Below are 57671 nucleotides of genomic sequence, written 5' to 3'. Positions count from 1 at the left end.
CACGGTCTCGCAGATCGATAAAGATCAGTCCGCCTAAATCTCGGCGTTTTTGTACCCACCCTTTTAATGTCACTTTTTGATCCAAATACTCTTCGGACACGCGCCCGCAATAGACAGTACGTCTAGCCATTTTTCCATTCCTCCATTTTTTAAGTAATCTACCTTTTTTATCAGTAGGATTTATTCCGTTTTAATCAATTTTCGGCATCGTCATTTCGTCATAGATTGCTGCAAAGTCGTCGTACAGATCAGCCAATGGAAAGGCCTTTTCCTCACGAGTAGCTGAATCTTTTACATTGATCACGCCTTTAGCTAATTCATCTTCCCCTAAGGTTAAAACAAGTTTTGCCCCTTCTTTATCAGCAGTCTTAAATTGTGCTTTCGCTTTGCGTCCCATGAAATCACGATCGGCTGAAAAACCAAATCCGCGAATCGCTTGAACCACTTTTAGGGCTTCTAAGTTTGTCACATCTCCAAGACCCACGACATAAGCGTCGAGACTTGCGGCACTTGGAATCATCACTTCTTCTTGTTCTAGAGTCAATAAAATGCGTTCGATTCCCATCGCAAACCCAATTCCAGGTGTCTCTGGCCCACCAAGCTCCTCAACGAGACCATCATAACGACCCCCGCCACAAATCGTCGTTTGCGCTCCCATCCCTGGTGCGTCACTCATAATTTCAAAAATCGTATGGTTATAATAATCCAAGCCTCGAACCATTCGGTGATCGATTTCATATGAAATGTTCAAATACTCCAAGGTTTTTGTGACACCTTCAAAGTATTCTTTCGCATACTCGCTTAAATAATCCAAAATACTTGGAGCATCCGCAACGATCGGCTGGTCTTTACGGTCTTTACTATCTAAAACCCGCAACGGATTTTCATGCAAGCGACGACGTGAATCTTCACTTAGCTCTTCTTCATGCGCTTCAAGATAGGCGATTAATGCTTGACGATAATTGGTCCGTGTTTCTTGATCTCCTAGAGTATTGATTACTAATCGCAGCTGGTTGATGCCTAGTTGCTTAAAGAAATCCATCGCCATTGCCATTACTTCTACGTCAAGACTTGGATTTTCACTGCCAAACGCTTCGACACCAATTTGATGAAATTGACGCAATCGTCCTTTTTGCGGCCGTTCATAACGAAACATCGGTCCAGTATAATAAACCTTGTATGGTTTCTTGAATTCTGGGCCAAACAACTTGTTTTCAACGTACGCACGTACGATAGGAGCTGTTCCTTCAGGACGAAGAGTTACATGCCGATCACCCTTATCATGAAAGTCGTACATTTCCTTAGAAACGATATCCGTAGTATCCCCCACACTGCGGGCAATTACTTCGTAGTGTTCAAAAATCGGCGTACGAATCTCTTGGTACTGATAATCGTTGAATACTAAGCGGGCAGTCTCTTCGACAAATTGCCACTTTTCACTTTCTCCCGGTAAAATATCATTGGTCCCTTTTGGTCGCTGATAACTCATGGTTTATCTCCTTTTTCTTGATATCGCAAAAATACAAAAAAAGCCCTTGTTCCTATGAACAAGGGCGAAAATCGTCGCGGTACCACCTATTTTTTTAAAAGAGTTTTACTCTTTTTCTCTGGCAATTAACGCTTGCTTTACGGAGCGGCTTTGCACACGCTCATCTCCAGACTGTCTTTCAATTACTTATCACGAAATTGCTTTCAGCCAAGGCAATTTTTTCTGTACGTTATCTCGTAATTTACTAGTTCCTTCGTAGATGTTTCATTGATGTTTTTATCTCTTCCTAAGCTACTAAAAAAAGGCTTGAAAGTCAAGTGATTTTCAAATGATATCTGAAAAGTGAAAAGAGGAGTCGCTTTTTCCCGCTCTTTATTTTAAACTTGGAAAGAAGCATCATTTTTTTATTGCGAAACACAGAAAGGGGAAAATGTACTATGACAGATGTGCGAATTGGAAAATCACAAGTTTATGCAAGTGCCTTAGGATTAGGGACGAATGCCGTTGGAGGCCACAACCTTTATCCAAACCTGACCGACGATATTGGAAAAGAAGTCGTTCGGACCGCTATCCATAACGGAATCACACTATTGGACACGGCTTTCTCATACGGACGCGGGCGTTCAGAAGAACTAATTGGCGAAGTGCTACAGGAACCGGAATTCGATCGTTCACGTGTCATTATCGCTACAAAAGCTGCCCACGATATGCAGCAAGATGGGAAATTTAATAATTCACCCGAATTTTTACGTCATGCTGTCGAAGCGGCATTAGAACGGTTGCAAACAGAATATATCGATATTTTTTACATCCATTTTCCTGACGAAACTACTCCAAAAAACGAGGCAGTCGCAGCTTTGCATAAATTGAAAGAAGAAGGAAAAATTCGCGCGATCGGTGTCTCCAATTTTTCTTTGGAACAGTTAAAAGAAGCGAATAAAGATGGCTATGTGGATATTGTCGAAGAACGTTTCAGCCTGATTCATCGAGAACACGAAAAAGAGCTTTTCCCATACTTGAACGAGCATACGATCAGCTTTGTCCCTTATTATCCGCTGGATTCAGGTTTGTTGACTGGAAAATACAGCGAGGAAACAGCCTTCGAGGACAGCGATCTTCGTAGTAAAAATCCTGACTTTAAAGGAGAACGCTTTAAAGAGATCATCAAAAAAGTAGATCAATTGAAACCCATTGCCAAAAATTATGACGCGACGGTTACCCAATTAGTATTGGCTTGGTATATGAAGCACCCGCATATTGACGTGGTCATTCCAGGAGCAAAACGACCAGAACAAGTCGAGGCAAACGCAAAGGCCGTGGATATTCACCTTTCTGTCGATGATTTTGAAAAAATTGATCAGTTATTCCGTTAACAAACAGAGCCATGACAGGGAATTGTCATGGCTCTATTTACGTGTTCGTTTCATTGAAGTATTCATCGAAATAGAATAGTCGCTTTTTTTTAAACTTTAAACTACACTTGGAAAATAATCACTTATTTTTGAGTGATAGATAAAAGGAGCGAATGTTTTATGACGGATGTACGAATCGGAAAATCACGTGTTTATGCCAGTGATCTGGGATTGGGCACAAATGCAGTTGGTGGACACAATCTTTTCCCTAACTTAAATGATGAAACTGGAAAAAAAGTCATACGGACAGCCATCAATAATGGAATCACGTTGCTGGATACAGCTTATGCCTATGGCTATGGTCGTTCTGAGGAATTGATTGGCGAGGTTTTACAAGAGCCAGAGTTTGATCGTTCTCGCATCATCATAGCGACTAAGGCCGCTCACGATCCTGAAAATAACTATGCTTTTAATAATTCTCCGCAATTTCTTAAACAATCCGTAGAGGACGCGTTAAAAAGGCTACAAACAGAATATATCGATATTTTTTATATTCATTTTCCAGATGAAGCCACACCTAAAAACGAGGCTATCGCCGCGCTGCACGAACTGAAGGAAGAAGGAAAAATCCGTGCAATCGGTGTTTCAAATTTTTCACTAGAACAACTTAAAGAGGCCAATCAGGAAGGCTATGTCGATGTTGTCGAAGAGCAGTTCAATTTGATTCATCGTGAACATGAAAAAGACCTCTTCCCTTACCTGAAGGAAAATAGGATCAGCTTTGTTCCATATTTCCCTCTCGCTTCTGGTTTACTTACTGGAAAATATAAGAAAGAAGATCGCTTTGACGCGTCAGATCGACGGAGCCAGAGGCCCGATTTCACTGGTGAACGTTTTGAAAAAATCGTCGGCAAAGTGGATCAGTTAAAGCCCATTGCCAAAAATTATGATGCCACTGTAGCACAATTAATTCTGGCGTGGTACATGAAGCATCCACAAATTAGTGTCATTATTCCCGGCGCAAAACAACCTGAACAAGTTGAAGCGAATGCAAAAGCCGTGGACATTCGATTAACAACTGAAGATTTTGACACGATTGATCACTTATTTAAATAATCAGGAAAGGAGCCCGATGTGTGTCATCAGGCTCCTTCTTTATTTACGACATTTTTTTCTTTCCCTGCTAAATAAGCAGCAAAGTTGTCCACGGCTATTTCCATCAAACGCTCTCTTGTTTCTAATGGACGCCATGCGATATGGGGGGTGATGATACAATTTTTAGCAGACATTAACGGATTGTCCTTTGTCATTGGTTCTTTTGAGACGACATCCACACCTGCCGCAAAAATTTGACCTCTATTTAATGCGTCTGCAACAGCAGCTTCATCTAACAGACCCCCACGCGCCGTATTTAATAAAATGACGCCCTCTTTCATCCTGGCAATCGTTTTTTGATTGATCATTTTTTCCGTTTCTGAGGTTTGAGGAACATGCAAACTAATGATATCGGCTTGCTGATAAATTTCTTCGATAGATACTTGCTTCGCCCAATCCTCTTGGGCCTTTTTAGGACGATGGTTCCAGTAAATAACCTTCATATTAAACGCATGCGCAATTGTTGCAGTGGCCTGAGCAATCTCCCCATACCCTATCAAACCGATCGTTTTCCCTCTTAATTCCATTAACGGTGTTTTTTGATACGTAAAATCTGTACTCCGCTGCCATTCTCCTTGTTGAACAGAAGCATTGTGCACACCAACTTGATTGGCGATCTCCAATAATAATGCAAACGTAAACTGTGCCACGGCGTCCGTTCCATAGGAAGGGATATTGGTCACAGGAATGTTCCGTTTTCTGGCAGCAGCAACATCGACTACGTTATATCCTGTCGCCACTACACCGATATATTTTAGTTTCGTAACAGCAGACAAAATTTCTTCGTCAATTGGCGTCTTATTCGTAAGAATGGCTTCTGCTTCACCGATTCGATCAATGATTTCCTGTTTATCCGTAAAAGAAGTCCGATCATAGACCGTCACTTCACCAAACGCCTCAAAGCCTTGCCAATCCAAATCCCCTGGATTTAAGGCATAGCCATCTAACACTACGATTTTCATTTCTCATTCTCCTCACTTTTTGCTTCATTAAACAATAGCATTTAATTCCCTTTACCGTAAAGAAAAAGTAATTCAACAAGAATGTCTTCTATTTAATGAAGATATTTTGGATGCGGATGCCACTGAGTTTGGAACCACGCAATTCATGATAATAAAAAAACAAGCCTGAACCGATCAAATGTCTTTGATAGGTTCAGGCTCTAAGAATATAACCGCACAGATCAACCTTTTTGGGAAACCAAATTCCCTACCGTCCTGCTTACTGGTGGCTGATTGATAAAACAGTAATTGCAAAAACTTATTTATATAAAAAGTGATTCTGTGGCGGACTTCCTCAAATTAATAAGCGCGTGCGATCCAAACGGTATGCTTCGCAGGCTTTCCATTCACGATATCGACTGTTTTTTCAACAGGTGGGTTAAATGGAATATTCCGTGTAGTAAAGCCTGTTTCTTCTTTGATCTTAGCTTCCGTTTCTTCCGTACCATCCCAACCGATTAAAACGAAGCCTGGTGTTTCCCCAGCTTCTTTCGATTTTTCGATATGTGCTTTCAAATCATCTAACGTATCAATATCTGTATGTTCATTCGCTGTATAACGTTTTTGCGCGCTTTCGAATAAACGTTTTTGCATTACATCCAATTGGGCAACAATGTGTTCTTCGATGCCGTCTAAAGAGACAGATTCCTTGTCCGCTAAATCACGCATTTTGATAACGGCTTGATTGTTTTCAAGATCACGCGGGCCAAATTCAATTCGTAATGGCGCCCCTTTAAGTTCCCATTCATTAAATTTATATCCTGGTGTATTGTCCGTAGTATCAATTCGAACACGTAACCCTTTCTCAACTAAGGATGCTTTCAATTCTTTCAGACGATCAAGAATTTCAGGTTTCTTTTGCCAAGGGCCAACAGGGATCAAAATCACTTGTGTTGGTGCAACTTTCGGTGGCAATACTAATCCTTGTTCATCCCCATGAACCATAATCAATGAGCCGATCAGACGTGTTGAGATTCCCCAAGAAGTCGTATACACATGGTCATGTTCGTTGTTGCGATTCAAGAATTTAATATCGAAAGCTTCTGCAAAATTTTGTCCAAGGTAATGAGACGTTCCTGCTTGGACGGCTTTTCCGTCACGCATCATTGCCTCTACTGAATAAGTGTCTACTGCACCTGCAAAACGTTCAGACGGTGTTTTTTGTCCACGATACACAGGGATTGCCAATGTATCTTCGATCAACGTAGCATATGCTTCTAAAACGCCCATTGTCCGTTCGCGTGCGCTTTCTTCTGTTTCATGTGCCGTATGTCCTTCTTGCCATAAGAATTCTGAAGTACGCAAGAAAGGCATCGTCTTTTTCTCCCAACGGAAAACGTTCGCCCACTGATTGATTTCGTAAGGAAGATCACGGTAAGAGTTGATCCAGTTAGAAAATGCATCACCGATCAGTGTTTCAGATGTCGGACGTAAGGCATAAGGTTCTTCCAGCTCTTCATCGCCAACTTTCGTCAACCAAGGTAATTCTGGCGCAAATCCTTCTACGTGCTCTTCTTCTTTTTCCAAGAAATGTTTAGGGATCAGCATTGGGAAATAGACATTGCGAATATCTTGTGTTTTTAGGTATTTGTTAAAGTCCTCTTGAATATGCTCCCATAATTCCCAGCCATCTGGTTTAAAGATAATACAGCCGCGAACGGGTGAATAATCCATCAAGTCTGCCTTTTGGATTGTTTGTAAATACCATTTTGAAAAATCTTCTTTTTGTAAGTTTGTCATTCATGCATCCTCCTAAAATAAAAATAAAAAAAACCGTTCCATCCCTACAACTTGTAAGGACGAAACGGATAATTTCGCGGTACCACCTTGCTTGGTCAAACATTGTTGACCCAACTTTCAGCTCCAATAACGCTAGAGTCGCGTGCTGTTTTCACAACAATCAACTTTGGTAGGTTCATAAATCTCAGAGGGCGCGTTGATCTTTCAGACGGTGAATCAACTCTCTGCTGCCAATAAAATTTATTACTATTCCAAATGCTTAACACCATATTAAAGACTTCTCATCAAAAATGCAAGCCTAAATGTTAATTTTTTTCTAATCCTCTGGAACATAGCGTTCTTCTAAGCGGCTCATCCACCAGCCCAAAGCTGCTCCTAAAAGGCAGAGAACTGCGCAGCCGAGGAATCCAAGGAAGCCGATCCCGCTATAATCTGTTGGTACGATCATGACCGTAGAGGCGAATACAATTCCTAAAATAAAATGAAACATTGGGGCATAATAGTGACTGAAGACCCAGTCCATCACTTTTGATAAACTCAAAACTGTCACTAATCCTCCGATGCCGATCGGAAGGATCACACCCATATCGACTGTTTTGAACCCGTCTGCCATTGCTTTATACATACCCATATACACCAAAAAATTAGATGGGCTAAGTCCAGGGACAATAAGGCCTAAACCAATCAAACCACCTGCGATCATCCAAGTAAAAAAGTTTTGATCGACTGTTCCGAAGAGACTCGATCCCTTCCACAAAAATAAAAATCCTAAAACAAAACTAACCGCAATAATAACATAATCTTTTGTTCCTCGGCCTTTTTTTCCAGCCTCTTTCCATAATGCTGGGATCGTCCCGATAATACATCCTACAAAGAACCACAGCATAATTGTTTCAAATTCACCCAACAAAAAGCTAACCGCAAACGATAACACGAATACTCCTGTCAGGCCACCAAGTCCCACAGGTATGAAGAAAAGTACATTTTCTTTAAAGTTCTTTGTGATATGGGCTAAAAATGAAATGATTCGTTCATAAATACCAAATACTGCTGCCAAAGCACCCCCGCTGACACCTGGTAAAATAAATCCTGAGCCGATGAACATTCCTTTGATGAAGCGTAAAAACCAGTCGCTTTTATTCGGCTGTGTACCTTTTTCGTTTTCCATAAAAAAATAAGTCCTCCTAGTTCATTTAAAAGAACACATTTTCCAAAAAAATGAAAAATGATTCTAATTGTCGTGGTGTTCATTCGTTTAACGAATAAAAAAAATCCTATTGCACCTTAGTTAGTGTACCGATAAAAAGAAACTGGCGCAAGGCTAACTAGAGAGCACGCGTCGAAAACTTATAAATTTTTTTGAGATTTTGAGCATTCCTTTACGCATGGTCCTTTCAGAATTGACGACTGTAGGCACAATTTTTTAGTCATTATCTAAAAATAAACGAAATTATTTTTAAGCGATTGATAGCCCAAGCATCAAAAAAAGAAACCGGATGCGCATTGTTTGAACATCCAATTTCTTTTATAATTTATTATACACTGAATCAAGGTACTCTTGACGTTCTTCAAGCGACAAATTTTTTAGAGATCCCAAATGGTGCCAAGAGATATTACGCATCCCTATGTCCTCTAACGTTGTCGTCAATTGATGCTTATAGCTGCGAGTGCAGCGACGCTCTAGACTCTCTGTCGGTTGATCAGAAGTAGTAAAAACAACGACTGACTCAATCGATAACAGTGGCTGGATGCCATTCCCGCCATCAAAAAAAGCGAATTCATTTAGCAGCACTTTGTCAAGGAACCCCTTTAAACTAGCCGGCGAGCTGTACCACCAAATTGGAAAAACCAGAACGAGCTGTGTTGTTGTACGTAACAAATTCATATAATGTAACACTAAAGGATCTAAAACAGAACCGCTTTGATAAACTGCCAGCTCTTCTTCCTTCATGACCGGGTCAAATCCGTCTTTATTTAGATCAATTATTTGATAGATTTTCTGATCTTGTTCAAGACCTTCGACCAATCGATTCAAAATACCATGATTAAAACTTTCTTTCCACGGATGATCAATTATCAATGTTGTTGCCATTTCAGTCTCCTCTTTACCCTTTTTAACAAAAATAGCACAAGTTTATTGCATTTCGATTTCATTTTGATTTCAAAAAAGCTAAGAACTTGATAAAGTTAAGTTATATTCACAAATCCCCTCGTCAATTCCTTTCGATAAATGTGTTTATTTTTCAATTTCCAGACAGACGATCCGTAAAAAACAAGGAGTTTGCTCATGTATTATTTACCTAATATAATAACTTTTCTTCGTATTTTGGTCGCGTTAGCATTGCCTTTTATAGCAGACAATCTTTTTCTTCCGCTCTGTTTATTTACTGGAATGACAGATTTTTTGGACGGGTGGCTGGCAAGAAAAATGAATTGGACTACTCCTTTAGGCGCATGGCTAGATAGCGTGGCGGATCATATTTTCTTCGCTTCTGTCGCAGTCAAGGTTATAGAGATTTTTACAGTGCCTCTATTTATCCTAAAAGGCGCGCTGCTGATCTTACTGATTCGTTGTCTCTCTTATGTGATCGGCTATTTTCGGTTTCATCAATTCACCAGTTTACATACGTATTTAAATAAATTAACGGGAGGTCTTCTTTTTATATCTCCAATAATCTTATTTTTTCTACCTATCCATTTGTTAGGTTCGCTTCTGTTGTTTGTTGCGACGCTCTCTGCTTTTGAAGAGTTATTGATTGTGCTGACTTTTCCTAAGATAGATAGAAATGTACCAACTTTTTTTAAAAGAAAATAAATCGTCTCATTACGGCTTCTTCTTACAGTAGGTAAACTAAGGATTACTCATTTATTTAAAAAAAGGCGAGGTGATTATGTAATGAACGAGGATAAAAAGGGATTTTAATGCCCTGCTGAATGAGAGTGATTTTATAGAGCCGATCACTGCGGGTGTCTTCATTTCTATTGCAGCTTGGGCCAGTGAACAACACAATACCGATCAAACGCCATACCGGCGAACAATAAAGGCAAACGGAGAAATCAACCCGAAATTTCCAAGGGGAATAAAAAAGCAGAGAGAACTACTTGAGGCAGAGGGGCATCGTGTCATTCGTCCAGGAAAAAAATTTCCGATAGTATGTTGAAATTTTGAAGACGCAATGTATGAATTGTAAGTTCCATTTTTATGATGAAAACAAACCGAATTTATGTAGTAAAAAAAGCCTTTACCTATTTCGGTAAAGGCTTCATTGTTTATTTACTCAAGCGTTCAACATCACGAGCAATCATAACTTCTTCATCTGTTGGAATTACAAAAACCTTCACACGAGAATTTTCAGTGGATAGCTCTGCTTCTTTTCCGTGGATACTCTTATTGATTTCTTCATCAATTTCGATACCAAACCACGTCATATTTTCTAAGACCATGCTGCGAACAGGATCAGCATTTTCCCCCACACCAGCTGTGAAGACAATCGCATCAACACCATTCATCACTGAGATATATTGCGCAATGTATTTACGGATGCGATCGCAATAAATTTCTAAAGCCAAGATGGCATCTGCATTGCCCTCTTCAGCGCCATTTTCGATATCACGCATATCGCTTGAAATACCGGTTAGACCCAAAACACCTGACTTTTTATTTAGAACATCAATCATTTCGTTGATATCTTTGATACCTGCTTTTTCCATCAAGTATGGCAATAATGAAGCATCGATATCACCTGCGCGCGTGCCCATTGTCAAACCCGCTAACGGAGTGAAGCCCATTGACGTATCTACTGATTTTCCACCTTCGACAGCAGTTACAGAACCACCATTACCGATATGAGCAGTGATGATTTTTGTTTCTTCAATCGGTTTGCCCAGTAACTCTGCTGCACGTTCAGAAACATAACGATGGCTCGTTCCGTGGAACCCATATTTACGAGCTGCGTATTTATCATAGTACTCTTTAGGGATGCTGTATAAATAATTAACAGCAGGCATTGTTGCATGGAAAGACGTATCAAAAACAGCTACACTTGTCACATTCGGTAAAATATGACGGAATGCTTTAATTCCCATCGCATTTGCCGGATTATGCAACGGCGCAAATTCACTTAGCTCTTCAATTTTCGCCAAGACATCGTCATCAATCAAAACAGAATCTTTGAAGTATTCGCCGCCTGCTACTACACGATGACCTACGCCAGTGATTTCATCAAAGGATGCAATGATTTTCAACTCAAGTAATTGGTCCAATAACATTTGAACGGCAACTTCATGGTCTTTGATATCAAGAACTTGTTCAAATTTTTCACCTTCACCGTATTTGATAGTGAAGATTGAATCATTTAAACCGATTCGTTCAACGATTCCTTTTGCGATTACTGATTCTTCAGGCATTTGATAAAGCTGCCATTTTAGGCTTGAACTGCCTGCGTTGATTGCAATTGTTTTTGACATTTTAACTCTCCTTTGTTATTAAATTACTTTTCGCTCCATTGAGCAGTTTATAAATTAGAAGACTTCCAGTCCTCGAATTTTTTAAAGAACTCTGTTACTTTGGCAGGATCTTTTAGGGAAGGAAGATGAACAAGCAATACTTTTTCTACCTGTTCGGCCGTCTCACCTTTTTTTTGTAACAGTAAAATACTTTTCCTTGAATGTTCAGATTGGAATAATTCGTCTGGCAATTGGATAATTCCTTGAAGCAATACTTCATCCTTCAACCATTTTTGCAACAACGGCCCTTGTTCTGTTTCAAGAAAATTACTTGGTACTAAGAATAATCCAAAGCCATCTGGCTTCACATAGTTCATCGCTTGTTCCATCAATAAATGATGCGCATAACTATGCTCTTTCTCAGAATGAGTCGCAAATTTTTCCGCTTGCTGATCATTTGGATAATAGCCGACTGGCAAATCTCCGATCACATAGTCAACAGGGTCAACTAATAAATCTTGCAAACTATCTTGGTGGAATAACTTAATTTCTTCATCCATCAGCAACCCATCTGAAGCAGCAATAGCTAGTAAGGTTTCGTCGTTATCCACGCCAATTCCTTTAACAGAATAATTTGCTGCCTGCAAATTGATCACTGTTGTCAGTAATAAATTTCCCATTCCGACAGTAATATCTAAAATTTCTAATGGCTGATCCTTTTTCACTGTTAGTTGTTCTATCAAGAAAACAAATAGGAAACCAATACTGTCAGGTGTTAACTGATGATTGGGTTGTAATCCTTCATTTTTTGAACCTTTAAGTAAAATCAATTGGGTTAGCTTTCGCCAATCTTCTTTCCCTAGATCCAATGCTAATAATTCTTGATATAATGCTTCTACTCTTGCAACAGTACCTGCATCTGGTTGCTCTTCAAAGACACGTACTTTTGCATTGTCGACCAAGTTCTCCGTATTTTCGATGTAAGCGTCAAAAAAAGAAGTTCCTAGTGAACGTTGCAATACGATAACTGCTTCTTCCATCAATGAAAAAGCTTTCTCAATTTTCTCTGGATCCATCTTGCACCTCACAAACTAATATAACACTCACGATACCTGTTCTATTTTAGCGAACATGCACCAATTAATCAATCGCTTTCTTTCTTTTATCATCGATTTCCTAATTCGGTGTAAAAGTACCTTTCACACTGTATTCTCTCTCTTTCGCGTGATATCAAAGGCTATATCAATCCGAAGAATTTGATGTTCTATTTTTTTCAAAAAATTGATATGTTTTCTTTTTAATTTTCACATTCATTACTAAGCGATTCGCCTCTGTCTCATAGGCGATCTCTCCTTTATTGAATTTCCATACACCATTTTTATTTTTCAACTTTGGATAATCTGCCAAGAAAAGCTCTTTAGCGATCTTAGCTTCGTATAACTGCTCCGTTCTTTTTGTTAAATCTGCTGTTTGATGATAGCTTGTTGTTAAATTTAGTAATAAGAAACTAAATAGAAAAATAGCCAATAAGACGGAAAGTAAGATTCCGCCTTGGCTATTCGATGATCCATGTTCCTTCTTTTTGTTTTCCATCCTTGAAGGTAACCACAAAATCCACTCCATGATTTTTTTCTTGGCAAACAAATCGACTCACTCCTGTTAATAATGGCTGATAGCCATCAGATTGGCTTTTAATAATTTTGTCATTGCTTTTCTTGATAACTATTTTTTTCTTTTCATCATTCTCTGCCCAAATCTCACGTGAACTGGTTTGTTTATAATGGAGACCCTCCATCTCCGTTTCCAATTGTAGTAGATAGATTTCCCACTCTAGCTGATGATACCCGCTAAGCGACTGCTCGATCTTATGCGCATGTTGAATTAACCCAGAAAGCAACAACAGAATTCCGCTTAGCATCAAAAGCGCCACTAAACTTTCTAACAATGTGAAGCCGCTATTTTTTCGCAATCAGAATTCCCCCCTGTTGATTTGACGCCGTTCCATTTTCCAAGGAAATAGATATTTGCGGTCGAGCGGACTCCCCCTCATGTATTCTGCACCGTCGAGTTTCAATATACAGGTCGCGATAATTTCCTAAATTCGCCAGACGTTGATGGCTCTCCTTTTGCATTTTAACTGTGACGCCCACATAACTAGAAACAAGAATCAGTAATATCGCTAAACTAATCAAACTTTCTAACAAGATGTACCCTTCATTTCCTTTCAAAGCGACCACTCCCCAGTTGAAATTGATACGTAATCTTTTGATTGTCTTCTGTGAAAACCACATGCGGAATACTGCCATTTCCAGGCTGTGTGGTCGATATGTTCCCCGTTCCTGCTTTGAAAGCAATCGAATACCCACTTTGTAACTTCACAGTACGGGGGATCTTCAATTTTCTCCAAGACAGCTCAGTATGATTTGTAAAAAAATCAATCAGCTGCGCCTCATTATGAAGATCGATCCGTGTATTGCGCTGGTCGGCAATTGCAACTTGTTGGATATGCAGGGTAGACTTCTCGAACTGATAATAGAAAAACTCTTTTTCCAACTGTTGTTGCCACTCCTTAATAGCAAGCGTTGGCAGTAAAACGAAGCTGCAAACCAGCGCAAGAACGATCAGTGTCTCAATGAGTGTAAATCCCGAATTATTTCGGTTGTTTTTGCGCTCTTTCATACGCGTCATACTGCTCCTTTTTGACGTATTCTTGATTGATTAACTCTTCTCTTGTGGGTGTCTTTCCAAAATCTAATTCATACACTTGAATTTGTGTTTCTACTACTTTTGCTATTGCTGCATCGCTTTTTTTACTAGCGCTTTCTTTTTGATTAATTAGTTTAGGCACGAATAATAATAAAAGCAGGCTGATTACCAAAAGTACGACCAACATCTCTAATAAGGTGAACCCAGATACTTTCTTTTTCATATAATTCCCTCCAAATTCGTTAACGGCAAAAGCATCGTCATGTATAGGCTGATAATCAAAAGGGCAACGATCAAAAAAACAAGGGGCTGCAACCAAGAACACAGGAATTCTAACTGATTGAAAAAGCGACGCCAGACTAATTGACTATAAGTTAATAACTCTTTGGCCAAATTCCCTCGAGCTTCTCCTTGAAAGATGATTCGTCCAAACTCTTTGGTTAAAAATGGGTAACGTTTCAATTCTTCGGCTAGCGAACTGCCTTGAGCTAAGCGGATCTTCAAATCTGCTGCTAATTCTTGCATCAATGATTTTCCATCTATAGACAATAGACATTCGATAATTTGATTTAATTCCAATCCTTGCTGAAAAAGTTTGCCCCATTCCAAGGCAAAATAGGCAGAATAGTAATTACTAAATAATGCTCCAGCTAACGGTACCGTTGCTAAAAAGCGAAAACGGATCAAAAAGTTTTGTCTTCTCCCCCAAGCTTGCCAGCATACTATTAATACTAAAAAAAACAGGATCATTCCTAAGGCAATCACAGGAACAACTTTTATGAGCTGAACCGAAAAATCCTCCTCCCGAATCATTCCGCTAGCTAATAGCTGAGGCAACAAGAAAAACCGCATTCCCAATAAAATAACAATTAGAAACACCAATAGAAGCAACGGGTACGAAACCGCCTTGAGAAAATTCTCTCTTTGACGTTGGACTAACCGCATTTGTTCAGCAATTCCCAGCAATGTTTTTGACAAGTCACCGTGAGAATCAGCAAGTTCTATTTGTAGTATTTGATCGTTTGAGTAATTCAACTTTGCAAAACTCACCGCTAAATTTTCCCCTTGATGGAGGTCTTTTTGTACACCGATTAATACAGAAGGCAGAAAAATGTTTGCATTAACAAAGAAGTCCAATGCCTGCTGCAAGCTAAACCCATTCTCCATCAACTCACCTAATAAATGAGCAAAATCAATTCGTTGTTTTCTGGTCAGTTTGTTTCTGTGCCACACGACGCATCCCCTCTTCCCAGGTGAATGTCACCTTCTCTTGATAAAATTGGTAACTTGTCAATAACCCTACCGTTTGGTCTATTGGTAAAAGTTCTTGATAAATAATTCCCCGTAGGCATTCTTTTAGTAACGAGGCCTCTCCTCCAAGCTCAAAGACCCGTGCATGAGCAGTTTCTAAGCTGGCAGCATGAAGGGTAGCAAATACGCAATGACCCGTTAACGCGGCTCGAATTGCGCCTTGAATCGTCTTCTCATCACGGATTTCACCGATAATCAACACATCTGGATGGTGTCTCAATGACAACTTGATCAGTTCATCATAGCTTTGTTGAATTTTTTCATTTACTTGCAACTGTACAAAATCAGGTTCTTCAATTTCAACCGGATCTTCAATGGTAATAACTTGCCCTTCCATTTCACGTGCCAACTTGTACATCAATGTTGTCTTACCCGAACCCACAGGCCCGCAGAAAATATACAGCCCTCTTTTTTTAGTATGCCTTCGCAAAATATCCAATTGCTCAGACAAGTGGTAAACCTCGGGACTAGTACCAAACTGATGTAAAAATCGAATAACTAAACTCTCCCGTTGTAAATAATCTCCTACCGTGGACAGCCTCAATCGCTGATTCGTCTCCGGTAACGGATAAGAGATCGCCCCAAGCTGAACTTTGCGCTTTTCGCTGACATCCATTTGCCCCAAATATTTGAAGCGGTTAATCAACTGCAATGCCGTACGTACATTCATTTCATTATCAACATAGGAAAGATCTGAGTTCTTATGCTCATAAAATGGGCCTCTGCGAAAAAAGTATCGATACTTATCTTTTTGGGGCAACAAATATAAATCTTGCATTTGGTGGTCAAAACCATATTGAATCAATTCGTCTGAAAGCTCTTCGATCTCCATTTTTATCACCTCAAAAAACAAGATACGTAAAAACTTTTTTCTGCTCCAAAAAAAAGAAGATAAACCTAAAAGGTCTATCTCCTCGTCTGCCATTATTTTGTCTTATCCTGAAAACGTGCTTCCACTCGATAAATTCGCTGTCCTTTGTTTGAAAACTTCTCTTCATATTCGGTCATAATATTTCCCTCGAAAGAACTTTCGTGCAGATCTAACCAAACGTGTTCAAGAGTCATTCCGTATTTTGAGAAACTACTCAATGAATATTCAAATAACCCTTGGTTGTCTGTTTTAAAATGGATTTCTCCGGCTGGCTTCAAAATCGCTTCGTCTACTTTTAAAAAGCTTGGCGATGTCAGTCGGCGTTTTTCATGTTTTTTCTTTGGCCATGGATCAGAAAAGTTCAAATAAATCTGATCTACTTCGCTGTCCGCAAAATAATTCGTCAGCTCTGAACCATCTACATGTAGCAATTGTAAATTAGGCAATTCTGCTTCAACTAGTTTATCTAAAGCTAAAGAAATCACGCTCACTTGCATTTCTATACCGATGTAATTGATCTCGGGATGAGCCGCCGCCATTCCAGTAATGAACTGCCCTTTACCCATGCCAATTTCAATATGGATCGGGTGATCGTTACCAAAACGTTCAGACCAGCGCCCTTTCCATGATTCAGGCTCTTGCACCGCATATTCAGGTCGAGCCGCCAGCATTTCTGCTGCGCCCGGACGATTTCTAACTCGCATGTTTTTCCTCCAAAAACTATTTTCTAACTCTCGTTTCTTTCTATTATAGCTAATAAAACTCGCAAAAAGCTGAACAAGACGTTCAGCTTCCAGCAAAAATTCGTTTTAATTGTAAGATCGATTGGTTCATGTGATGAAATTCTTCCCGTTTGTATTGACGAGCAATCTCTAACAGCAAACTCATCAACCCATACCAATAGACACGTTCCATGTTCTCATCAGTTGGGCGAATCCCATAGCGAACAAGCCACTTGCTCCAGCTAGATAACGGCACATAGTTTCCTAAAATCGTTCCAATATCCAGAGCCGGATCAGCAAACATCACAGAATCCCAATCAACTAAATATAAATAGTTGGAACAAACCAACCAATTTCGATGATTTACATCACCATGTACCACCGTATAATTTTTCTTTGCATACGTCGGTATATTTTTTTTAAGGTACGCATACACCAGCTCAATGAACGCATTTTGTTCGATCATCGTCGGTAAATTCGCCTCATAATCAGCCAATAGCTGCTGTGGTGAAACTTGGCGTCCACCCATTTTTTTTAACATCACTTTCAATGAAGGCGAGTGATGTAAGTGATACAGTACATCTACTACGTCATTGCGACGCGGTATTTCTTCTGGTTCGAGAATACGACCATCCAACCATTCTTGAGCAGTCAATGTATCGCCGTTTCCTGTCCGTTTGATCCAAACAAGTTTCGGTGCGATTCCTTCACGAGATAAAGCCGCCAACATTGGGGTGGTATTTCGTTTAATGAAGACGCGATCTTCGTCACGATAGCCGATATACGTTTTTCCTGTATCGCCTTTGATCGGCTGCACACGCCAGTCACTATCCAACTGAAACTCCATTCCCAAGGCCCTCCCCTAGCATTTTAAACGTATTTACTATTTTAGTCGGGGAAGGGCTCTTCGTCAAGAGCATGTATGTTCTTCTTTGATTATTTTTCATCACGATGTGCCTGAACCGATAAATTCACTGCTTCGATGTAGGCGTGAAGAATTTTTTTCGTTACCTTCCCTGGCATACCGTCGCCGATTTTTTGATTGTCAATTTCGATAATCGGCATAATTTCTGCCACTGAGCTCGTTTTGAAACATTCATCAGCTGCTAACAGCTCTTTGTCTGTGAACGCCTCTTCTTTCAATTCAATACCTAAAGCTTTTGCAATTTCGCGAATTTTAATTTTTGTGATACCTGGCAAAATCAAATTCCCGTCCGGATGCGTATAAAGAACTTCATTTTTTACCATCCATAAATTTGAGGCAGAAGCTTCTGTCACGTAATTGTCACGGACCAAGACAGCTTCTTCATAACCGTTTTGTTTGGCCTCATCTAATGCCAAAAGATTCCCCAATAGGCTGATAGATTTTATGTCACAATGCAGCCAACGTTTATCTTCTACAAATCCAGCACGGATACCAATAGTTTGTTTCGCCGTTGGACGAGAAGCCGGCTGAATATCCGCCATCAAGACCGGCGGAACTTCTTTCGGATCAGGAAAATCATGCAGCCTTGGTTTTGCAGTTCCCCGTGTCACTTGGAAATACACTCGCGCGTTCTCCAAACCAGCTTCCTTGGCTAATTGGTGCAACCGTTCGCTAAGCGCCTCTTTCGTAAAAGGAAGTGTCATACGGATTTTTTCAGCACTCACCCATAGTCGATCTAAATGCTCCTTTTCCATATACATGTATCCATCGTAAATACGGATAACTTCATAAATACCATCACCAAATTGGTAGCCGCGATCCTCTAAATCAATCTTTACTTCTGATTCATCAACGATTTGATCGTTCCATAATACCTTCATTCTTTAATCCTCCATTTTCTTTATCCTTGTTGGGAGATAGAACCACGCAAACAAACTAATTTCGATTAAAAGTAACACAAGTATGATCAAACTTCCAACGATTGACAAATGTACAAGGCTGCACAACGTGAAGATAAGTGCTGCAGCAACTAATAAAATCACCATCAAGCGCTGCAAAGCCGTTTTTTTGTATTTTTTTGACACAGGATAAAGCTGTGTCGCACTGATATAATCAAATTGTCCATACAATGGAATCATTTGAAACCCGATCAAATAAATAAACAATAGACTGACTCCAGCAACAAATCGGATGTCATTCAAAGAGAGCAACAGAATACTTCCTACAATCAACAAGCGGAAAAACAACCCGCCAAATTCTGCCCCCCGTAACGCGCCTCGCGCAAACAAATAAAGATACGTGTTTTCCTGTTTAAAGGAAATTCTCGCTAATAGACCATCTAGATATTTCCTGCGACGAACCTTTGCTTCGACTTCTGGAACATCCGTAAACAAATTAATAAATTGATAGATCCGATGCAGTCGAGCATTTTCACGCGCAATCATCTGACTCCAATCCAGTAACTGGATTTTCTCTTGTGTCAACACTACAAAACCCATCATCGTAGCTACTGCCAAGACCGAACCTAGCCATGCCATGCTGTAAAGGGCGATAAAAATGATCGCTCCGCTCCCGACAAACCAAGCGAAATACAAACGCTGCGTCTGCTTGCGCGTTTTTTGGTAACAGGCGAAGCGCTGGATTCTAAGATTTGCTAATTTCAGACTCCACAACACTATTATATAGAAGAAAAAGTTTATAAACCCTATTTGCTTCGCTAATACCACTAAAGGGATCAATGCACCGCATAAAAGCAGTTCAACTGTAAATGGCAGCGCCAAGGAGTGACGCAACCCGCTTGTCAAATAATTGCCCATTTCTTTTTCTTTCGGCAATAAGAAGGTCATATCAGCAGGCTCAACGAGAGTCGCTAATCTCCCAAAGGGTAAAACGAGCCACCACACTACCCCGACGATCGGCAGACTCCAAGGGAAATCTGGTGGCAGTTGTTTTAACAGGTTTGAATAATAAAAGGCTAGACCGCCAACTAAAAACAAGCACACCAAAACAAAATGATCATTTAAAACATAGCGCATGTACTTCATCATTTTTTTCTGGTGGCGTTGACGCCTCAATAGAAAAAAATCATGCATGTTCCTTCTCCTTTGTTAAAGCGATATAAATTTCATCTAACGAAGAGCCTGGTAAATTGAATTCTTGCTGCAATTCTTGCAACGTTCCAAGTGCCCGCACTTCACCCTCATGAAGCACAACGAAACGATCGCAATATTTCTCTGCTGTCGCTAAGATATGGGTAGACATTAAGATCGCGGCCCCCTGTTCCTTCATGGTCACCATCAATTCCAACAGAGCATTGATAGCCAATGGGTCCAATCCTAAAAAGGGTTCATCAATAATGTATAAACTCGGTTGGATCAAAAAGGCGCATAGCACCATTACTTTTTGTTTCATTCCTTTTGAAAAGTTCACTGGAAACCAGTCTAACCGATTTTCCAAGCGAAATGTTTTCAATAACGACTCTGCTCGATGCATCGCTTCATCTTTAGGAATACCATAGGCCATTGCAGTAACTTCGATGTGCTCTCTCAACGTTAATTCTTCATACAAGGATGGCGTCTCAGGAATGTATCCAATTTTCTTTCGATAATTTTCTGGGTCTTGCTGCAGGGTAAGTTCATCAACCTTGATCGTCCCCTTTTGCGGTGTTAATAACCCAATAATATTTTTTATCGTCGTAGATTTTCCCGCGCCATTCAAGCCAATCAGGCCAATCATCTCGCCATTTTTAACATCAAAATTAATATCCTTTAAAACAGGCACGTGTCCATACCCGCCTGTTACGTGTTCTATTACTAAACTCATGCGTTCCCTCCAAGTTCCTATTTATAAGAAAACAACTATTATAATTCTCCAAGGTCTTTTACCTAAAATAAGTAGCCCCTCAGTCAAAGTTAAAAGAGCGGCTCATTCATAGTTAACATTATAGCAGAATCCTGCAAATAATTAATCTTCACTTGACCTTTTACAGCACAAGTATTCCAAGTTATGGTAAAGTTAAGGAAGAATTTTCAGTTGTCGGGACATTTTACCCATACTGACAGCACAAAATAAATCACCACGAAACAGGAAGGATGTTTGCAATGGAAAATTGTATTTTTTGTAAAATCATTAATCAAGAAATTCCCAGCTACAAAATTTATGAGGACGACAAAGTCTATGCTTTTCTAGACATCTCACAAGCAACAAAGGGGCATACTTTAGTAGTCCCTAAAAAGCATGTTACGGATATTTTCGACTATGATGAGGACTTGGCAGCAGACGTCTTCGCACGTATTCCTAAAATTGCACGTGCGATTGAACATGCTTTTCCCGAAATGGACGGATTAAATATCTTAAATAATAATAAAGAACTTGCCTATCAATCCGTTTTTCACTCTCATATCCATTTAGTGCCGCGTTATAGTAAAAAGGATGACTTTTCAATTCATTTTGGAAATCATGCGGATCAACAAACAGCGGAAGAAATGCAATTGATTGCTGATCAGATTAAGGAGCAGGTGAAATAAATGGGCTTTTTTAAAGGAATTCTATTTGGTGCCGGTTTAGGAACCTTAGGCGGACTTCTATTAGCACCGCGTAAAGGTGAAGAGACCCGCGAAAAACTAATTACAAACACGCGTGAGTTGGTTGAATTAACGGATGAATTAAACGATAATTTGGCGGCGTTCCGCGAATCATTGGTTACTTTAAAAGGAACGTTTGATACGCTGGTCCCAGCTTTCAAATCAGGAGTCGAAAAAGATGTAGAAGATTTTCGCTTTCAGGCAGAGCCTCGTATCCAACAGATTCAAGCGCAACTTGAAAAGATCAATCAGTCTTTACCTGTCACGGAAGAAAAGACGGTACTGAAAAAAGGACGCTTCACACTGGAAAGACCCACGGACGGAGACTAATTCTCCAGTGTTTTTTGCTTAGTTAATTGTGCTTTTATTGTGAATTTTCTCGGAAACTATTTTTAACCCCCTTTCCTTTGCATTTTTAGGTGTGTTATAGTTGAAAAGGAATAACAAACGGATGTAAATTATAATTTTAGGAGTTGTAGCATAGAAATGAAGAAAAAGATTCTTTTAGCCACTGCTGGCTTACTTAGTGTAATTGTATTGGGGGCCTGTTCAGGTGGATCTAGCCAGGACATCGCAACAATGAAAGGCGGAAAAATTACCGTCGAAGATTTTTATAACGAAGCGAAAAAAGAACAATCAAACCAAAGCTTAGTTCGCAACATGATCATCTATAAAGTATTTGAAAATGCTTATGGAGACAAAGTTTCAGATAAGCAAATCGACAAAGAGTACGACAAGCAAGAAAAACAATTGGGCGACAGCTTTGAAAGCCAATTAAAATCTGCCGGCTACACAAAGAAATCTTATAAAGATTACTTGAAACAATCATTAGCTTTCCAAGAAGGTTTGAAAGCTCATGTGAAAATCACTGATAAAGATACAAAAGCTGCTTGGGATTCCTTCCATCCAGAAGTGACTGCTCGCATCATTTTAGCAAGCAGTGAAGATGAAGCAAAAGAAATCAAAAAACAATTAGATGATAAAGGTGATTTCGCAAAAATCGCGAAAGAAAAATCACAAGATCAAACAACGAAAAAAGATGGCGGAGAGATCAAATTTGATTCTCAATCAACAAACGTGCCTGCTGAAGTAAAAGAAGCTGCTTTCAAATTGAAAGACGGCGAAGTCTCTGACGTGATCACTGCGATGGATTCATCAACTTACCAATCAAGCTACTACATTGTCAAAATGGAGAAAAATTCTTCTAAAGGCAACGACATGGATAAATACAAAAAAGAATTGAAACAAATCGCTGAAGATACAAAAATGGCGGATCAAACCTTCTCTTCTGAAGTAATTGCAAAAGAATTGAAGAAAGCAAACGTGAAAATCAAAGATGATTCATTCGAAAACATCTTATCTGATTTCTTAACTACAAATAGTTCAGGTAAAAAAGCAACAACTGAATCAACCAAATAGTTTGATTGAAACAAAAGGGGAATTCCAAGCGGAGTTCCCCTTTTTTGCCTATTCATGCTACAATAAAGTAGCGAATACTTATAATTAGAAAATGGGTGAAACATATGAAAAAATTTGCCTCTAAAGAAGCAGAAAAAGATTATTATGAACACGAAGCCGACGAAGCTGAATTCGTTGCTTGGTATAAAGAACAAGATCATCCCGAATATGACAAGCCGTCAGTAACGGTCGATATCGTCATCATGGGGTATAACAAAGAAGAAGACCAATTAAAAATTTTATTGATCCAACGACGCGGCAATCCGTATCGCAATTCATGGGCATTACCCGGAGGCTTTGTCGAACGGAATGAATCCACGAATGATAGCGTTCGGCGTGAGACTGCTGAAGAAACGGGCTTAACGATTGGCCGGAAAAGTGTGGAACAGCTGCATACCTTTAGTACTCCGAACCGTGATCCTCGTGGTTGGGTAATTACGGTCAGTTATTTGGCCTTCATTGGGCAAGTACCACCTACTGCTGGCGATGATACACAAGATGCCCGTTGGTTCAACCTTGAACGTCATGGTGAAACGATCAGCCTGACAAGTGATGATATTTCCATTGAGATCGAATTGGAAGCTGGGAAATCCGTCGGAAAAGATACGTTGGCCTTTGACCATAACGAAATCATTCGCAAAGCATTCAATCGAGTGTTAAATAAAATGGATCATGAACCTCTCATCCTGCAAGTATTGGGCGAAGAATTTACGATCACCGAAGCCCGTAAAGTGTTTGCGAAGTTTTTAGGTGTCGATTTCAAGACAGTCGATCATTCCAATTTTAAGAAAGCTATGCTGCAATATTTCGATGAAATCGGTGAACGTCCAGTCGGGATCGGACGTCCTTCAAAGATTTATCGCCTAAAAGAAGAGATCGGCGAAAAAAAATAAAAATTTTACTTACATGAAATTGAAAAATCTGTATATAATGGAACAAGCAAAAAAGAACGTTCCATAACGCAGTGAAGATACCTTAAAAGGCCGTCGTAGCGAGTTATACGATGGCCTTTTTTGCGTCCGAAATTCCATTAATTATTTTTGGAGGATCGGTCTACATTATAGGAGGATTTTTATGCCAAGTAATAAAAGAGAAAGTTTTGTTTATACGATAATGATGTGTTTTGTGATGGTATTCTGGATGAGCGCGTATAACATCGCTTTGCATTCAGGTGCTTTGACGTTGGACAGTTTAAAATCAGCTTGGCTGGGGCTGCCATTGGGGTATTGCTGTGCACTGATTCTTGATTGGTTTGTGGTTTCTGGCCCGGCGAAAAAAATAGCCTTTCAATTAATACCGACATTTTCTAGTCCTTTGCGCAAAGTGATTACTGTCTCTAGCTGCATGGTTTTACCAATGGTCTTCTTCATGTCTCTTTATGGGACGATCGAGGTATTGAGTCAAACACACCATTGGGAACAGTTTTTTATTATCTGGGGACTCGCTATTCTAAAGAATTTCGTTATGGCTCTCCCTTTCCAATTGCTTGTGGCTGGTCCATTGGTTCGAAAAGTTTTTAGAAAAATTTTCCCGATCGGTACGATTTTAGCCTAATACAAAATAGCCAAGAACACTTGAAACATGTTCTTGGCTATTTTGTATGTTTGACGGATCGCTGTTTCCATCAAGAGCATTCTTTATTTTTCGAAACCTGCAAGAGGATTTTCTCTATCGCGCGTACTTCCTTACGCAGTTTCTTGGTAGTGCAGCATCAAAAAAATTCTTTCTTCTATTTTGCTAAATTTTTGAGAATTTCTTGATAACGTTTCGTCGCGACTGCGCTTGTTTGACCTTTTTGACAAAAGGTCAATTTCCGTAATTTCGGAACCACTCGCTCAACGACTACTTGCCCATCCACTGTTTTGTCTTTAAATAATCCAAAGGCTTCCATAAATCGCGCGTCTTTACGAGCCTTCTCATAGAAGGACAAGACATAGAGATAGTAAAATAAATTGTATCCGCGAAATGGATATTCCACCTGCATGAACAGCGTTCCGATTCCGTAATGACAGGGACCAATCGGCAGTTTCGTTTCCCAATGATGCAAGAGAAATTCAATCGCCGCCTCTAATTCTGACGCGTCAACAGTTTCTATCTGGCGGAAAAGTTCCAATGCATTCAATGTCGGCAGTGGATTGGAAACGGTTGTTTCAGGTCCTTTGCCAAAGTAGAATTTTTTGCACCACCAGCCGCCGTCTTTGTGACGTGTTGACAGTAAATGCGTGACAGTCTGTTTCATCCTTGGGTCATCCCCATGACCTAACCGTACGAGTAACGTAGCCGCTGGGATTGTTTGGCATGGGAATATTGCTCCTTTAGGATATAGCTTGAAATCCCCGGGCTCCTGCCAGCTTTCCCATAAAAGTTGCGCTATCTCTTGTAAGACTTCTGTCTGCGGGTCCATTCCCAGTTCCAATAAATACTCCGCCGATTCTAAACATGAAAAAGGCGCCCCTTTTCCTAAGCGTCGGTCTTCTGTCGTCCAATAATCCCACCCTTGATCATAACGGCGATCCAAAATTGCTTGAATATCTTCAGTATTCATCTCTTTCTCCTCGCGCACTTTCTTTTAAGTGTATCATACAACAAAAAAAACTCCTTCAAAAACTGAAGGAGATGTTTGTTTTATTTTGAGGCTGCTTTTTTCATTTGCTTACTACGTAGTTGTCCGCAGGCGGCATCGATGTCTGTACCATGTTCTTTTCGAATGACACAATTGATTCCGTTCTTTTTCAAGACATCATAAAAACGCAGAACATCTGCTTTACTACTGCGAGAATATTGGTCGTGTTCACTAACCGGGTTGTAAGGAATCAAGTTTACGTAAACCAGTTTTTTCTTGTCCTTCATCAAATCGGCTAATTGCTGTGCATGATCTGGACGGTCGTTTACTCCAGAGAGCATAATGTATTCAAATGTTACACGACGATTGGTTTCTTCTATATAATAATCCACTGCGTCCATCAATTTTTCGATTGGGAAGCTGCGGTTGATTCGCATGATAGATGAACGAACTTCATTGTTTGGTGCATGCAATGAGATGGCCAAATTGACCTGTAAACCATTTTCCGCAAATTTTTTGATTTTTGGTACTAAGCCGCTTGTTGAGACCGTAATATGGCGCGCGCCAATGGCCATTCCCTTGTCGTCGTTGATGACATGCAGAAAATCCATCACATTGTTGTAATTATCGAAGGGTTCTCCGATGCCCATAACAACAACGTGTGAGACACGTTCTTCTTCGCCGCGTTCATCGAAATAGTGCTGCACGAGCATGATCTGTGCGACGATCTCGCCTGCCGTTAAATCACGCTGTTTCTTTAATAACCCAGAGGCACAAAATGTGCAGCCAATATTACAGCCAACTTGAGTCGTCACACAGACAGACAACCCGTATTCTTGGCGCATCAAGACCGTTTCGATCATTAAATGATCCGGTAGTTCAAATAAATATTTGACCGTCCCGTCGCTAGCTTCCTGCACGACCAATTGTTTTAACGGATTGATGATAAAATTTTCCTCTAACAAAGCAATTGTTTGTTTTGAAAGATTGCTCATTTCTGCAAACTCACTGACACGGCTGCGATAAAGCCATTCCCAAACTTGTGTTGCACGGAATTTCTTTTCCCCGTGTTCTAAAAACCATTCGACTAATTCTTCTCTTCTTAAACCATAAATTGAGGGTTTATCCAAAGTGTTACCTCCTAGTGCATTCTACCGAAGTGCTCGCCCCTCACTTTACTGGGGACTGCCTATTATTAAGGTGAAACCTCTTAGTAATCTCTTTTCCTTCGTGCGTTTCCCCTCACTTTCTTTCATATAAGTAAAAAAAAGCTGGAAACATTCGCTACATACTATAACTGATTCACAAAGAGAAAACAATCAACTTTGAAAAAAAGAAATGATTTCACAAAGTAATTGCTCATAAAAAGAAAAAAGAGAGGCTCTACGCCTCTCAGTCTAACCCTTCAATATTGGCATGGATTCCAGCACATTGGAAGTCCTCCTTAATAGTTCTCACTTCTTCCGTGCTTAACGCTTGAACCTCCTTCATCGCGTATTCCCACCCTAAATAATCATATTTACTGCTGCCGTATTGATGAAAGGGCAATAGATGAACCTCTGTTAGTTTACGTTTTGTTAAAAAGTGAATAAGCTGCTGCCGATTTTCTTTATTCGTCGTGTATTCAGGGATCAACGGAACTCGAGGAATCACTTGGATGTGCGTTTGCGTCAAAAGATAATCCATGTTTTCTCTGACTGTTTCTGTATCCAGACCGATCACTTTTTTTGCTTCACAGCGGTCCATGATCTTTAAATCAAACAATACTTGATCAACATACGGTGTAAGCATTTTTAATCGCTCTACTGGAAAACAACCCGTCGTTTCAATAGCTGTATGAACACCAAGATCGTGCAGCTCTTTTAAAAAAGCCGTTGCAAACTCGGCCTGCATTAACATCTCACCGCCAGAAAGCGTGACCCCGCCGCCAGATGTCCGATAAAAAATTTCATCCTTCAAGACATCCTCCAAAAGATCGTCTATGGTGCGCCACTCACCAATCTGTTCGGTTTTCCCATTTTTTATCCACGTAGCGGGAGTTACTTTTTTCCGTGATTCCGGATTTGAGCACCACGGGCAATGCAAAGGACATCCTTTCAAGAAAACCAGTGTTCGAATACCGCCGCCATCGTGAACCGAATACCGTTGAACATTAAAGACCAATCCTTGTTCCATTCCTATCCCTCACCCTACAATTGATGTTCAACACGTGCAATGATATCGTCTTGAATTTGTTTATTTAAATCAACGAAAAAGGCGCTATACCCAGCTACGCGAACCAGCAATCCTGAATATTTTTCAGGATGTTTTTGAGCTTCTAACAACGTTTCTCTTGATTGAACATTGAATTGGACGTGTTGAATTTTTAACTTTGTAAACGCCAATAAAAAGTCGGCAAATTTGTTCAAGCCTTGCTGTCCTTTCAACGTGTTCGGTTGAAACTTTAGGTTCAGTAAGCTGCCATTCACCGTCAAGAAATTATCTAGCTTGCTGACAGACTTTAATACCGCTGTCGGCCCTAAATGATCGCGCCCGACCATCGGTGATAACCCGCCATCAGCTAATTGTTCCTGTGCTTTTCGACCATCGGGAGTCGCACCCACTGCTTCCCCTAGTGGGATATGAGCTGAAACGGTATAGGCCCCAGGAATAAACTGTCCACCACGCACATTCTCATATTTCTCTAATTCTTTGGCATAATGTCGGAAGAATGTTGCTGCAATGATATCCAGCTCGTCATCGTCGTTTCCAAATTTTTCAAAATCCTGGATCACATGCTGTTGCAGCGCAACATAGTCACCTGTAAAATTAGACTCTAATGCATCCACTAACTCACTAAAGCGCATTTCCTTCTTCTCAAAAACCATTTTCTTGATGACATACATCGAGTCACTCAAGTTGGCTTCTCCAATGCCCTGCACTCCGGAAAAGTTGTAGCGAGCACCGCCTTCTGTGACATCCTTTCCATTTTCCAGACAGTCATTGATCAAGACAGATAAAAATGGGGTAGGCGCGTATTGACGATGACCCAAATCCACGATATTCGATCCTTTAACTACCAACTCCACATAGTAATCGATTTTCTTTTCAATCGTTTCGACTAATTGGTCATAGGTCAAATTCGACTCGTTTCTCAATTCATAGATACTCAACTCCATGATCCGAAGCAGATTAAAAAGTGCAATATCGTGGAGACCGTAAGTCTTTCCAGGAATCGAAGTCTCCACACAGCCCACCGTCGCATAGTCTCGCGCGTCGTCGAGCGATACGCCTTTACTCAAAAATGCGGGAACACAGACATCGTCGTTGAATAATTGAGGGATACCTGTTCCCAAACGAATCGTTTCCACCGTTTTTAGTAAAAACCGGCGAGGGATCAATTCGTTCATTCTCACTGACAAGTTTGGCTGCGGCAACAGGATCTCGTGGTAAAGCTCCAACATCACGAACGACAGCGGATTAACAGATGTGTGTCCCAATGCATCTAGCCCACCTAGAACAACGGTATAGCCAGTAGGAAATCCAGCGAAGCATTTTGCGCTGCTTTCAGAACGTAGAAGCACTACGTCATTTGTCTTCACATAAAAATCACCCAGCACTTCGTAGAGGAATTCTTTGTCCACGCCTTTATTTAGCGAGGCTTCGTAAAATGGATATAAATAGTGATCCATTCGTCCCAAAGAAAGGGAAGATGCATTTGATTCATACTGTCCAACGATACTGGTCATCCATAATAATTGAAGAGCCTCATAAAAGGATTCTGGCTTATCAATACTTAGTTTCCGGCACATTTCAGCGATTCGTTGCAGTTCTTGACGTCTTTTTTGTTTTTTCTCGTCTTTTCCTAAAGACTCCGCCAATTCCCCATAGCGTAAGAAATGATCTTTCATCCCAATAAAAATGATTTTCCCAGCTTGGTAAAACAGGTTATCCGGGTCTTCCTTGATTTTCTCGTCTAACATTCCAAGATAGCTGCCGATTCCACGTGATAGGATGCCGGGGAAATCCATAATAATGTGCCCTTGTCCCTTATCCGTTTGATTTAATTTGAAAACTTCCTCCTTCAAAGCTATACTTACTTCTTCTGTCAGCTCACCATTGATGAAATCTTTCATTGAGCGCCTTTCCCAATATGGAAATAATTTTTCACGGTAGATTTTTTTATCCGCCTCTGTAAACTCAAATTGGTCCTGCGGTCGTGTATCGATCGTATCGATTTCTTTCATGATCCAATAAGGGTCCATTTCCGGTGAAAGAATCCCTGATCTCGGACGCACCGTTCGATTTCCGACTAACAATTCCCCTTCACGAATGCTTATTTCAACACTCCCTAAAATATGCGCGACTGCCTTTGCGCGACGAATGATGGTAGGCTCGCCTTCTGTTTGACGATAACTTTCCGTATAAAGCAATGCGCGTTCCAATGAAATCTGACGCTTTTCTTTGAATAAATGACTCTTCATTGCTTGAATCCGTGGATTCCCTTTCATCACGAGATTTGCATTGTTTTGTTCCAAATCAATAACTCCTGTTCCCATTTTTTTCACTCCTCTTCTTCTATTCACACTTAGTATAGAAATATGTTTCGATTGAAACCACAGAATTCTTTGAATTACAGTAAAAAAGTTGGATTTGTTCACTTTTTCCCAAGTTTTAGATTGTTTTTGTTGGAATCTCATGCTACCGTTAAAAAAAGGGGGATGTTTATGAAGGCTGCAGAAATTGCGCAACGCCGCAAAGAAATCACGGAACTTTTCTATCATCAAAATGAGTTGAAAGTTCGTGAATTAGTGAAAAAGTTTCATGTCTCTGATGAAACCATTCGAAAAGACTTAACCTACCTAGCGAAGGAAGGCATTATAGAAAAGCGCCACGGCAAAGCCACGTTAGTTCGTGAAAAAGAATTGGCTCCTGTCTTCCAACGTACCTCACAATTTGCTGAGAAGGAAGCATTGACACAAGCCGCATTAGATTGCATTACTTCTGACGACTATACTATCGGCCTCGATCAGGGAAGCACCTTGGCACTTTTGGCAAAAAAAATTGGGCCCTTGGAAAAGAAGCAGATTTTTACTAGCTCCCTTGCGGCCATCTCCCAACTTGCCCTCAGTCAACACAAACTCTTTTGTTTTGGCGGAGAATACTCTCCCGCAGATATGGCTTTTCGCAACAATGGCAGTGAGATATATCCCGATATTCAATTTGATCTTTGCTTTTTCGGCTCAAGCGGGGTCAAAAATCGCAAGGGCTTTTGTACATCGTCTTTGATTGACGCTGAAGCAAAACGTCGGATGCTAAAAAAATCTACAAAAAAAATCGTGCTTTTGGATCACACGAAATTTGAAAAAACTTCTCTCGTTCAAGTGGCTCCCTGGTCATCAGTAGATGTAGTCATTACTAGTAAAGAACTGCCTCTGGACTACAAGCGCATGATCAGTGCCTATGCGAAATTGATTTTAGTCTAGAAAAGAGGGCTCGAAACGACGTTCGATCCCTCTTTTTCTTTACATGATCTCGATATCTAGATCGAAGTCATCCCCGATTCCCACTGCTTGACCCGATTCTTCAACAACGGGCTTCTTCAAGGCAATCACGATACCTGCGGTAATTACTGAGCCGATGACTGTGCCTAAGATATAGACCAATGGATTTTGAGCAACGGGAGCAACGATCCATCCACCCCATGGTGCCGGGTTTCCAGCACCTAAGACCATCGCAATAGCTGCACCAATGGCACTTCCTATCATATTCGCCGGAATGCAGCGCAGCGGGTCAGCCGCCGCGAAGGGAATGGCTCCTTCTGAGATACCTACCATCCCCATGACAATGGCTGCTTTTCCAGAGTTCCGCTCCTCCACTGTAAACTTCTTCGGTGCAACGATCGTCGCTAATCCCATCGCAAGCGGCGGAATACAGATAGCTGCTCCGATCCCAGCCATGATCGTCAAAGCAGTTTCACTAGGCAAGCCTGTCGCAGGATTGATCGTCCCTACCATCGCAGAGCCAAAACTAAAGGCCACTTTATTGATCGGTCCACCCATATCTGAAGCGATCATCGCACCTAAAATCAATCCCAGTACAACTAAATTTCCCGTTCCCATTGATTCTAACCACTTGGTCAACGCTGTCATCAAGGCCGCGATCGGCTGACCAATCACCCAATACATCAATGTACCGACAACCAGTGTACCAAACAATGGAATGATAAAAATTGGTCCTAATGAACGCAAGCTTGATGGCAACTTGATTTTCTTTAAATAAAAGACGACAACCCCTGCGAGAATCCCGGATAATATTCCTCCTAAGAATCCTGCACCAATGTTACTGGCGATCAATCCGCCAATAATCCCTGGTGCCAGCCCGGGACGATCGACCATTGAAAAGGCGATATACCCAGACAAGATAGGGACCATCATACCTAATCCCGTGATACCAATAGTAGCAATGTCAGCCAACCAGCCTTTATCTGGAACGGAGGCATCTCCGGACAGCAAAACACTCAATGCTAACAAGATACCGCCCGCGACAACAAAAGGAATCATATACGAGACGCCAGTCATCAAATTTTTTCTAGTACCTTTTAATAATTCAATCATTGCTGTTCCTCCTATTTTGCTAATTTCTGCTGAATTTTTTTGACGATTGCTTCTCCTTTATTGATACAGTCCCCTGCGCTCACACGCAAGACCGGTTTCCCTTTGAATCGCTCTTCGTTCTTGATCCCGATATTATTTGTCAGAATCACTACATCCGCACCAGTGATCTGCTCCATCGTCAACTCGTTCTCGATACCGATCGACCCTTGTGTTTCTACATGAATGTCTACATTATTTTTTTTAGCAGCAACCTCTAAGCTTTCAGCAGCAAGATAGGTGTGTGCCACTCCTGACGGACAAGCCGTTACAGCAACTAATTTCATACGTTTCTCTCCTTTTATGTTTTATTCACTAAGCGACTACGCTAGCCAGACTGTCATTCAGCAAGTCCACGATCTCTTGATCACTCGCTGCGTGCGCCAATGTTTCTCTGAATTCTTGATGAACCAACTTTCTTGATAACCCAGCGATTATTTTCAGGTGTTGATCGCCTTGACATTCTTCTGGAACAGCCAATAGAAAGACAAGTCCGACCCCTTCACCATCCAAACTCTGCCAATCTATTTTATTAGTCAATCGTCCAAAAGCGACGGTCGTCTCTTTAACATGAGCACTTTTCCCATGAGGAATGGCGATTCCAAAACCAATTCCAGTAGTTGTTAAGTTTTCTCGATCTACCACACTTTCTACATAGCCTGCATGGTCATGTAAACGTCCCGCCTGGTTGATACGATCTGCTAATATATTGATTGCTGTCATTTTTGAATCTGCGTCTATCGATAGATCTACTAATTCTTTCGTAATCACTTGCATATTATTACCTCCCGATAATATCGTTATAAATTTCTACTGCCTCTCTATCTCCAAAAATACTTTTTAACTGTTTTTCCGACTGAACAATCTTATGAATGTCTGTCATCACTCCTCGTACAAGGGTCCGGTCGCTTTTAGCAATGCACATCAATAAGATCGAATGCACTTTCCGTTTATCCCAAGTAATCGGCTTTGTCAAAGTGACGATCACGATCTTCGTCTGCAAAACATTTTGCGGTGATGCGTGCGGGATCGCTACTCCCGTTGCTAACGCGGTCTCACCAATCGTTTCTCGATCAAATACTTCTTTGCGAAACCCACGTGTGACGATCTCCCCTTTTTCCAGCTTATCGATCAACCAATTCAAGCACGTTTGCTTATCTGAAAAATGCTTTTTCGTATAGATATACGCAACATCAATGACCTTTTTTAAAAATGGAAACGCCAAGTTTTCAGCTTCTTCAGATTCTTCTGAATAGAATAAATTTGAATAAAGGGCCGTGATATTTTTGATGTCCTCTTGAGTGACTAAGGTGGAGACCTGAATGATCGGCTTATTGACACTTTCTAATTTGATAGAGGAAATTATCAAATCAACATTATCCAAATTTTTCTTGTATAGCTTATCGAGCGTCGTAATCTCCGCGATATCTTGTGCGGGCAAAATTCGTTTGATCTTATTGAAAATCAATTCCGATGTTCCTACGCCATTGGGACAGACAATCAAAATCTTTTTACCGTTTTGACTTTTCTCCAGCGAGACTTGAAAATACATGGCTACCAAAGCCACTTCTTCATCGTTGAAATGAACGCCCAACTTTTCTTCAGCATTGGCGAGCGCATACCAAGTGGCACTAAAGGTGATGGCATATTGGTTTCGAATTTCATTGACCAACGGATTTGTGATGACGATCCCCATCTTCAATCGATAGATCATTGGAACAAAATGGCTGGCAAAACGTTCTTTTAATTGTGTGTCAGCCACAAAATCAACCTGCATGATCTCACTCATGTTTTTAATGATCTTTTTGATTGATTCCGCGTACCTTTCATAGCTCTTATGACTTTTACTGTTTAGCTTTACACCGTAACCGACCAGTTGACGATTGACGTAGGAGATATCTTCTTCGTCATACGTGACAGCAAACGTGTCTGATACCCGCACAACTAATTCATTGGCGATCAAATACGTATCGATCAATTTAATCTGATCAAATAGAAATTCCTTTTCTTCAATGTGCTTGCCTCTAGTCAAACGGAAGCAGAACACCAACAGACGGATCATCAACGACTTTACGTAATGACCTGGAAAACAGAAAGCTGTTTGACTTCTCCATTCCGTAATTTGCTGGAACACAAGCGCTACTAACTGTTGTGGAAAGAAGTATCCCAACAAGTCTTTCGATTCTTCATTAAAAAGATGCTCTGTATCGACTCGATGAGTGTCTAAGTAATCTTCACAAAAACGAAATAAGCTATTTTGAATCTCCTCCTCGTTTCCTACAGCTTTTGTCCCTTGCTTCGTAGCTGCTAGCGTTAAACGATAGTTCTCAATGATTTTTTCTAAATCGCTCACGATCGAACTTGGACTTACATGAAACTGCTGAGAGAGCATTTGCTGCGTCACGGTCTCTTCGTTGATTACTAACTGTTTGACGATCTCCCATTGGCGCTCCTGTGAGCCAACAGCTTCTTCCGTGTTCAATCCAATGTGCTGCTCTAGAAAGTGCATTTTTTCTTCTACTGTTCCTTTTAGCAAAATACCAACACGCGGCTTTTTTTCTAAAACAAGCGGTTCTTTCTCCAATAAAAGTTGGATCTTCTTCAAGTCAGAATAGAGCGTCCGATTTGATTTTCCTAACTTCTCAGAGTAGAAAGACACTGGCAAATAATGCTCATTTTGAACCAGTAAGTGAAGTAATCTAGTTTGCCGTGAGTTCAACCCTTTCATTTTTGTTTCCTCCAATTGTAAGCGCTTATCAATCTAACAAAAAGATAGCACAGGCTTTTTCTATTGTATAACACATAAAAGTTCCACATTAATGTTGAAATTTATTGTTTCTTCTTTTTTTAGCTATTATTTTTTTATCTTTCATTACACATAATGTTGATATAGCAGGCTTTCTATCCCTGTAGTCCTATATTAGACACGCGAAAAAAAGAGGTGCGTGGGAATTGAAATCACTGTCTTTTTGCACATTTGTGCAATCAATTAAAAACGCAACAAAAAAGCTTTGCCAAAAAATGGCAAAGCTTTTTATTCATCCAATGGATTTTCTGGTTCTTCTTCGGCTTTTTGCATAAAGACTTCCCGCGGCTTGCTGCCGGTTGAAGGCCCGATGACGCCGTGTTCTTCTAATTCATCCACGATCCGCGCTGCTCGATTATAGCCGATACGGAATCTTCGCTGCAACAAAGAGATGCTCGCTGTCTGCATATCTACCACTAATGCTTTTGCTTCTTCGTAAAGTTCATCCTGCGGTGTTTCTGATGGCGAAGAGCTTGTTTCTTCTGTTGGCATCATTTTTTCTTCGTAGTGAGCTTCCTGCTGATCAGAGACAAACTCAACGATCTGTTCTACCTCGTGATCCGAAATAAAGGCGCCCTGAACACGGATCGGCTTGTTCTCTCCCATTGGCAAGAACAACATATCTCCACGTCCTAGCAGTTTCTCCGCACCATTTCCATCAATGATCGTTCGCGAGTCCGTCCCGCTTGAAACGGCAAAGGCAATTCGTGACGGAACATTGGCTTTGATGATTCCGGTAATAACATCGACACTTGGACGTTGCGTCGCAAGGATCATATGGATACCCGCCGCCCGCGCCATCTGTGCCAAACGCGTAATCGCGTCTTCCACTTCATTGCTTGCGACCATCATTAAGTCCGCCAACTCATCCACTATGACAACGATAAATGGCAAGATCGGCCGGTTTTGACCATCTTCCAAATTCTTCTGAATCACTAATTCGTTAAAGCCGGAAATATTTCGCACACCTGTTGCGGCAAATTTTTCGTACCGTTCTTCCATCTCCTGAACGACTTTTTGCAACGCTTGTGCGGCCTTTCTTGGATTCGTCACGACCGGCGTCAATAGATGAGGAATGCCGTTATACACATTCAATTCGACCATTTTCGGGTCGATCATCATCAATTTTACTTCATTTGGCTTTGCCCGCATTAAAATACTTGTAATGATCCCGTTGATTGCTACAGATTTACCACTACCGGTAGACCCAGCGATCAGCAAGTGGGGCATCTTCGTTAAATCTGCCACCCGTACCAATCCAGAGATGTCTCGACCTAATGGAACTTCCAGAATTTTATCTGGATGGTTCGGTTGAGATTCGATGATATCGCGGAATGACACCGTACTGATCGTGCTGTTTGGCACTTCGATCCCAATCAAAGATTTCCCTGGGATCGGCGCTTCCATTCGGACATCCTTCGCTGCTAAAGCCAGCGCGATGTCATCAGTTAGATTGACGATTTTGCTGACCTTTACACCAACGGCCGGTTGGACCTCAAATTTCGTAACAGATGGTCCTAAGCTGGCTTTGACGACTTTGGCCTCTACACCGAAACTATTGAAAGTTTTCTCCAATACCTTGATATTTTGCTCGATCTTTTTGTATTCATCGCTTTGATCGGCAGCTGGAATTGAATCTAATAACGTTGACGGCGGCAACTGATAGTCATGATCCTCAGGCTCCGCGCTGATCTCAAATTCTAAATCACCTGGATCATCAATCTCCTCATCTTCAAGTGGGGCTTTTTTAGGTACAGGTGCGGCTGTCGTTCTTTCGGGCTCCAAATTTTCTTGAAACCCTTCGATCGGCACGAGCGTCATCTGCTCAGGTTCCTTAACTAAAGGCTCTTGGCTTTCTTTCGCCAATTGCTCCCCTGGTGTCATTGAACGAACCTTGTTTTTTTCTCGCTCGGCCAATTCGGCCTCCAGCTTGGCTTTTGCTGCCGCTTGCTTTTCAGCCTTGGCTTGCGCTTTTTGTGCTTGCCGTTCTTCTCTTTTTGCTGCTTTAAGTTCTTTTTTCTCGTCAGATTCTGAGAATTTTTCCTGCATCATTTCGACGAAATTGCCTAAATAATCCGTCACTTGGTTGAATTCTAAAAGGCTGAACAAAAAAATACCCAATAGTAATAATAAGCCGGCAATCAAATAGCTGCCTACTTGTGATACGAGAAAATGCGTTAAATTATAAAGCGCCGCACCTAGCATTCCACCGCCGACATTTTGGGTTATTTGATTCCCTAAGAAATCTGTCATCAATAAATCCCAAGTCGTTTTTAAAATATTAGGATCTTTGCTTTCCACATTCGCAAATAAACGTGCATGAAGAATCAGCAATATTCCAAGGTAGAAAAAGCCGATCCCTACCCATCGTCGCGGTTTAGTCAATCGCAACTTGGTATTCTTTACAACGAGCAGCGTGCCATAAAGTCCTAACAGCAAGGCTAAAAATTGATACGTGTTTCCGCCTATCAGACGTAAGACATTCGCAATCAGATTTCCTAAGAACCCTAGCTTAAATAATGCAAAGACAGTAAATAATATAAATAAAAGTCCAATGCCGATGATCAGGCGCTGCTCTTGGAGTTGTTTTTGCTTTTTCGTTTTTCTTTTTTTCTTTGTACGCTTCTTTTGCGCCATGATATCCCTCTTTCCATTCTGTACCATTATACAAAAAAAAGAAGGCGAACAAAAGTTTTGCTCGCCTTTTCTTTCTGATTAAATAATGTTTAAATTTTTGGAGAGACATTTCGCTTATTCTTTAGGCAAGGACAATTCTTCCCCAAACCATTTTTTCGAGATCTCACCGTATTTTCCATTTTCCTGCAGCTTCTTGAATGCTTCGTTGATTTTCTCAACCAATTCCTTGTCTCCTTTGCGTGCACCGACCGCAAAGTTTTCATTTTTGAATCCTACGCTGAAAATATTGTAGGCATCTAATTTATTTGCTTGCTTCAAGTAGTAATCCGCGTATACTTTATCGATCAATAGTCCGTTGATTCGATTGTTTTCAAGGTCGATCATCGCTTCATTGAAGCTGGCATACAACGTAGCGTCATTCTCTTTCACGATATCCTTCAGTGTTTTAGCTTGATTATTGAAGGCTTCATACCCTGAAGACCCTTCTTGCGCCCCTAAAACTTTATCCTTCATATCTTCTGGCTTCGTGATGCCGCTGTCCTTTTTAGTGACTAGGACTTGTTCATTCTGTGCATAAGCATCAGAAAATAAAACTTTCTTTTCACGTGATTCTGTCACGGTGTAGCCATTCCAGATCAAGTCGATCGTGCCGTTTTCCAATTCATTTTCCTTCATTGACCAATCAATTGGTTGAAAATCTGCTTTGATTCCGTATTCGTTAAACACTGCTTTGGCTAAATCAACGTCAAAACCAACGATTTTTCCATCTTCATCTTTAAATCCCATTGGAACGAATGTGTCATCTAAACCGATCGTCACCTTTTTATCTTTCTCAATCGTCTTCCAGCTTTCGTTGCTGCTCGCTTCTTTTTTGCCGCAGGCCGCTAACGTCACCAGTGTTAAAACAGCCACCATTCCCAAAATAATTTTTTTCATTTTCATACGTTACTCCTCCTAATGTTTTTTTATTTGATAGGTTCAACCTTCAATAACTGATCACCAATTTCTTCTGCAAAAACCAAATCGTGGGTAACAACAATTTGAGTCACTCCGTCCGCTTTTAATTCCAGGATCAAACTTGCCACTTGCTGACGCAACGCAGGATCTAGCGCACTGGTTGGCTCATCATACGCCAACACTTTCGGATTCATCGCCATCGCACGAGCAATCGCTAAACGTTGCTTTTGCCCGCCGGATAATTGATAGGGATAATTGTTCAATAATTCTTCAATGCCTAGCAAACTTGCTAAATGCTCGGCTTTATTCATATACGTTTCTTTGTCTTGCTTTAAGACCAGTCTAGGACCGATCGTGATATTGTCTAAGACACTTAAATGCGGGAACAATTGAAAATCTTGAAAGACGACCCCAACAACTTGTTCTTGTTCTTTCGAAGAAGTGGGATCGAAGGCGGCGCCATCTAGTAAAAAAGTGCCGCTATCTGCTGTTTCTAAACCAGCCAAGGTTCTCAGTAAGGTTGTTTTCCCACCACCGGAAGGGCCAACGATCGCTAATATCTGTCCATCCGGAATGACTAAGTCCAAATTATCGATCACCTTTTTATTTCCAAACGATTTGTTTACTTTTTCTAATTCGATCATTTTTTCCACCTGCCTAACGATAATAGTTCAAACGATTTTCTAGTTGCTTCAAGATCACTGAGGTCACCCCAGTCAACACTAAGTAAATGAGCGCTACCCCGAATAATGGCAGCAACGTCGTATCTCGTTCCATTGCGATCTTCCCAGCCCGCATCACATCTGACAATCCTAAGATATAAACAAGTGACGTATCTTTTACTAAATTAATGACTTCATTTCCGACAGAAGGTAAAACAATTTTAACGACCTGTGGAATGATGATTCGCGTGATCGTTTGAATCGGTGTCAATCCAATGACCTTCGATGCCTCGTATTGCCCAACTGGAATTGATTGAATCCCACCACGGAAAATTTCTGCATAGTAAGCGGCGTAGTTCAATACGAAAGCAAATAATGCGGCTTCGAAACGGTCGAATATGATTCCCATCAATGGCAGACCATAAAAGACGAAAATCAATTGCAGCAGCAACGGCGTCCCTCGCATGATCCATACATAAAACTGTAAAATCCATTGTAACGGCTTAAAGCGGCTCGCCAATCCAAACGATAGCAAGATTCCTAACGGCAGTGAGCCCAATATCGTATAAGCAAATAATTTCAGTGTTATCGCTGCCCCTTGTAATAATTGCGGCATGACTTCGATCAAATAATTCATCCCAATATCCCTCCATTTTTTTGAAAGTTGTACGGCCTTTCAAAAGCTCTTAATCGTGACTATTTTTAGTAAAGATAGAATTTGCTAGTGGCTGCTAATCTTTAATTCTTGACTAGAAACTGACAGCTAATTCGTTTTAATGAGTTAACTTTTTCAAAAAACGAAAAAGTTAGTTTGACCCTCATCACGCATACCATCCAACTACACAGTTACTTACTTAATTAGCTGAATGAAATTTTACTCACCCTCCACCTCATTGAACTGCGGAAAATCGGACTAGCAAAAACGCCCTCTGGTATCTCTACCAGAGGGCGTTGAATACGCGGTTCCACCTCATCTTTGTTCCCTTCTCGCGAAAAGAACCTCTACGGGTCTTTCATGATCCAGCAGGTAAAACTAAAAAAAGTCCTTTAGCCGCTAGGGCTAAAGGACGTAATTACGTGGTTCCACCTTTTTTCATCGTCGTCTCACAACGAACGATCTCAACTGGTCAATCTGACCTCCGCTGTAACGGGCTCTCCCGGACCAACCTACTTTCTTCAGTTGATCGACTCAAAGATGTGGTTCACAACTCATTGCCGTCTCTTTTCACCAACCAGAGACTCTCTGGGAACAAATGAACTGCTACTCTTCTTTTCACTGTCGTTTGATTAAGTTGAGTCATACTTTACACGCCTTTATTGGGTTTGTCAATAAAGATCATTCATCTTTTTTTCATTCGCTTCAAATTTAATTTTTAGGAACGAATTGAAATTTCGCCCAAGGCTTCAAAAAGTCCAACATGATCACTTCTTCTTGCGGGATTTTTCCGACTAAATTTTTGCGAGAATCACTATGGGGTTCTAAAACGATTTGCAATTCATTTTTGTATTTTCCAAATTCATCATTTCCTACAACGATGTCTCCCACTTGAAATTCTTGCGTATTGTCGTGAGCAGGATTTGCCTCGTTGGCATACTTCACTCGAACCATCGTTGACCGGACGGCTGTTGACGTAATATCACCCCGACGGAAATGCTTTGGATCAGCGACGATTTTGCGCTCGATTTCTGTTGCTTCAGGTACGAATTCAATGCCAAGACTTACTTTGTACCGATCGACGGCTGCTACTTTTTCCAATTCGTCATCAGAAGCATAGGCATTGCCGATGATGACTGTATCGATCACTCCCGTTGCAAACATGTGGCGTGCTTGTAAATCAATCGGCAGATGGCGATGCATCTCTAGTGTAGGCAAGCCATCATTGATATCCCATGGGCCGTATTCCGCATCATGGCTCGTAATAAACGCAGCCGTCTTAATGCCGTGTCCCTTGAAACGTTCACTGCAACTGATAAAAAAGTCGTAGGGCAAGGCAGAACCTTCTTGAGGATAGAAATTGTGACACCCATAGATAAATGGTTCGTTTGCTTCGTAGGATAAGATGTTGTCCAAATAAGCAACATTATTACTCATGTTCAGCTCAATGGCCAGACCCTCCGGATTATAACTCAGCATTGCCTCTTTATTTCCATCAAAGCCTTCATCCAACCGAATACCTTCTGCACCAAGTGCGGCGAAAAAGCTTAGGTTGTCATAAGAAATACCCAAATCATCAAAAATCGATGGCGCGATATCTAGAACTGTTTCAAACCCCAGATCCTTCGCGTAATGGATGATGCTACCGAATTTTTCACTGACTTTTTCTTTGCCTTCCGTCACTTCCAGCATACTCATGAAAATACGCGTATAGCCAAGCTCAGCCGCTTTTTTGATATACGCGCGATCCGCTTGCGGATCACTATGATCGGGATAGACCGAAATACCTAATTCACGTTTCATTCTCTTCCTCCAGTTATTCTTAGTCTGCTAATCCATTTCGTTCAGTCACTTCTTTGAACCAGTAGCCTGATTTTTTAACAGTCTTGATTTGTGTATGAATATTATTTGAAATGAAACCGTAGCGGTTCTTATAGGAATTCAACCAAGACCAGCAGTCGATCGGTGTCCACATATGATAGCCAAAGCAATTTGACCCTTCTTCGATTCCTTTATGCAGCCATTCCAGATGTTCTTGAACAAAATCGATCCTATAATCGTCTTCGATCATGCCCGTCGTATTTTTAAAGCGGTCCTCATTGGAAACACCCATACCATTTTCAGATACGTACCACGGAATGTTCTTATAGTTTTCTTTGATATTTACTGCGATATCGTAAAGTGCTTTCGGATAGATTTCCCATCCGCGGTCCAAGTTCACTCGGCGACCAGGCATATCATATGCATCATAATACCGATCAGGCATCCACTCGCCAACGGAGTTTGGTGCAACATCGGGTGCTTTCACGCGATTCGGATGATAGAAGTTCACCCCTAAGAAATCAACCGTATTATTCTTTAAAATGTCTTTTTCTTCGTCCGTTGTTTCCCATAAAACCTTGTCCTTCGTCAACAGCTCTTCTAATTCAGCAGAGAAATGTCCATACACTGCGGGTTCCAAAAACATTTTATTGTTCCAAAGCTCCGCAATACGCGCAGCCTCTTGATCTTCCGGCGCGTCGGAGGCTGCATAAGTCGGTGTCAGATTTAGAATCGTTCCGATTTGCGCATTCTCAATGTTTAATTTGCGGAATGCTTGGATGGCTTTCGCAGAAGCTAAATTCAAATTGTAGGCCACTTGTACCGCTTTTTTTCCATCAACGATATTTGGATAGTGGAATTGGAATAAGTATTCGCCTTCTACTACCACCATTGGTTCATTGTGCGTCGCCCAGTATTTCACACGATCACCAAACAATTCAAAACATTTCTCAGCAAACCCTACATACAGATCCACCACTTTCTTTGATTCCCAGCCGCCGTATGTATCGTACAATTCTACTGGCAAATCAAAATGGTGCAGATTCATCACAGGTGTCATGCCCTCTGCCAACATTGTGTCGATCACATTGTTATAAAAGTCGACAGCGTCTTGATTCACCGTATTTGTTTCTAAATCATCGATCAAGCGGCTCCATTGGATGCTGGTCCGTAAGCTGTTCATGCCGATCGAGCGCATCATGGAAATGTCTTCTTTGTAGCTGTTGTAAAAATTCGAAGCGACATCCGGTCCTACATGATTATGGAATTTTTCCGGTTCGATCTCGAAATGATAGTCAAAGACATTCGCATGTTTTTTGTTGAAGCGTCCTTCGCTTTGTGGTCCAGATGTGGCTGCGCCCCACCAAAAATTTGTTGGAAAAGTTTTCATTATTGTTCTACCTCATTCTTAAAAATAGTATTTTTTAACGAATAAAGAGGGTGGAATCCAGTGATCCGCACCCCCTTTTTTGTTATCAATTAAGCTTCTGCTTCTTTAACTTTTTTCAATTCTTGTCTTGTTGCTAAGGATACGAATGGTACATACATCGCGATTGAGATTACTAAGTTCACTGCTGCCAAGATGGCGCCGGAGAAGCTTTGAGTAGCTAAGAATCCACCAATGATTGGAGGAGTTACCCATGGCGGCATTACTGTTGCTGGCGGCACTAAACCGAATTTCGTCGCAAAGTAAGCTGTTGTTACACAGACCATTGGTGTCAAAATGAACGGGATAAACATAATTGGATTCAGCACTAATGGCAGACCGAACATCAAAGGTTCATTGATGTTGAAGATACCAGGAGCTGCTGCCAAGTTGTTTACGACCATAAATGGTTTGTTTTTACGTCCAACTAGGTAGATAGCAATGATCAAACCGATCGTTACACCCGTACCACCCATGTTTACAAATGAATCGATGAATGGTTTGTTCACGATATACGGAGCTGCTTTACCTGCTGCCAATGCATTTGCATTTGCTTCAATCGCTGGCGCATTGATTGCTTGCATGAAGGGATCGATCATGTTGGCACCGTGTAACCCGAAGAACCATAAGAATGGTGTGATGAAAGCAATGAGTAACGCTGAGCCGTATGAATTTGCTAAGCTCATGAATGGTTCTTGAACAGCTGCGTAGAAAGCAGCAAACATATCTTCTACACCGAAACCTGCAATAATCGCAGCAATTAAACCAAAGATCGAGATAACGATCATCGCTGGGAATAGTGACGCGAATGAACGTGCAACTGCTGGCGGCACGCCATCAGGCATTTTAATAACTAATTTTGGACTACCCACTAAACGAGTGAATAATTCTGCAACGACCATACCCACGATCAAGGCAACAAACAAACCTGAAGAGTTCATTCCGCTCGTTGCTGCTCCTAAAGTGAAGAATGATGCCACTGAAACAACACCTGTTGCGATTGGATCTTTTCCATAGTGGCGAGCTAAATTGTAAGCTACTAAGAACGCGATGAATACAGAAAGAACACCAAATGTTCCGTTCCAAACAGCGCCCCCGAAGCCTTTCCATGATTCGCCGCCGAAGATACCGTTCATGAAGTTACCAAAGGCTGGAATCGACAGTGACAAGTTGTTGATCATTACTGCTAACGCTCCTAGGATCATTAGCGGCATTGTTACCATAAATGAATCCCGAATCGCGACTAAGTGACGCTGATTACCGATTTTTGAAGCAACCGGGATAAAGTGTTTTTCCATAAAATTGACAAATTTATCCATTTTTTATAGTCCCCCTAATTTAAAAATAATCATAAAAACTTTGTTTTCCTTTTGGAAAAATATCTAACGCAACGTCTTTTGACGCAGTGACTTTCCCGAAGAAAAGTCCTTCAGCTAAAGATAATTCGCCTAGTAATAATTCGCTCCACCCGTGGATAGAGGCTTTGACATCGCCTGCTTTTTGTACTTTTTGACACGTCCCCTGACTGATCAGCCAGCTACCAACATTCCAAGGACATTCCTTATCTTCAGTTACTTCTAAAATAATTTCTTGTTGCTTTATCGGAAGTTTCGGTAATAATTGCGTGATGTCAATAATTCGACTCATCATATACGGTTCCAAAGTAATCGTGAAATAGTCTTGCTCAAGAAAACATTTTTCTATGCATTCATGAACAGGAGCATGATAAAGAAATTCTTCAAATGATGAGACATGGGATTTCAAGTACGTTAATAATTTTCGCATCGCGAGTTCGTCCTCGTAAGCGAGCTCATCGACTACTAATGTGTTTCCTTGCATTCGATAAATAATGTAACCCTTCGCCTTACCAGCATCATCGAAAGCTACCGCATAAAAACGGTGTGGATAATAGTCGTTTAGACGTTCCCACCACCACTCTTCTCGGATCACTGTTCCGACTTGTTGCTGTGTCAGCAAGCGTTGGTAAATAGATTGAATCTCAGGCTTCAATTGCTGCCAAGATCCGCGTTTGATAGTCCCCCTTCTTTCACTTTTTAAATAAGTAAAAGCTAGTGCCGGGATGCGGTATGTTTTTCTTCGGCTTGTAGGTTCGTACCCGAATTTACGATAAAAATCTTCAGAAAAAGGAGCAAGCTGAGAAACCGCCACGCCTTGATCATACAGATCAGACAAAAGTTCGGACATGATACTGCTGATGCCGCCCTTGCCTCGGTATTCTGGATAACTCGCTACGTACCCAACACCAGCCATTTTTACTTTTTGTTGAAAGAGCTGCATCTCGAAATGATTGGCCATCACTAAGTTCGTCAATTCATTGTCTTGATACACTCCATAACAATCCGCGTGTTCGTAACGTGATAAAAAGAGCGGATCATCAATGATCGGATCTTGCTTTCGAAAAGCATATTCAACCAAAGCTGTGATCGCTTTCAACGTTTCATGATCGCGAGCTAATTTCACGTAATCACTTCCTATTCGTTCCCTATACGTTTGTAAAGGTCCACGACTTCTTTAGCCATATCATTGAAGGTAATACTAGTCATCAAATGATCTTGACTGTGCACTGCTAAAAGCGTCACGGTCATTGGATTACCGCTGGCTTCTTCTGTTAACAACCCTGTTTGAGAATGATGGGCTTCAACTAATGCTTGGTCGGCTGCTTCAAGTTTTTCTTGCGCCAAATCAAAGTTGCCTTCTTTAGCGGCTTGAATCGCTTCCATTGCATCGCTTTTCGCATTGCCGGCATTGATGATCAACCCCATTACTGCTTCTAATTGTTCTTGACTCATCGTATCGCTCATCTGCTTATCTCTCTCCTCCGGACAATTATTTCATTAATTTTAATGCGGTATTTAAAACGGCTTCACCATTCATCATGCCATAATCTTTCATATCGATGACATCAACTGGGATTCCTTTATCCGCAAGTTTTGTTTCAAATTGGCTCTTCATGAAACGAACTTGTGGGCCTAATAGTAAAACATCTACTGGTTTGCTTGCATCTTCTAATTTAGAATCCGCTTCCGAAGCTGAGACCGCAAAGATATCAGATTCCAATCCTTCTGCTTCTGCTGCTTTTTCCATTTTTGTTACTAATAAACTGGTACTCATTCCTGCTGCACAAACTAACATAATTCTTTTCATAAATGACACTCCTCAATTTTTATTATTGTACACTTTATATAAAGCAACTCCCGTGCCAACTTTTATAGTGCACAGAAGCCGTCATGATAAGGGTTTCATCTTACACACAAAAAAAACTAGGATTACACACTGTGCAATCCTAGTTCAATTCGATTGTCTTCAAGGGTCTTAACGATGTAAGCGATGTCGTCTTCAGTAAAGCGAACCCCAAACTGTTTTTCAAGTATTGAGAGATTTGCCGCTGTTTGATTGAAGCGCACACGATGCTGTTGATGAAAATATTTTACATTCTCGAACGTCGGGCGGTTCTCGCCTTTTTTGATTTTATCCACTAAAAAGGCAATATGGACACTCAATGCCTGCAATGCCGTATTCTCAATAATCAATTCCTGGTCTTTACGGATCAATTGCAACACATCATCAATCAATAAAAACAATGTTTTGACATCCAATTCAGGAGAAAAGTTCTTCGTTAAGGAGTCCACCATCTCCGGCAAAGTGATCGTGCTTCCCAACAGGTCCTGAAACTCTAAGATCTTTTCTCGTTTAAATAAATTCATTGCTGGAATAAATGGAATCTTTTGATAATGGATCTCCATCGTTCCTACGATCGCCACGATATCTTTGTGAGTGATTAGCTGGTCAATGCGGTGTTTGAAGCTTTCTCGCTCCAAGGATTGCATCTGAATAACTTCAAACTCCTCCAGATTGACGATCTGCGAGACCACTTCATTCAATCGTTTAGAGACGCCTTCGCCAGTGAAGCAAGCAACGATGATGACTTTCTTTTCATCCTTTTGAGTGGGCTCCTCTAGACGGACCATCGTTTGGAACATGGAAATCACACTGGTGTAAATCTCCTCCAAAGAGCGTCCCAACGTAGCTAAGCGCAAGCTCTCCAATACCAGCATCGTACTTGCCATAGAGATCACTCGCGTACGAATCCCCATTTCATGAAAGATCAGATTCCCAAAATTATTAGGCGAACCCATGTCTGTCAGAAGAATGATCCCTTCAGAGAACTCTTCTCGTTTTCCTGAGATATAATTTTTGATTTGACCATACATTTTCTCAGTATTTAATGTCAAGGGCATGTTAAAGGCGATGCCGCTGGTCGTGCCCAACAGCTCCTGGACCGTTTCCAACATACTTGATGCGGTTGATTTTCCGTGCATCACTACCAGCACTGCGACTTGCCGTTCATCGACCTGTTGCGCCTCTTGATTGTCCATCGTCAAAAACATGGTGATAAAGCCGATCTCATCTAAGGGAATCATGATGGCATAAGCTTCTTCGATCCGATTCGACAATTCGATGGCTAATTGGAACTCTTTTGAATAATTCCGACGAATATCGTTTAAATTGGGGTGAGAGATGAATTGATTGCCACGAATTCGTTCAATCGTCGAATTGATATGCAATGCAAACGCAAAACGCACTTTCTCATCGTACTCACGGTTCATTTGACTTGAAGCAAAGTCATAAAGTTCATTCACCAGCTTCCACAGATCGTCAGAAATAATTTCGCGATAGGCGTTCGTGTGTGACAGCTCTTCAACATAGGTCTCAAAATACTGATCGACATCATCCGAAATCAATTCTTCCAAATCAATCTCAGATAAATTTTCACGACCTAGCTTTTCCAATTTATAGGTAATAGAATGATAAACTTCCATATCTTTATTTGGGTCTTGCCCCCAAACGACTTCCTCCGTCCCCGGTTTCAAAGTCAGATAAAGATTTCTTTTATCCATAAAAGGAGTGAGTTTGTCTTGTACTTCATTCATTCGCAGGAGGCCTTTTTGGACTACTAAAGGCAAGTCTTCTTCTACGATCATGAGTTTGTCTGACTCACTATTGGTTTGATGATGCAAAAAGGCCTTTGCGCAGACTAATTTTAAGTCTCGTTTTAATTGCCCGATGTTTCCTTCTGCATTATATAGAAGAAAGGCTAACAAGCTCCGCTTATCGATCGCGATTTCCTGCATCAATCGATTGGCTTCCTGCTGAAGAAATTCTTTAATGATGGCTAGTCGCTCGTCTAACGAACGTTCGGCTAAAGAAGGCAATTCGATCTGCATGGGGATTCGACGATTAAACGTAGACAAAAATGTCGAACTTGTTTCTGTCGTTGCCCCAATAATCTGCACGGAAGCTTTCTTTTCTTGACCATCACCCAGAGAACGGAACGTGCCCTTATCAATAAAGGTGAAAAGCATCTCCTGTCCTTCCGGCGGCAAGCGATGAATTTCATCCAAGAATAAAATGCCTCCATCCGCTTGTTCCATCAGCCCTTTTCGTGTTTCCTCTGCACCGGTAAAAGCACCACGCTTCACTCCAAAAATATGTCCGTAAAGCAACTGAGGATTTTGTGCATAGTCCGCACAGTTAAACGTGATAAACGGGGCGGTCTCATTTAATACATTGGCAGAAACAGCAAAGCGGTACATGCATTCCGCAAACATCGTTTTCCCTGTTCCCGTCTCGCCAAATATGATCGTATGCAGTCCGCGGGGAGGATATAAAATCGCGGCTTTTGATTTTTGAATTTGACTCTTCAAAGAATCTTCGCGACCAATCAAATTATCAAAATTAATATGTTTTTCCGTGGACACCGTAGTAATTTGAAACTTTACCGGTCGTCCGTCGATTTTTTTTACTGTGCCGTCCTTCGTCAATTCATTCAAGTAGCGGCTGACATTGGTCCGATCCACGCCTAATTGATCCGCCAACTCTTGGGCTGTCAGTTCGTTAGGATTTGCTCTCAATGCGTCTAATACTTCATCTTTTCTTGATTTCAAAAAAATCCCTCCCGAAAGTGGTATAAACCATTTACATTGTAACCCTTTTCTTTTCTTATTTCTACTCCTTCAAGTTCAAAAAAATTTACACTCCATTAACGAAATGAATGGGTGATTTTTTCTAATTCTTGGGACACCTCTACTTCTGAAACATCATTCGTCAAATAATACTCCAGCAAGCCAACCAACCCGTGAGCGAAGAAAACACTGGTCATCGGCGATTGGTCCGTCATTTGCTCCATCAAATAATTAATTTGAAAGCTCGCAAAAAAACCTTGCTTATCCGCACGAAACAACCGTTGCAGATGGTCACGATTTGCCGTTACATATTCAAACGTTTTTTCTAGTTTTCTCTGATTGCTTGTTTCTTCGTTCCGATCACAATACTCGAATAATTTTTGCATCTCGTAAGCAATACTTTTTTCCAGCAGGTCATCTTTATCAATAAAATGAAGATAAAACGTGCCTCGATTAATATCCGCCGTCTGACATATCAGGCTCACAGATAGGTCCTCATAACTTTTTTTCTTTAAAAGCTGATAGAAAACGGATGTAATTACTTTTTGAGTCTTTCGCTTTCGTCGGTCCATCATTGCACTCCAATCAATTAATACTTTTTGTTCAATTATCAACATAAAAGACTTTTTGTTGATTGAAACTTCTGAATAGTCCACTTATTATAATGTACACAAGTTGATTAATCAACGCCTGTTGATTTTGGAAGGATTGAAAAAGATGAAAATACTAGTATACGGTGCAGGCATCCAAGGAAGCTATCTTGCCCATTCACTCCTAAAAGGGAACAATCAAGTAACACTCCTGGCACGAGGTCAGAGAAAAAAAGAGCTGCAGACAAATGGTTTGGTGTTGACCCATTCCCTTCAGCGCAAGCAAACAAAAGATACCCTTCGAGTGATTGAAACGCTTCAACCGAAGGATCAGTATGATTTGATTTTTGTGACGATGAAATACAGTGATTTCCCGACAGTCATTGACTCTTTGGCAGAGAACTGCAGCCAAACGATCCTCTTTGTGGGCAACCAGATCGACGCGGCTGGTTTAGAAAAAGATTTGCAACAAAAAAGTGTGCAGCCTAAAGACGTTTACTTTGGTTTTCAATTAACTGGGGGTATGTCTACTGACATCGGGGTCTCCGTTCTGCGTTTTGGAAAAGGGCAAATGAAAATCGGTTCGCTGCATACACACTTTAAACTCACACAAACCTTAGATACTGTGTTTGAAGGTACAAATTATGGTTGGAGTCATGAACAAAAAATGGATGACTGGCTAAAAAGTCACGCAACGATGGTCATGATCCAAAATTCGTTCGAATACCTTTATGATTTTTCCGCTGTGACCATTCGCAAGTCCGGCGAACTCTCGACGCTTTCCTATGCATTAAAAGAAGGCATTGATTTGTTAGAAGCAAGCGGTAGTGAGATTTTGCCTAAAGGACAACAATTTCTATTCCAGCACCCAGCTCTTGCAAAGCTTTTTTACACACTCTATTATCGTTCACCAATCAGTCGAATGGTTCAAGGAAATTTCAAAGAGGTTTATGAATTGATCCGGACGTTTGAACACTATCAAACAAAAGAGAATAAAGAGCTTGATACCCTGCTTCAAACTGCTAAAGAAAAGTACGAAAAAAGCTGAGGAATTTATCCTCAGCTTTCTAACTAACAAAGCCGCCAAGACGATTTCGAACTTGGCGGCTTGTCGTTAATCTTGGTCTTTCATGGCTGCCTTTAGCGCAGCAGCTAATGGACTTTCTTGCGGTTCTTCTTGATCATTGAGTTTCTTTAATAAGCGGCGTTCTTCGTGCTTAGTCATTTTCTTTGATCGTTCTTTTTTGTCTAACATCTTCTCTGTCGTTCCGTCATATTTACAGCGGAAGTAAGCGCCGTTTTTCCCGTCGATGATCTCCATCTTGCGGTGACATTGCGGACAACGATGATTCGAGACTTTTGGATCTTTCCGACGGCGGTACGTACACTCTGGATTCGTACAAATATAGATTTTACCATCTCGCGTATTTTTTTCTCGTAACGGTGACCCGCACTCCGGACATTTTTTTGCTGTAATAGAGAAATCCTGATACTTTTTGTCGCTATGTTTAACTTCACTGACTAATTTCTTCGTATCGGCTTCGATTTCTTGCAAAAATTGTTTGCTGCTGTATTTGCCGTTAGCGATCTGCTCTAATTGCTTCTCCCATTTTTCTGTCAGCTCTGGGGTCACTAATGAAGGATTCACCAGCTCCAATAATTGCTTTCCTTTTGGTGAAACCAATAGTCCGCTAGTCGTCCGTTCCATTAATTCCGATTTGATTAATTTCTCGATGATTTCAGCACGTGTAGCGGGAGTTCCCAGACTGTGCTTTTCCATCTGTCCTAGAAGAGTTCCTTCATTCAATGGCTTCGGCGGTGTCGTCAGAGCCTTTTCAATTGTAAAGTTCGGAACGATTTTCATTCCTTCAGACCATTGAATTGTCTTTTTCGCCTCTTCTTCGGGCTTCCATCCAGCAACCAATACCTTGTTTTGACGGAAAGTGAACGTCTCCTGCTGGAATGTCACGGTTACTTTTTGTTGGCTCTCCTTGTGCGCTTCTGCAAATAAACCTAAGAATCGTGTCACGATCATATTATAGATTCGCTGCTCATCGGTGGACAATTTTTCGAAGCGGGCACGCTGTTCAGTCGGAATCAGCGCATGATGATCTGTCACCTTGCTGTCTTGGAACACGCGCTTTTGTTTTACTTGCGCACCGTTTTTGATATATGTTTTTACTTCTGGCGCAAAATCACTGACTGCCTGCAGGCGTTCTTTCATCGTTGCCTTCATATCATTTGTCAGATACTTACTGTCTGTTCGCGGATAAGTCACGACTTTATGAGTCTCGTATAGGCTTTGGACGAGAGACAAGGTTTTCTTCGCAGAAAATTGATACCGGGCATTGGCTTCTCGTTGGATCTCTGTTAAATCATACGGCAAAGGAGCCGGTTCCGTCTTTTCCTTTTCCGTTATCTCTGTCACTGTTCCTTTTTGCTGTGACAAATCCTTAACCAGCTTTTCAGCCGCTTCACGTTCAGTGATTCCATAAGGGTTCTTTTGGTTCAATTTGGCTTTTTGCCCTTCAACCTCCAAAGAAACCACAAAATAATTTTGCGGACGGAATTTCTCGATTTTCTTCTCTTGTTGCCGAACCATCGCAAGGGTCGGTGTTTGTACACGTCCAGCCGATAGACTGTCTTCGTATTTTACTGTCAATGCGCGTGTGACATTTAAGCCAACGAGCCAGTCCGCTTTTGCCCGTGCCAATGCTGAATAATACAGATTGTCATAATCTTTCGCAGGCTTTAGCTGCTTAAAGCCGTCTGTGATCGCTTTGGTCGTCTGTGAAGAGATCCAAAGCCGTTTGACAGGTTTTTCAAAACGTACATATTCCAAAATCCATCGCGCGACAAGTTCCCCTTCACGACCGGCATCAGTAGCAATCACCGCTTCTGTAATATCTTTTCGTTTTGCCAGCTGTTGGATCGTTTTTAACTGTCCACGGGTTTTAGGTAACGGCTTGATGCCGATCGTTTTAGGAATCATCGGCAATGTCTCCATCTGCCAACTTTGCCATTCCTTATTCAAATCCTCCGGCATTTTTAAACCCAATAAATGACCAAGGGCCCAAGTCACGACAACATTGGGTCCTTCAAAATAATTCTTATTTTTTTGATTGGCGTTAAGCACCTTGCTCAAGTCTCTTGCAACACTTGGCTTTTCCGCTATAATTAGCTGTTTCATAAAATTCCTTTCTGCTATCAACCGTTAATGGCTGTTCATCTTTCAATAAGGCAAGACCCCAATACTGTTGTAAATAGTCATCACATTCCTCACACCAGCGTTCGTCCTGTTCTTTCCAAAATGCGCTTAAAAAGTTATGTTTCGCACTGCTATATGTATTGGTATTTTGGAGCTCGCTCCAACGATGTTCGTAATAAGCTACAGCCGCGTCAAAATCCTCAAAAGTCGCGGTTTCTTGAATATCTTCTTGCCATTCTTCAAAGAACCACCAAGGTTCATTATCTCCATACATTGTAATTACTTGATACATCCCGCTACCCTTCTTTCCACCCTAATCATAAGTATCATGAAATAAAAATTCAAGAAAAATGTTTCTGGCTGAAACAAGTTCAAGAAAAATCAAGATAACCACAAAAATTTGCAGAAAAATATTGATTTTTTCTTAATTATATCCTACCACAAAGCGAGAGGTTTTTATATGCACCTTAAGAGAGTTATAATGAAAATCGATTTTTGAAAACTTCATAGGTAATGAAAGAAGGCAGTTAACACGTTGAGTAAACTCAAAAATACATTGTTTCAACCACGCCCTACTTGGCAAAAGAACTTGATTGTTTTATGGTTTGGTACCTTTATGGCTGGCATTGGGTTCAGTCTCGTGATGCCTTTTATGTCTTTATACATAGATTCCCTAGGCCACTATACCAACCAGCAATTGAACTTTTGGAGTGGGATCACCTTTTCTTCGACTTTTTTGATCACCGCGATCGTCTCTCCTTTATGGGGAAGATTGGCTGACCAAAAGGGCCGAAAAATAATGTTGCTGCGGGCCTCTCTAGGAATGGCGATCGTTATCAGCTTGATGGGAACAGTAGGGAATGTTTATCAGTTGATCGGTCTGCGCTTGCTGCAGGGTGTTTTCTCCGGCTACATCAGTAATTCTACCGCTTTGGTGGCAACAGGCACCCCTCGTGAAAAAAGCGGACAGGTCCTTGGAACATTAGCCACAGGAGCTGTAACGGGTAATTTGCTCGGACCTTTGGTGGGGGGCGTCACCGCGTCCATCTTTGGGTATCGTTTGACCTTCTTCATCACAGGCGGGATTCTATTTTTAGTCTTTCTTTTGAGTCTGATGTTTGTTCATGAAGAATTTACACCGATCGAGAAAAAAGATATGCTTCCGGCAAAAGAGATTTTTCATAGCTTGAAATACCCGCATGTCGTCATCGGAATGTTCGTTACAACACTGATTATTCAAGCCTCGAATAATTCAATCAGCCCCATTATCAGTCTATACATTCGACAGTTGATGCATAATCACGGCAATGTCACTTTAGTCAGTGGTATCATCGCCTCCATTCCGGGAATCGCTACTTTGATTGCGGCGCCGCGCTTTGGACGGCTGGGGGATAAAATTGGAAGTGAAAAAATTCTGGGAATCGGATTGATCTTTGCCATGCTGGTCTTTCTGCCTATGTCCATCGTAACAAATGTTTGGCAACTCGCTTTTTTACGCTTCCTTGTGGGTATTTCTGATGCTTGTCTGCTCCCTGCTGTACAAGCGCTGATCACAAAGTATTCTCCTCAAGAAGCTGCGGGAAGAATCTTCAGCTACAATCAATCCTTCCAAGCGGCTGGAAACGTTGTTGGACCTATGATCGGGTCTAGTGTTTCCTCACTCTTCGGCTATCGCGGAGTCTTTATTTCAACCTCCGCATTGGTTCTGATGAATTACTTGTTAGTTCACCGCAACACGAAAGAAATCGCTGAAAATCATCACCAAGCACAAGGTTCTCATTGACCGCCGAGACAGATTAATGGCAACTTTTTCGTTAGTTTTTTATACTAATAAGTGATTCTAATGAAAGAAGTGAAAACGATGCTTGATGGACAATTAAAGTTTTTAGACTTTTTCCTCAACAATACGATTGAAGGAAAAGAAGAGGAAGCAAAAGAGATTCTAGTGAAAAGCTTCGCGGATAAAGAAACTGAGGCGCTAAGCCTGCAAGAATTCAAGAAGCTGCAAGAAAAACTATTTCCCTTGATCAAACCTGAAAAACTTAATGAAGTGAAAGTTGCCATGGCACATTTTGCCCAGAGCCTTTCATAGAAAAAAGACTTCGTCGAATGGACGAAGTCTTTTTTTGTTCTTATTCTGCGACTGCTTTTTCTGTACTTTTACTTTCTACATTAAATAAAGAGCGCAGGCATTTCGTTGCGACCATCAAGCCCAATCCTAATAACAGAAAGGCAAAGACTAACTGTAATCCGTCTGATAAGAAGACAAATTGTCCTGCAGCCGGAACTGCTGGGATCGTCACTAAGTAGTCTGTCGCACGGATCAATTTCGTTACCAGCCCATAAACTGACATGCCCAGTGCCGTAAAGGTAACGGCAAGCATGATCCCCATAGGAATGTAAAACATCACCCCTGATTTTTTAGAGGTCTTCATATAAACGGCCACCGCGATCATGACCATCGCAGCCAATAATTGATTCGCCGAACCAAATAGCGGCCATACACTGTTATAGCCTCCAAGCGCTAAGACAAACCCTACACCTAAAGTCACAACCGTTGCGACATATTTATTTGTTAATAATTTAGCTAGCCCTTTTTGCTCGGCACCCTCTTCATAAAAGAATTCCTGCAACGACATTCGGCCAATACGTGCAACGGAATCCAGCGAAGTCAATGCCAATGCAGAAACACACATCGTCATGAAGGCTTGCGCAACATTCAGCGGCAAACCAAATTTCGTTAAGAATCCAGCGACTGAACCAGAGAAGATCTGGAAAGGTGTTCCAGCCGGTAATTGACCATTCTTAGCAACAGCGCCTGCTACTACCAAAGCCACTACCGCCAAAACACATTCGCACATCATCGCGCCATAGCTGATAGGACGCATGTGTTTTTCGTTCGTTACCTGCTTCGAAGAGGTTCCCGAAGAGACCAGACTATGGAATCCAGAAACAGCTCCGCAGGCAACGGTGATAAATAAAATCGGGAAAAGGTATTTCACATTTCCTGTAGCATCCTGTACCGCAAATCCATTGAAGGCATTCAGCTCAACCATCGGCGCTTCCACCAAAAGTCCCAACACCGCCGCAATGATCATCCCTAACAGCATATACGTGCTAAGAAAATCACGAGGAGCCATCAACAACCAGATCGGCATAACCGATGCTAAGAACAAATAAGCAAATACGATCAGCAGCCACGTTTGTTTGTCTGCGAAAATCGGAAAGAGAATACCAATAGCCAGCGTCACTAACAAGACCACGATTCCAAAAGCATGCATAGCGATGCCCTTTAAGTGCACTTTCTTCATAAAGAATCCGACTAGCACTGCGGAAATGATAAACAGCATCGAGATCGAGGCCGCAGAAGCATTTGCTGTGTTGACTGCTGCGGGAACGTCCGGTGTCATTCCATTGAAGGTCGTGGCAACAATGTCACCAAAGGCCGCAATGACTAACAGGGCAAACAGCCAGCAGAACAATAGGAACAGCTTCTTCCCAACTTTTCCAATATATTTTTCAATGATCAATCCAATTGACTTGCCTTCATTTTTAACGGAGGCGTAAAGAGCGCCAAAATCATGTACTGCTCCAAAAAAGATTCCGCCAAACAAGATCCATAAAAAAGCTGGCAACCAACCAAACATCGCGGCAATGATCGGGCCTGTCACCGGTCCGGCACCAGTGATCGATGAAAATTGATGACTAAATACCACAAAAGCCGGCTCAGGTACGTAGTCGTCTCCATCCTCCAGAGCGACCGCAGGCGTTACCGCCTTCGGATCAATGCCCCATTTTTTCTCCAACCAGCGGGAATACCCAAAATACGCGGCGATAAAACAAATAATAGCTACTATTAACAAAACAACACCATTCATAAACTCACCCAACTCTCTTCGTTTTATAATAAATATTTAATTAGTATCTTCCCATAATTCCATGAGCATGTAAAGAGAATCATTTTAATTTTCACGAATTTTCTGTAAATACAATTGAAACAAATTCGTCCTGTTCTTGAATACTTTGACTTTTTTATTCACAAAAAAACAGCCACTTTTGTAGTAAGTGACTGCTTTTCTCTAAATTAAATATATTGTAATTCCTTTGCTTCTTGGTACGCATGATCGATCAATCCGCCGCCTAAGCATTCCATGCCGTCGTAGAAAACGACCGCTTGGCCTGGTGTGATCGCGCGAACAGGATCATCGAAAATGACTTCTGCTCGATCGTTTTCCAGCAAACGCACAGTAACGGGTACGTCTTGCTGACGGTAACGAAACTTCGCAGTACATTTGAATTCTGCTGGTCGCTCTTCATTTGTCGTAAAGTGAATCTCGCTCGCATCCAAACTCGTTGCGTATAACGCTTCATGATGGAACCCTTGTCCAACATACAGCGTATTGGTAGCTAAGTCTTTGCCGACTACGAACCAAGGATCATTGGTTTTTCCGCCGCCGCCGATTCCCAAGCCTTGACGTTGGCCGATCGTATAATACATCAGACCCGCGTGTGTTCCTTTTTCCTCACCGTCTAGCGTGACCATCTTCCCTTGCTTTGCAGGAAGGTAGTTGCTCAAGAATTGTTTGAAATTCTTTTCACCGATGAAGCAGACCCCAGTAGAGTCTTTTTTCTTAGCAGTAGCCAAGCCAGCACGTTCAGCGATCGCACGAACTTCTGGTTTTTGCATCCCGCCTAAAGGAAACATCGTCTTCGCTAATTGTTCTTGCGATAACTGACTCAAGAAATAGGTTTGGTCCTTGTTATTGTCCACGCCTCGCAACATGTGGACCACCCCGTTTTCATCCTTTTCGACTTGGGCGTAATGTCCAGTCGCGACATAATCCGCACCTAACTCCATCGCGTAATCCAAGAACGCTTTGAACTTGATTTCTTTGTTACACATCACGTCTGGATTCGGCGTGCGGCCTGCACGGTACTCCGCTAAGAAATATTCAAAGACACGATCCCAA

At 41.2% G+C, this 57671-nt stretch carries 56 protein-coding genes and 1 other annotated feature (2 of these 57 cut by a window edge); of the genes, 12 read left to right on the top strand and 44 right to left on the bottom strand.

What is annotated here, in order from left to right; translation table 11 throughout:
- Both aspS and hisS read right to left on the bottom strand, forming a co-directional pair.
- Positions 1 to 130, bottom strand: partial view of an aspartate--tRNA ligase gene (aspS, locus tag IGI66_RS04685; protein WP_010781392.1) — the 5' end (the start) only. It extends 1643 nt beyond the left edge of the window; only the first 130 of its 1773 coding nucleotides appear in the window; its start codon is at positions 128 to 130; its stop codon lies beyond the left edge, outside the window.
- 60 nt (positions 131 to 190) lie between these two features.
- Positions 191 to 1489 (bottom strand): histidine--tRNA ligase, encoded by a 1299-nt coding sequence (gene hisS / locus IGI66_RS04680; protein WP_010781393.1) that lies wholly within the window; start codon positions 1487 to 1489, stop codon positions 191 to 193.
- Between the two features lie 437 nt (positions 1490 to 1926).
- On the opposite strand from hisS, the gene IGI66_RS04675 reads away from it, so the two are divergent.
- Positions 1927 to 2862 carry an aldo/keto reductase gene (locus IGI66_RS04675; RefSeq protein ID WP_438847801.1) on the top strand — a complete coding sequence of 312 codons (936 nt, stop codon included), beginning with the start codon at positions 1927 to 1929 and terminating at the stop codon, positions 2860 to 2862.
- 159 nt (positions 2863 to 3021) lie between these two features.
- Positions 3022 to 3957: an aldo/keto reductase gene (locus tag IGI66_RS04670; RefSeq protein ID WP_114524073.1), complete on the top strand. Its 936-nt coding sequence runs from the start codon at positions 3022 to 3024 to the stop codon at positions 3955 to 3957.
- Between the two features lie 26 nt (positions 3958 to 3983).
- Here IGI66_RS04670 and IGI66_RS04665 read toward each other — a convergent pair whose 3' ends face one another.
- The 4 genes from IGI66_RS04665 to IGI66_RS04650 form a co-directional block, all read right to left on the bottom strand.
- Positions 3984 to 4958 carry a D-2-hydroxyacid dehydrogenase gene (locus IGI66_RS04665; RefSeq protein WP_438847799.1) on the bottom strand — a complete coding sequence of 325 codons (975 nt, stop codon included), beginning with the start codon at positions 4956 to 4958 and terminating at the stop codon, positions 3984 to 3986.
- A 339-nt stretch (positions 4959 to 5297) separates the two neighbouring features.
- Positions 5298 to 6737 (bottom strand): proline--tRNA ligase, encoded by a 1440-nt coding sequence (gene proS / locus IGI66_RS04660; protein WP_010781397.1) that lies wholly within the window; start codon positions 6735 to 6737, stop codon positions 5298 to 5300.
- A 316-nt stretch (positions 6738 to 7053) separates the two neighbouring features.
- Positions 7054 to 7905 (bottom strand): DUF368 domain-containing protein, encoded by an 852-nt coding sequence (locus tag IGI66_RS04655; RefSeq protein ID WP_114524071.1) that lies wholly within the window; start codon positions 7903 to 7905, stop codon positions 7054 to 7056.
- Positions 7906 to 8262: 357 nt separating this feature from the next.
- Positions 8263 to 8829: an NAD(P)H-dependent oxidoreductase gene (locus IGI66_RS04650; protein WP_010781399.1), complete on the bottom strand. Its 567-nt coding sequence runs from the start codon at positions 8827 to 8829 to the stop codon at positions 8263 to 8265.
- 195 nt (positions 8830 to 9024) lie between these two features.
- On the opposite strand from IGI66_RS04650, the gene IGI66_RS04645 reads away from it, so the two are divergent.
- Positions 9025 to 9552, top strand: a complete 528-nt coding sequence (locus IGI66_RS04645) for a CDP-alcohol phosphatidyltransferase family protein (RefSeq protein WP_438847796.1) — start codon at positions 9025 to 9027, stop codon at positions 9550 to 9552.
- Positions 9553 to 10007: 455 nt separating this feature from the next.
- On the opposite strand, the gene IGI66_RS04640 is transcribed toward IGI66_RS04645, so the two are convergent.
- The 14 genes from IGI66_RS04640 to IGI66_RS04575 all read right to left on the bottom strand — a co-directional run bounded on the left by IGI66_RS04640 (position 10008) and on the right by IGI66_RS04575 (position 20541).
- Positions 10008 to 11204, bottom strand: coding sequence for an acetate kinase (locus IGI66_RS04640; protein WP_086305609.1), 1197 nt, complete (start codon positions 11202 to 11204; stop codon positions 10008 to 10010).
- A 47-nt stretch (positions 11205 to 11251) separates the two neighbouring features.
- Positions 11252 to 12259 (bottom strand): class I SAM-dependent methyltransferase, encoded by a 1008-nt coding sequence (locus IGI66_RS04635; RefSeq protein ID WP_438847794.1) that lies wholly within the window; start codon positions 12257 to 12259, stop codon positions 11252 to 11254.
- Between the two features lie 166 nt (positions 12260 to 12425).
- Positions 12426 to 12776: a competence type IV pilus minor pilin ComGG gene (comGG, locus tag IGI66_RS04630; RefSeq protein WP_438847793.1), complete on the bottom strand. Its 351-nt coding sequence runs from the start codon at positions 12774 to 12776 to the stop codon at positions 12426 to 12428.
- Positions 12739 to 13152 carry a competence type IV pilus minor pilin ComGF gene (comGF, locus tag IGI66_RS04625; RefSeq protein WP_438847791.1) on the bottom strand — a complete coding sequence of 138 codons (414 nt, stop codon included), beginning with the start codon at positions 13150 to 13152 and terminating at the stop codon, positions 12739 to 12741. Before comGF ends, comGG begins: the two co-directional genes overlap by 38 nt.
- Positions 13139 to 13420, bottom strand: a complete 282-nt coding sequence (gene comGE / locus IGI66_RS04620; RefSeq protein ID WP_438847790.1) for a competence type IV pilus minor pilin ComGE — start codon at positions 13418 to 13420, stop codon at positions 13139 to 13141. The genes comGF and comGE overlap by 14 nt, the downstream gene beginning before the upstream one ends.
- Entirely contained in the window at positions 13398 to 13862 is a 465-nt protein-coding gene (gene comGD / locus IGI66_RS04615) for a competence type IV pilus minor pilin ComGD (RefSeq protein ID WP_139243567.1), read from the bottom strand. The genes comGE and comGD overlap by 23 nt, the downstream gene beginning before the upstream one ends.
- Entirely contained in the window at positions 13834 to 14112 is a 279-nt protein-coding gene (gene comGC / locus IGI66_RS04610; RefSeq protein ID WP_438847788.1) for a competence type IV pilus major pilin ComGC, read from the bottom strand. The genes comGD and comGC overlap by 29 nt, the downstream gene beginning before the upstream one ends.
- Entirely contained in the window at positions 14109 to 15122 is a 1014-nt protein-coding gene (gene comGB / locus IGI66_RS04605; protein WP_438847786.1) for a competence type IV pilus assembly protein ComGB, read from the bottom strand. The genes comGC and comGB overlap by 4 nt, the downstream gene beginning before the upstream one ends.
- Positions 15082 to 16032 (bottom strand): competence type IV pilus ATPase ComGA, encoded by a 951-nt coding sequence (gene comGA / locus IGI66_RS04600; protein ID WP_044926424.1) that lies wholly within the window; start codon positions 16030 to 16032, stop codon positions 15082 to 15084. Before comGA ends, comGB begins: the two co-directional genes overlap by 41 nt.
- 92 nt (positions 16033 to 16124) lie before the next feature.
- Complete coding sequence (gene trmB, locus IGI66_RS04595) at positions 16125 to 16775, bottom strand: tRNA (guanosine(46)-N7)-methyltransferase TrmB (protein WP_010781410.1); 651 nt, start codon at positions 16773 to 16775, stop codon at positions 16125 to 16127.
- 82 nt (positions 16776 to 16857) lie between these two features.
- On the bottom strand, positions 16858 to 17640 hold the full coding sequence (locus IGI66_RS04590; RefSeq protein WP_010781411.1) for a phosphotransferase family protein: 783 nt from the start codon (positions 17638 to 17640) through the stop codon (positions 16858 to 16860).
- 89 nt (positions 17641 to 17729) lie between these two features.
- Positions 17730 to 18599, bottom strand: coding sequence for a D-amino-acid transaminase (dat, locus tag IGI66_RS04585; RefSeq protein WP_010781412.1), 870 nt, complete (start codon positions 18597 to 18599; stop codon positions 17730 to 17732).
- A 3-nt stretch (positions 18600 to 18602) separates the two neighbouring features.
- Positions 18603 to 19811 (bottom strand): ABC transporter permease, encoded by a 1209-nt coding sequence (locus IGI66_RS04580; protein ID WP_438847783.1) that lies wholly within the window; start codon positions 19809 to 19811, stop codon positions 18603 to 18605.
- A complete protein-coding gene (locus IGI66_RS04575) occupies positions 19804 to 20541 on the bottom strand; it encodes an ABC transporter ATP-binding protein (protein ID WP_438847781.1) in 738 nt (245 codons plus the stop codon). Before IGI66_RS04575 ends, IGI66_RS04580 begins: the two co-directional genes overlap by 8 nt.
- A gap of 278 nt (positions 20542 to 20819) precedes the next feature.
- Here IGI66_RS04575 and IGI66_RS04570 point away from each other — a divergent pair, with 278 nt between their 5' ends.
- The 5 genes from IGI66_RS04570 (at position 20820) to IGI66_RS04550 (ending at position 24314) form a co-directional block, all read left to right on the top strand.
- On the top strand, positions 20820 to 21245 hold the full coding sequence (locus tag IGI66_RS04570) for an HIT family protein (RefSeq protein ID WP_010781415.1): 426 nt from the start codon (positions 20820 to 20822) through the stop codon (positions 21243 to 21245).
- Positions 21246 to 21632, top strand: a complete 387-nt coding sequence (locus IGI66_RS04565; protein ID WP_010781416.1) for a YtxH domain-containing protein — start codon at positions 21246 to 21248, stop codon at positions 21630 to 21632.
- Between the two features lie 156 nt (positions 21633 to 21788).
- On the top strand, positions 21789 to 22721 hold the full coding sequence (locus tag IGI66_RS04560) for a peptidylprolyl isomerase (protein ID WP_288226758.1): 933 nt from the start codon (positions 21789 to 21791) through the stop codon (positions 22719 to 22721).
- A 104-nt stretch (positions 22722 to 22825) separates the two neighbouring features.
- Positions 22826 to 23653 carry an NUDIX hydrolase gene (locus IGI66_RS04555; protein ID WP_010781418.1) on the top strand — a complete coding sequence of 276 codons (828 nt, stop codon included), beginning with the start codon at positions 22826 to 22828 and terminating at the stop codon, positions 23651 to 23653.
- A gap of 181 nt (positions 23654 to 23834) precedes the next feature.
- Positions 23835 to 24314 carry a DUF2798 domain-containing protein gene (locus IGI66_RS04550; protein WP_438847778.1) on the top strand — a complete coding sequence of 160 codons (480 nt, stop codon included), beginning with the start codon at positions 23835 to 23837 and terminating at the stop codon, positions 24312 to 24314.
- A gap of 175 nt (positions 24315 to 24489) precedes the next feature.
- On the opposite strand, the gene IGI66_RS04545 is transcribed toward IGI66_RS04550, so the two are convergent.
- The 4 genes from IGI66_RS04545 to IGI66_RS04530 form a co-directional block, all read right to left on the bottom strand.
- Complete coding sequence (locus IGI66_RS04545; RefSeq protein WP_438847776.1) at positions 24490 to 25305, bottom strand: prenyltransferase; 816 nt, start codon at positions 25303 to 25305, stop codon at positions 24490 to 24492.
- An 80-nt stretch (positions 25306 to 25385) separates the two neighbouring features.
- Positions 25386 to 26453 carry a 23S rRNA (adenine(2503)-C(2))-methyltransferase RlmN gene (gene rlmN / locus IGI66_RS04540; protein ID WP_010781421.1) on the bottom strand — a complete coding sequence of 356 codons (1068 nt, stop codon included), beginning with the start codon at positions 26451 to 26453 and terminating at the stop codon, positions 25386 to 25388.
- 262 nt (positions 26454 to 26715) lie between these two features.
- Positions 26716 to 27498 (bottom strand): glycyl-radical enzyme activating protein, encoded by a 783-nt coding sequence (locus tag IGI66_RS04535; protein ID WP_438847773.1) that lies wholly within the window; start codon positions 27496 to 27498, stop codon positions 26716 to 26718.
- 14 nt (positions 27499 to 27512) lie between these two features.
- A complete protein-coding gene (locus IGI66_RS04530; protein ID WP_438847771.1) occupies positions 27513 to 29861 on the bottom strand; it encodes a formate C-acetyltransferase in 2349 nt (782 codons plus the stop codon).
- A gap of 168 nt (positions 29862 to 30029) precedes the next feature.
- Here IGI66_RS04530 and IGI66_RS04525 point away from each other — a divergent pair, with 168 nt between their 5' ends.
- On the top strand, positions 30030 to 30788 hold the full coding sequence (locus tag IGI66_RS04525) for a DeoR/GlpR family DNA-binding transcription regulator (protein ID WP_438847769.1): 759 nt from the start codon (positions 30030 to 30032) through the stop codon (positions 30786 to 30788).
- A gap of 39 nt (positions 30789 to 30827) precedes the next feature.
- Here IGI66_RS04525 and IGI66_RS04520 read toward each other — a convergent pair whose 3' ends face one another.
- From IGI66_RS04520 to IGI66_RS04445, 16 genes are all read right to left on the bottom strand, one after another.
- Positions 30828 to 31919, bottom strand: a complete 1092-nt coding sequence (locus IGI66_RS04520) for a PTS fructose transporter subunit EIIC (RefSeq protein WP_438847767.1) — start codon at positions 31917 to 31919, stop codon at positions 30828 to 30830.
- An 11-nt stretch (positions 31920 to 31930) separates the two neighbouring features.
- Complete coding sequence (locus tag IGI66_RS04515) at positions 31931 to 32242, bottom strand: PTS fructose-like transporter subunit IIB (protein WP_438847765.1); 312 nt, start codon at positions 32240 to 32242, stop codon at positions 31931 to 31933.
- Positions 32243 to 32270: 28 nt separating this feature from the next.
- Entirely contained in the window at positions 32271 to 32732 is a 462-nt protein-coding gene (locus tag IGI66_RS04510; protein ID WP_438847763.1) for a PTS sugar transporter subunit IIA, read from the bottom strand.
- A 4-nt stretch (positions 32733 to 32736) separates the two neighbouring features.
- Positions 32737 to 34683: a BglG family transcription antiterminator gene (locus IGI66_RS04505; protein WP_438847761.1), complete on the bottom strand. Its 1947-nt coding sequence runs from the start codon at positions 34681 to 34683 to the stop codon at positions 32737 to 32739.
- Between the two features lie 306 nt (positions 34684 to 34989).
- Entirely contained in the window at positions 34990 to 37398 is a 2409-nt protein-coding gene (locus IGI66_RS04500; RefSeq protein WP_010781429.1) for a DNA translocase FtsK, read from the bottom strand.
- A 114-nt stretch (positions 37399 to 37512) separates the two neighbouring features.
- Positions 37513 to 38340 (bottom strand): transporter substrate-binding domain-containing protein, encoded by an 828-nt coding sequence (locus tag IGI66_RS04495; protein WP_114524051.1) that lies wholly within the window; start codon positions 38338 to 38340, stop codon positions 37513 to 37515.
- Positions 38341 to 38363: 23 nt separating this feature from the next.
- Complete coding sequence (locus tag IGI66_RS04490; protein WP_438847758.1) at positions 38364 to 38999, bottom strand: amino acid ABC transporter ATP-binding protein; 636 nt, start codon at positions 38997 to 38999, stop codon at positions 38364 to 38366.
- A gap of 13 nt (positions 39000 to 39012) precedes the next feature.
- Entirely contained in the window at positions 39013 to 39654 is a 642-nt protein-coding gene (locus IGI66_RS04485) for an amino acid ABC transporter permease (RefSeq protein WP_010781432.1), read from the bottom strand.
- Positions 39655 to 40077: 423 nt separating this feature from the next.
- Positions 40078 to 40303, bottom strand: a binding site (T-box leader).
- An 80-nt stretch (positions 40304 to 40383) separates the two neighbouring features.
- Complete coding sequence (locus IGI66_RS04480) at positions 40384 to 41475, bottom strand: DUF871 domain-containing protein (RefSeq protein ID WP_438847756.1); 1092 nt, start codon at positions 41473 to 41475, stop codon at positions 40384 to 40386.
- A gap of 19 nt (positions 41476 to 41494) precedes the next feature.
- A complete protein-coding gene (locus IGI66_RS04475) occupies positions 41495 to 42883 on the bottom strand; it encodes a glycoside hydrolase family 1 protein (protein ID WP_438847754.1) in 1389 nt (462 codons plus the stop codon).
- A gap of 89 nt (positions 42884 to 42972) precedes the next feature.
- Entirely contained in the window at positions 42973 to 44238 is a 1266-nt protein-coding gene (locus tag IGI66_RS04470) for a PTS sugar transporter subunit IIC (protein ID WP_010781435.1), read from the bottom strand.
- A 19-nt stretch (positions 44239 to 44257) separates the two neighbouring features.
- Entirely contained in the window at positions 44258 to 45400 is a 1143-nt protein-coding gene (locus IGI66_RS04465) for a GNAT family N-acetyltransferase (RefSeq protein WP_314580581.1), read from the bottom strand.
- Positions 45401 to 45411: 11 nt separating this feature from the next.
- Positions 45412 to 45741: a PTS lactose/cellobiose transporter subunit IIA gene (locus IGI66_RS04460; RefSeq protein ID WP_240318392.1), complete on the bottom strand. Its 330-nt coding sequence runs from the start codon at positions 45739 to 45741 to the stop codon at positions 45412 to 45414.
- 25 nt (positions 45742 to 45766) lie between these two features.
- Positions 45767 to 46084, bottom strand: coding sequence for a PTS sugar transporter subunit IIB (locus IGI66_RS04455; RefSeq protein ID WP_010781438.1), 318 nt, complete (start codon positions 46082 to 46084; stop codon positions 45767 to 45769).
- A 122-nt stretch (positions 46085 to 46206) separates the two neighbouring features.
- Positions 46207 to 48885 (bottom strand): sigma 54-interacting transcriptional regulator, encoded by a 2679-nt coding sequence (locus IGI66_RS04450; RefSeq protein WP_314580577.1) that lies wholly within the window; start codon positions 48883 to 48885, stop codon positions 46207 to 46209.
- 95 nt (positions 48886 to 48980) lie between these two features.
- On the bottom strand, positions 48981 to 49475 hold the full coding sequence (locus IGI66_RS04445; RefSeq protein WP_114524046.1) for a TetR/AcrR family transcriptional regulator: 495 nt from the start codon (positions 49473 to 49475) through the stop codon (positions 48981 to 48983).
- Between the two features lie 145 nt (positions 49476 to 49620).
- Between IGI66_RS04445 and IGI66_RS04440 the strand changes: the two genes are divergently transcribed.
- Entirely contained in the window at positions 49621 to 50541 is a 921-nt protein-coding gene (locus IGI66_RS04440; protein WP_438847751.1) for a ketopantoate reductase family protein, read from the top strand.
- Between the two features lie 66 nt (positions 50542 to 50607).
- On the opposite strand, the gene IGI66_RS04435 is transcribed toward IGI66_RS04440, so the two are convergent.
- Positions 50608 to 52683, bottom strand: a complete 2076-nt coding sequence (locus tag IGI66_RS04435; protein WP_314580570.1) for a DNA topoisomerase III — start codon at positions 52681 to 52683, stop codon at positions 50608 to 50610.
- A complete protein-coding gene (locus IGI66_RS04430; protein ID WP_010781443.1) occupies positions 52622 to 52993 on the bottom strand; it encodes a DUF1033 family protein in 372 nt (123 codons plus the stop codon). The genes IGI66_RS04435 and IGI66_RS04430 overlap by 62 nt, the downstream gene beginning before the upstream one ends.
- A gap of 243 nt (positions 52994 to 53236) precedes the next feature.
- Here IGI66_RS04430 and IGI66_RS04425 point away from each other — a divergent pair, with 243 nt between their 5' ends.
- Together IGI66_RS04425 and IGI66_RS04420 are read left to right on the top strand one after the other, a co-directional pair.
- Positions 53237 to 54484: a multidrug efflux MFS transporter gene (locus IGI66_RS04425; RefSeq protein ID WP_086305582.1), complete on the top strand. Its 1248-nt coding sequence runs from the start codon at positions 53237 to 53239 to the stop codon at positions 54482 to 54484.
- Between the two features lie 60 nt (positions 54485 to 54544).
- On the top strand, positions 54545 to 54793 hold the full coding sequence (locus IGI66_RS04420) for a hypothetical protein (RefSeq protein WP_240318389.1): 249 nt from the start codon (positions 54545 to 54547) through the stop codon (positions 54791 to 54793).
- 40 nt (positions 54794 to 54833) lie between these two features.
- On the opposite strand, the gene IGI66_RS04415 is transcribed toward IGI66_RS04420, so the two are convergent.
- Both IGI66_RS04415 and mnmA read right to left on the bottom strand, forming a co-directional pair.
- Positions 54834 to 56579, bottom strand: a complete 1746-nt coding sequence (locus IGI66_RS04415) for a carbon starvation CstA family protein (protein WP_314580565.1) — start codon at positions 56577 to 56579, stop codon at positions 54834 to 54836.
- Positions 56580 to 56785: 206 nt separating this feature from the next.
- On the bottom strand, positions 56786 to 57671 hold the 3' portion of the coding sequence (gene mnmA / locus IGI66_RS04410) for a tRNA 2-thiouridine(34) synthase MnmA (RefSeq protein WP_114524043.1). It continues 233 nt past the right edge of the window; 886 of the gene's 1119 nt are visible here — the last part of the coding sequence; the start codon falls outside the window, past its right edge; the stop codon is at positions 56786 to 56788.

Origin of the sequence: Enterococcus sp. AZ048, from assembly GCF_051715125.1 — a bacterium.
GTDB classification, from domain to species: domain Bacteria; phylum Bacillota; class Bacilli; order Lactobacillales; family Enterococcaceae; genus Enterococcus_A; species Enterococcus_A gilvus.
Note: the sequence above shows the minus strand (reverse complement) of the source record. Positions and strands in the feature narration are given on the sequence as shown.

Coding starts and splice junctions, on each gene's coding strand:
- hisS (WP_010781393.1), bottom strand. CDS start 1,489: ATGAGTTATCAGCGACCAAAAGGGACCAATGATATTTTACCGGGAGAA.
- IGI66_RS04675 (WP_438847801.1), top strand. CDS start 1,927: ATGACAGATGTGCGAATTGGAAAATCACAAGTTTATGCAAGTGCCTTA.
- IGI66_RS04670 (WP_114524073.1), top strand. CDS start 3,022: ATGACGGATGTACGAATCGGAAAATCACGTGTTTATGCCAGTGATCTG.
- IGI66_RS04665 (WP_438847799.1), bottom strand. CDS start 4,958: ATGAAAATCGTAGTGTTAGATGGCTATGCCTTAAATCCAGGGGATTTG.
- proS (WP_010781397.1), bottom strand. CDS start 6,737: ATGACAAACTTACAAAAAGAAGATTTTTCAAAATGGTATTTACAAACA.
- IGI66_RS04655 (WP_114524071.1), bottom strand. CDS start 7,905: ATGGAAAACGAAAAAGGTACACAGCCGAATAAAAGCGACTGGTTTTTA.
- IGI66_RS04650 (WP_010781399.1), bottom strand. CDS start 8,829: ATGGCAACAACATTGATAATTGATCATCCGTGGAAAGAAAGTTTTAAT.
- IGI66_RS04645 (WP_438847796.1), top strand. CDS start 9,025: ATGTATTATTTACCTAATATAATAACTTTTCTTCGTATTTTGGTCGCG.
- IGI66_RS04640 (WP_086305609.1), bottom strand. CDS start 11,204: ATGTCAAAAACAATTGCAATCAACGCAGGCAGTTCAAGCCTAAAATGG.
- IGI66_RS04635 (WP_438847794.1), bottom strand. CDS start 12,259: ATGGATCCAGAGAAAATTGAGAAAGCTTTTTCATTGATGGAAGAAGCA.
- comGG (WP_438847793.1), bottom strand. CDS start 12,776: ATGGAAAACAAAAAGAAGGAACATGGATCATCGAATAGCCAAGGCGGA.
- comGD (WP_139243567.1), bottom strand. CDS start 13,862: ATGAAAGAGCGCAAAAACAACCGAAATAATTCGGGATTTACACTCATT.
- comGC (WP_438847788.1), bottom strand. CDS start 14,112: ATGAAAAAGAAAGTATCTGGGTTCACCTTATTAGAGATGTTGGTCGTA.
- comGA (WP_044926424.1), bottom strand. CDS start 16,032: ATGGAGATCGAAGAGCTTTCAGACGAATTGATTCAATATGGTTTTGAC.
- trmB (WP_010781410.1), bottom strand. CDS start 16,775: ATGCGAGTTAGAAATCGTCCGGGCGCAGCAGAAATGCTGGCGGCTCGA.
- IGI66_RS04590 (WP_010781411.1), bottom strand. CDS start 17,640: ATGGAGTTTCAGTTGGATAGTGACTGGCGTGTGCAGCCGATCAAAGGC.
- dat (WP_010781412.1), bottom strand. CDS start 18,599: ATGAAGGTATTATGGAACGATCAAATCGTTGATGAATCAGAAGTAAAG.
- IGI66_RS04580 (WP_438847783.1), bottom strand. CDS start 19,811: ATGCATGATTTTTTTCTATTGAGGCGTCAACGCCACCAGAAAAAAATG.
- IGI66_RS04575 (WP_438847781.1), bottom strand. CDS start 20,541: ATGAGTTTAGTAATAGAACACGTAACAGGCGGGTATGGACACGTGCCT.
- IGI66_RS04570 (WP_010781415.1), top strand. CDS start 20,820: ATGGAAAATTGTATTTTTTGTAAAATCATTAATCAAGAAATTCCCAGC.
- IGI66_RS04565 (WP_010781416.1), top strand. CDS start 21,246: ATGGGCTTTTTTAAAGGAATTCTATTTGGTGCCGGTTTAGGAACCTTA.
- IGI66_RS04560 (WP_288226758.1), top strand. CDS start 21,789: ATGAAGAAAAAGATTCTTTTAGCCACTGCTGGCTTACTTAGTGTAATT.
- IGI66_RS04555 (WP_010781418.1), top strand. CDS start 22,826: ATGAAAAAATTTGCCTCTAAAGAAGCAGAAAAAGATTATTATGAACAC.
- IGI66_RS04550 (WP_438847778.1), top strand. CDS start 23,835: ATGCCAAGTAATAAAAGAGAAAGTTTTGTTTATACGATAATGATGTGT.
- IGI66_RS04545 (WP_438847776.1), bottom strand. CDS start 25,305: ATGAATACTGAAGATATTCAAGCAATTTTGGATCGCCGTTATGATCAA.
- IGI66_RS04535 (WP_438847773.1), bottom strand. CDS start 27,498: ATGGAACAAGGATTGGTCTTTAATGTTCAACGGTATTCGGTTCACGAT.
- IGI66_RS04530 (WP_438847771.1), bottom strand. CDS start 29,861: ATGGGAACAGGAGTTATTGATTTGGAACAAAACAATGCAAATCTCGTG.
- IGI66_RS04525 (WP_438847769.1), top strand. CDS start 30,030: ATGAAGGCTGCAGAAATTGCGCAACGCCGCAAAGAAATCACGGAACTT.
- IGI66_RS04520 (WP_438847767.1), bottom strand. CDS start 31,919: ATGATTGAATTATTAAAAGGTACTAGAAAAAATTTGATGACTGGCGTC.
- IGI66_RS04515 (WP_438847765.1), bottom strand. CDS start 32,242: ATGAAATTAGTTGCTGTAACGGCTTGTCCGTCAGGAGTGGCACACACC.
- IGI66_RS04510 (WP_438847763.1), bottom strand. CDS start 32,732: ATGCAAGTGATTACGAAAGAATTAGTAGATCTATCGATAGACGCAGAT.
- IGI66_RS04505 (WP_438847761.1), bottom strand. CDS start 34,683: ATGAAAGGGTTGAACTCACGGCAAACTAGATTACTTCACTTACTGGTT.
- IGI66_RS04500 (WP_010781429.1), bottom strand. CDS start 37,398: ATGGCGCAAAAGAAGCGTACAAAGAAAAAAAGAAAAACGAAAAAGCAA.
- IGI66_RS04495 (WP_114524051.1), bottom strand. CDS start 38,340: ATGAAAATGAAAAAAATTATTTTGGGAATGGTGGCTGTTTTAACACTG.
- IGI66_RS04490 (WP_438847758.1), bottom strand. CDS start 38,999: ATGATCGAATTAGAAAAAGTAAACAAATCGTTTGGAAATAAAAAGGTG.
- IGI66_RS04485 (WP_010781432.1), bottom strand. CDS start 39,654: ATGAATTATTTGATCGAAGTCATGCCGCAATTATTACAAGGGGCAGCG.
- IGI66_RS04480 (WP_438847756.1), bottom strand. CDS start 41,475: ATGAAACGTGAATTAGGTATTTCGGTCTATCCCGATCATAGTGATCCG.
- IGI66_RS04475 (WP_438847754.1), bottom strand. CDS start 42,883: ATGAAAACTTTTCCAACAAATTTTTGGTGGGGCGCAGCCACATCTGGA.
- IGI66_RS04470 (WP_010781435.1), bottom strand. CDS start 44,238: ATGGATAAATTTGTCAATTTTATGGAAAAACACTTTATCCCGGTTGCT.
- IGI66_RS04460 (WP_240318392.1), bottom strand. CDS start 45,741: ATGAGCGATACGATGAGTCAAGAACAATTAGAAGCAGTAATGGGGTTG.
- IGI66_RS04455 (WP_010781438.1), bottom strand. CDS start 46,084: ATGAAAAGAATTATGTTAGTTTGTGCAGCAGGAATGAGTACCAGTTTA.
- IGI66_RS04445 (WP_114524046.1), bottom strand. CDS start 49,475: ATGGACCGACGAAAGCGAAAGACTCAAAAAGTAATTACATCCGTTTTC.
- IGI66_RS04440 (WP_438847751.1), top strand. CDS start 49,621: ATGAAAATACTAGTATACGGTGCAGGCATCCAAGGAAGCTATCTTGCC.
- IGI66_RS04435 (WP_314580570.1), bottom strand. CDS start 52,683: ATGAAACAGCTAATTATAGCGGAAAAGCCAAGTGTTGCAAGAGACTTG.
- IGI66_RS04430 (WP_010781443.1), bottom strand. CDS start 52,993: ATGTATCAAGTAATTACAATGTATGGAGATAATGAACCTTGGTGGTTC.
- IGI66_RS04420 (WP_240318389.1), top strand. CDS start 54,545: ATGAAAGAAGTGAAAACGATGCTTGATGGACAATTAAAGTTTTTAGAC.
- IGI66_RS04415 (WP_314580565.1), bottom strand. CDS start 56,579: ATGAATGGTGTTGTTTTGTTAATAGTAGCTATTATTTGTTTTATCGCC.